This window comes from Kitasatospora sp. NPDC023385, assembly GCF_055664045.1.
Genome location: NZ_JBVOOL010000021.1, coordinates 55,943 through 112,804, shown reverse-complemented (window position 1 = coordinate 112,804; position 56,862 = coordinate 55,943). Strand labels below are relative to the sequence as shown.

The window sequence follows — 56,862 nt, the reverse complement described above, 5'->3', positions numbered from 1 at the left end:
GTTCGCTGGTCGGGTGGCTGGGTCGGCCCGTTCCCGGGTGCCGGGAGCGGGCCGAGCGCATTGTCCGAGTTGATGATTGTGGGACGGGCCCGGGGAGATCAACAGAAACGATTCTTCCGGGAATTACTGGCCGAGTATGTGTGCGAGACCTCACCGTTGCGGGTGAATGATAAATCTGTTCCGTACCCCGTTTGCCGCAGCGTCGTTCATCCCTGTGCAGCCCGCCGAACGGGTTGCGTTGTTCATACAGGAGGAATGATGAAGGTCAAGAAGATCGCCGCTGTCGCCGCCGCCACCGGTGGCCTGGTGCTCGCCGCCGCCGGTGTCGCATCCGCTCACGGCGGTGCGGCTGCCGAGGGTCTGGCCGCCGGCTCCCCGGGTGTCGTCTCGGGCAACCAGATCCAGATCCCGGTGCACATCCCGGTCAACGCGTGCGGCAACACCGTCAGCGTGATCGGCGTGCTGAACCCGGCGTTCGGCAACCACTGCGCCAACGTCTGAGTCCACCTCCGGGCCGCTGAGGCCCGTTGAGCGGATTCGACCCGACCCCCGGGCGGCGGACGCGCCGCACCGGGGGTCTTCGCGTGCCGGGGTCTTCGCGTGCCGGGGTCTTCGCGTGCCGGGGTCTTCGCGTGTCGGAGTCTTCGCGTGCCGGGGTCTTCGCGTGTCGGAGTCTTCGTGTGTCGGGGACTCCCCGGTGGGTCGCCGCGTCCTGCCGATGCCCGGGCCGGATACGTGGAACCGGACACGATCGCTCGATCGAGTGAAGCTGGGTCGTTCGGCTCAACCTCGCCGTTGGCTTCTCGTTAACTCCTGTGCAGCCGAAGACTTTGCGTGATTTACGGATAGGTAGAAATTCCGACTTTCGCAAGGTTCATGCCAAAGGTCGATACGTCGTCTCGAAATGTCAGGGGAAAATATGAGGAATGTAGCCAAGAAGGGGATCCTCACGGCCGTGGCCACCGGCAGTGTGCTGGCCTCGACCGCCGGCTACGCCTACGCGGGCGCGGAGGCACAGGGGGGTGCCGTGGGGTCACCGGGCGTCGCCTCGGGCAACTCGGTGCAGGTGCCGGTCGAGGTGCCGATCAACGCCTGCGGCAACACGGTCGACGTGATCGGCGTGCTGAACCCGGCCTACGGCAACCACTGCGCCAACGCGAGTGGCGGCCGCCACGCGGCGCCCCAGCCGGGGCAGTCCGGTCGCGGCGGCCAGCCGGGCCAGGGCGGCCAGTCCGGCAACGGCAGCCAGTCGGGCAAGGGCGGCAGCGCGAGTTCGGACTCCGGGGCGAGCCGGGGCACCACCGCCTCGGGCTCCTCCGCCTCCGGTACCGCCGCCAACTCGCCCGGGGTGGCCTCCGGCAACAGCGTCCAGGCCCCGGTGCACATCCCGGTCAACGCCTGTGGCAACTCCGTCAACGTGATCGGCGCCGTGAACCCGGCCTTCGGCAACGACTGCGGCAACGTCGCGCAGCCCGCGCCCGCCCCGAAGCCGAGCGACGACTGCCCCGAGAGCAGCCACCCGACCCCGCCGCAGACCGGCGGCGAGACCAACCCGGGCATCCCGCGCACCGGCGGCCCCGTCACCGGAGCCCCCGCCGCGCCGGCGACCGGCGGCAGCCCGAGCGCCCAGGCCGTCCCGGCCGCCGCCCGTACCACCGCGCCCGTCGCCGCGGACAGCCAGCTGGCCTCCACCGGCGCCGGCGGTGTCGAGATGCTCGGCGCGGCCGGCCTCGCGCTGCTGCTCGGCGGTGGCGTGCTCTACCGCCGCGCCCGGGCCGGAGCACGCTGAGCCGGTAGGGCCGCGCCTCCCTCGGGCGCGCCACGCGCACCCGCCGTGGAAACGACGCACCCGCGGCCGCCGGATGACCGGGCGGCCGCGGGTGCGCGGAGGCCTTGTGCGAGTCCCCGGTCGGGGCGCAGCGCCCTGACCGTCACCAGTTCCGGACCTGGCGGATGATCCTCCGCTTCAGCCGGACCGTCCGACTGCCGTCGGGGAACAGCCGCAGCCGGTCGAGCTCCCAGTGCCCGTACTCGGCGTGCTCGGTGAGCAGTTGGCTGGCCGCGTTGCGCGTGGTGCCGCGCGGCATGCGCAGCGACTGGTACTCGTACTCCGGCTGCCGGACCGGCTTCCGTGGGGTCAAGACGCTCCTCCTGGGGATCACCTGCGGGCAAGCCTACGGCCTGCCCCGGACGGTCGGCCCGGGTATTTCCGGCCGTCCTCCCGCGCGGAAGCGGCGGGTCCGGGGGTGCCGGCCGGGGCGGTCGACTGACAGTGGATCAGTTCTCCTGCCCCTGTGGACGGGATACCCCGATCCCGGCGCGCGAAGCGGTGCCCGGAGGGCCCCGCCGGGCCCGCCGCACGCCCTCTGCGCCCGTCCTGCGCCGGTGTCGCAGGGTGACATAGTCGGGCAGATCGGACATCAGGGGGGAAGTTGCGGTGAAATCGCGGGTGTAGGTGACAACCGCTGTGCGTACCGACACCGCGGGGAGATAGCGTCTGCACCATGTCTGATGCCGCGCAGCCCACCATTGCCGAGGTACGCGCCGCCGCTGAGGCGGTCAAGGCCGCCATCGACCGTCATCTGGAAGCGGTGTCAAGCCCCAACGCAGCCGATGATCCCGCCGTGTCCGCCGCCTACGAGCAGCTCGCGACGGCGGCCATCGCCTACGACCAGCTCCTGTACGAGGCCTACGACGAGGTCACCCCCTTCGAGATCCCCGGGGACGAGGGCCCCGGCGGGTACCACGGCCCCGAACAGCCCGAGGCGATCAGCGTGTTGATCCGCCGCGACTACCACATCGTCGATCCCAAGCGGCTGCGCGCCCAGGCCGAGCGGCTCGACGAGTCGCTGACGCCGGGCGGCGCCGACGGGGGCGGGGGCGGGGGCGGGGTGAACGCCGCGGTCGGCGTGCTGTTCGGCGAGTACGAGCCGGACGAGATCGCCGCCCGCAGCGAGGAGTTCGGCCTGGAGGAGGGGGACTCGACGCTCTGGGTCGCGGCGACCGAGCCGACCGAGCCGGGGGAGTGGCTGCCGGAGCCCTTCGAGCACGCCGACCCGCAGCTGCTGATCTGCCGGTTCGACGTCAGCGAGGTCTACGACGACGAGGACCCGGACGACTGAACGACGACGCGACGGGCGGGCCCACGAGCATCGGGGCCCGCCCGTCGGCATGTCCGGGGCGGCGGGTGCGGCAGGTGCCGGTGAGCCGGGGCGCGCCCCGGCTCACCGGCGGGCGCGCGCCCTCGGCTCAGGACACCGAGGCGCCATTCTCGGCGAGGATCGCCCGCAGCCGGGTGGTACGCGGCTGCGCCGGGCGCTCGGCGACGGCCTGGGCGAGTGCCGGGCCCGCAGCGTGCACGACGGACAGGTGCCGCTCGCCCCGCCCGAAGGCGGTGTAGACCCACTGCCGGGTGAGCGCCGCGGCGGCGTCCTCCGGCAGCACGACCACCGCACCCGGCCAGCGGCGGCCGAGCGCCTGGTGGACCGTCAACGCCCAGCCGTGCCGCAGCCGGGCGGCCTCGGCGGGCGGGACGGTCCGGCGCGATCCGTCCGCGTACTCCAGGTGCAGGCCGGTCGCGTCGCCGTCCAGCACCCGGGCCGGGCGGGTGAGGCCGGGCGCGGGCGAGTCGACCACCCGGTCGCCCGGGTCGAAGCCGGCGAACCGGCCGGGGCCCGGGTTGAGCCGGGCCTTGGCGGCGGCGTTCAGGGCCCGGGTGCCGGCCGCGCCGCCGTGGCCCGGGGTGAGCAGCACCACCTGCTCGGCGGGGATGCCGAGGGCGCGCGGGATGGAGTCGGTGAGCAGCTGGACGGCGCGGTGGACGGCCTCGCCGCTGTCCTTGACGGTGAGGATGACCACCTCCTTGTCCGGCGCCTCGACCGGCTGGAGCTCGCCGATGCCGACGCCGGAGACCAGCTCGCCGATCGGGCCGAAGTCCGGGGTGCGGGAGGCGACGGCCGGGCAGACCTTGGCGGCCAGCAGGTCGGCGAAGAAGCGGCCGGGGGCGGCCGACCAGAGCTGGCCCGGATCGCCGCTGAGCACCAGCCGGGTGCCGTCGGCGAGGGATTCCAGGACGGTCGCGGCCAGCTCGACGTCGAGCAGCGGGGCGTCCAGGACGATCAGCAGGTCCAGGGCGAGCGAGCCGTCCGGGGCGCGGCCGGGGCCGGTGGCGCCGGACAGCAGCTCGGCGAGGGTGACCACGTAGGCCCCGGACCCGGCGTCGGCGCCCGCGGCGGCCCCGGCGCCGGTGAGTGCGGCGAAGGACGCCCGGCCCTGGTCGGTCCACGTGGCGGCCCAGGCCCGCAGCCCGAGGCCACGGGCGGCGACGAGCAGCGCGGCCGCCTCGGCGCGGGCCGCCTCGCCGCCGGTGTGCAGCACCAGGGCGCTGTCGGCGACCGCCTGGATCAGGGCCTTCGCGGAGGACGAGGGCGCGGCTTCGGCGGCGGCCGCCCACGCGGCGGGGCCGGGGGCGGCGGGAGCGGGAGGAGCGGAGTCGGTGGCCTCGGGCTCGGCGGCTTCCGCGCCGCTGCGCTCCGCCTCGCCCTTGTTCTCCTCGGTGTCCGTGGTGTCGGCGTCGGCGTCGTCCGTACCGGGGCCCTCCGCGTCGACCTCCTCCGCGTCGACCTCCTCCGGGTCGGCATCCTCCGGGTCGGCATCCTCGCCCGGCACGAAGGTCGCCATCAGCTGGAGCAGGCCCTCGGCGAGGATGTTCTCCGCCATCGCGAACCGTTCCAGTGCGAGCAGCGTCCGGGTCGGCGGCTCGTCGTCCTCGCCGCCCGCCGCGTGCGCCTCGGCCCCGGTCAGCTCCTCCTGGGCGGGCAGCACCCGGCCGTCCTCGATGGCGGCCTGGACGGCGGCGACCGGGTCCGGCATCCGGAGCCGGTCGAGCCCGGCGGTCACCTCGGCCAGTTCCAGGGCGGAGTGCCCGCGCAGCGCCGCCTGCTCCAGCACCCACAGCACCAGCGCCCGGCCGCGGCGCTCGTCGGCCGGCTCGGCCTCGGGGCCGAGCAGCTCGCGGGCGAAGCGGTCGGCGTGCTCGGGGCGGACGCCGGGCAGGCCCAGCACGGCCCACGGGTCGTCGCGCAGCCGCTGGGCGGCGTCGTCGCCGAACTCGGCCACGGCGGCGGCCGCCAGCTCGGCGGGCGCACCGCCCGCGGTCAGCACCTCGATGGTCTGCTGGAGGGCGTCGCCGCTCGGCCCGCCCGGTGCCGCGGCGGCGGGCGGGGCAGGTACGGCAGGGGTGATCGGGACGGCGGGGGTGGCTGCCGGAGCAGCAGTCGGGGTGGCCTGCTCGCTCGGCTCCGCCGCCCGCTGAGCCGGAGTCGACGCCGACGCCGACGCCGGAGCCGGAGCCGGAGTCGACGCCGGAGCCCGCGGCCCCTCCGGCTTAGCGCCTCCCAACCCCTGCGGCCTGGTGCTGAGCATGCCCTTCCGCAGCTCCGCGATCTTGGCCGCCTTTTCCGCCGCCGCCTTTTCCGCCGGAGTCAGCTGAGCCCCGCCGGTCTCCTCCGGAGCGCCGGCCCCCGTGTCACTCATCGTCCGCTCCAAGGTCACTCCACTGCGCGTTCTGCTCGACGATCCGGCCGGGCCGTCACAGCTCGGTCCACCCCTGGTCCGGGTAGCGGTGCACCGGCGACGAGACGTCGTCCAGCGCACCGCGGATCTCACCCGGTAGCGTAAGCGCCTCCACCGACAACGCCGCCTGCAGCTGTGCCACCGTCCGCGCCCCGACCAGGGCACTCGCCACGCCGGGCCGGTCCCGGACCCAGGCCAGCGCGACTGCCAGCGGGCTGCTGGCGAGCCCGTCGGCGGCGGTGGCGAGGGCGTCGACGATCCGCCGGGAGCGCTCCCCGAGGTACGGCTGGACGAATCCGGACAGGTAGGGCGAGGCGCCGCGCGAGTCCTGCGGTACGCCGTGCCGGTACTTGCCGGTGAGTACCCCGCGCCCGAGCGGCGAGCGGGCCAGCACGCCGATTTCGGCGTCGACGGCGGCGGGCAGTGCCTCGCGTTCGATCCCGCGCTGCAGCAGTGAGTACTCCAGCTGTGCGCCGGCCAGGGGCACCCGTCCGTGGTGGGCGCGCTGCCAGGTGGCGGCCTTGGCGGTCTGCCAGCCGCTGAAGTCGCAGATCCCGACATAGCGGGCGCGTCCGGAGGAGACGGCGATGTCGAGGGCGCTGAGCGTCTCCTCGACGGGGGTCGTCGGGTCGAAGGCGTACACCTGCCAGAGGTCGACGTAGTCGGTGCCGAGGCGGTGCAGGGAGGCGTCCAGGGCGGTGAGCAGGTGGCCGCGCGAGCCGTCGAAGCGGCGGGCGGACTCGGGGACGCTGCCGGCCTTGGTGGCGATGACGAGGTCGGAGCGGGGGACCAGGTTGTCGGTGAGCCGGGAGATCAGGTACTCGGCGCCGCCGTCGGCGTACACGTCGGCGGTGTCGACCAGGTTGCCGCCGGCGTCGACGAACTCCTTGAGCAGCTCGGCTGCCTCGCGCTCGTCGGTGTCGCGGCCCCAGGTCATGGTGCCGAGGCCGAGCCGGGAGACCTGCAGGCCGGTACGGCCCAGGTGACGCTTTTCCATCGGACGGGCCCTCCACTGGCCGGTGGCCCCCGGCGCCTCGGGAGCCCCTGTGAACGCGCAGGTGGGGAGTGCGCTCCCCACGTCGGCTGAGCGTAGCGGCCGGTGCGCGGACTGGGGTGCAGACCCGCAGAACGATCACCGGCGGCGGACGGTGACCGCCGCGGCCGGGAACGGGGGAGTCCGACTGCGCTCCGGCTGCGGCAGTGTGGCGGCGGGGCCGTGTGACCCAGCCCACTGCTACCGGTCAGTAGCATGTCCGGCGCGGGCGCGGTTACCCTCGCCCCGACCCCAATCCCACTGGAAGGTGCGGCAGATGCGACTCGGGATCAACCTCGGCTACTGGGGACTCGGCATGGACGCCGACAACATCGCCGTGGCCCAGGAGGCGGACCGGCTCGGCTACGCGGTCTGCTGGGCGGCGGAGGCCTACGGCTCGGACGCCGCGACCGTGCTCAGCTACGTCGCCGCGAAGACCGAACGGATCGACGTCGGCTCGGCCATCTTCCAGATCCCGGCCCGTACCCCGGCGATGACCGCGATGACCGCGGCGACCCTGGACACCCTCTCCGGTGGCCGCTTCCGCCTCGGCCTCGGCGTCTCCGGCCCGCAGGTCTCCGAGGGCTGGTACGGCGTGAAGTTCGACAAGCCGCTCGCCCGCACCCGCGAGTACGTGGAGATCATCCGCAAGGCGATGTCCCGCGAGCGCCTCGTCCACGAGGGCGCGCACTGGACGCTGCCGCTGCCCGGCGGCCCCGGCAAGCCGATCAAGCTCACCGTGCACCCGGTGCGCGAGCACATCCCGCTGTACATCGCCGCGATCGGCCCGAAGAACCTGGAGCTGACCGGCGAGATCGCCGACGGCTGGCTCGGCATCTTCTTCTCGCCCGAGCACGCCGCGCTCTCCCTCGACCCGCTGACGGCCGGCCGCGCCAAGGCCGGGAGGACGCTGGACGGCTTCGACCTGTGCCCGACGGTGAACCTCGCGGTCGGCGAGGACATCGAGGCCGGGGTCGACGCCCTGCGCTCGTACGCCGCGCTCTACATCGGCGGTATGGGCAGCAAGGAGAAGAACTTCTACAACCAGCTAACCCGACGGATGGGCTACGAGCAGGCCGCCGACGAGATCCAGGAGAAGTACCTGGCCAAGGACTACGCGGGCGCCGCGGCCGCCGTCCCGCACGACCTGGTCGACGCCACCTCGCTGATCGGCGACACCGCCCGGATCGCCGACCGGATGCAGGCCTACGCCGACGCGGGCGTCAGCACGCTCACCCTGGCCCCGGCCGGGTTCACCCTGGACGAGCGGATCCGGGCGCTGCGCACGGGCGTCGAGGCCCTGGAGCGCGCCGGCCTCGCGTGAACCGCGGGGAAGAGGGGCACTACAGCCAGTCGTGCCGCTTGAACACCCGATGCAGCACCACGCAGACCGCGGCCATCAGCACCAGCACCGCCGGGTACCCCCAGGGCTGGTGCAGCTCGGGCATGTCGTCGAAGTTCATCCCGTAGATGCCCGCGATCATCGTCGGCACGGCGGCCAGCGCCGCCCAGGCCGAGATCTTCCGCATGTCGTTGTTCTGCTGCACGCTGACCTGCGCCAGGTTGGCGTTGAGGATGTCGGACAGCAGCCGGTCCATGCCGTCCACCTGGTCGTTCACCCGGGCCAGGTGGTCGGCGACGTCCCGCAGGTAGGGCGCCGTCTCGGGGCGCACGAAGCGGGCGCCGCGCTCCAGTGTCAGCATCGGCTCCAGCAGCGGGCCGGTGGCCCGGCGCACGGACATCACCTGGCGCTTGTAGCCGTAGATCCGCCCGGCGGTGTCGCGGCCGACCCGGCCGGGGGCGAAGATGTCCGCCTCCAGCTCGTCCAGGTCGGTCTGCAGCGCGGTGGCCACCTCCATGTAGCCGTCCACGATGGTGTCGGCGACGGAGTGCAGCACCGAACTGGGCCCGTAGCGCAGCAGTTCGGGCTCCTGCTCCAGCCGGGCCCGCAGTTCGCCGAGCGGGGAGTCCTCGCCGTGCCGGACGGTCATCACGAAGTCGCGGCCGAGGAAGACCATCACCTCGCCGACCGTGGCGACGTGCGCGCCGGGGGCGTAGCCGAGGGTCTTCAGGGCGACGAACAGCGAGCCCTGGTAGGCCTCGACCTTGGGGCGCTGGTGGGCGCTGACGGCGTCCTCGACGGCCAGCGGGTGCAGCGCGAACACCTGGCCGACCCGGTCGAGTTCCTCGGCGGTGGGCTCGAAGAGGCCTATCCAGACGAAGCCGTCCGGACCGGCGGCGCGGGCGGCGGCGAGGGCACCGGCCAGGTCGTCGGGTGCCTCGATCCGGTGGCCGTCGGCGTAGGCGGCGCAGTGGACGATCATGCGGGCCATTGTCACCCGATCGGGGCCGTCAGGCACGGACCCGGGGCGGATCCGGATGGATCCGGGTGGATCCGGCCGGGGGCCCGGGGGTTGCCCCGGGCCCGCGGCCGGGCCCACCGGCCGGAACCGGCGGGCACGAGGCCGGGTGGAAATCCGGCCTCCGCGACCGGGCCCGGAGGTCGTAGGGTGAACCCCATGCCCACCCTGCTGCTCGTCCGTCACGGCCGCTCGACCGCGAACACCGCCGGGATCCTGGCCGGTTGGTCCCCCGGCGTGGATCTCGACGACACCGGGCGCGAGCAGGCCGCCGCGCTGGCCGGCCGCCTGGCCGGCATCCCGCTGGCGCAGGCCGTCAGCAGCCCGCTGGAGCGCTGCCGCCAGACGCTGGAGCCGCTGCTGGCCGTCCGGCCCGAGCTGGGGCCGCCGGCCGAGGACGAGCGGCTGGGGGAGTGCCACTACGGCGAGTGGACCGGCCGGCCGCTGGCCGAGCTGGCCAAGGAGCCGCTCTGGCGCACCGTGCAGGACCACGCCGCCGCCGCGGCCTTCCCCGGCGGTGAGTCGCTGCGCGAGCTGAGCCACCGCACGGTGGACGCGGTGCGCGAATGGAACGGGAAGATCGCGGCCGAGCACGGCGAGGACGCGGTCTGGGTGGCCTGCTCGCACGGGGACGTGATCAAGGCGGTGGTGGCCGACGCGCTCGGCCTGCACCTCGACCACTTCCAGCGGATCAGCGTCGAGCCCTGCTCGGTCACCGCGATCCGCTACACCCCGCAGCGGCCCTTCGTACTGAGGATGGGCGACACCGGCGACCTGTCCTCGCTGGTGCCGAGGACCGGCACGGCCCCGCCCACCCCGGCCGGCGACGCGGTGGTCGGCGGCACCGCCTGAGGGCACCGCCCGAGCCTCCGGCCCCGCCCCGGGCGTCACCGCCCGGGATCCCCGGGGCCGTCCCGCCCGCGGCCGTCGGCTCGGCTCCCCGGCCGGAGCCCGGAGGTCGTAGGGTGACTAACGAGTCCGAATACCCGCGATCCCCCACGGCGGATCCGCGCCGACCGACACGATCCGGAGCGAGAGCGTGCCCCGTCAGGTCTTCTTCTACGACCAGCCCGAACGGTTCGTGGCCGGCACCGTCGGCCAGCCCGGCGCCAGGGCGTTCTACCTGCAGGCCAGCGCCCGGGGCCGGATCACCAGCGTGCTGCTGGAGAAGACCCAGGTCGCGGCGCTCGCCGAGCGGATCGAGGAGGTCCTGGACGAGGCGCTGCGGCGCAGCGGCGGCGACGCCTCCATCCCGGCCGCCGCCCCGACCGACCTGCTCGACACCGCCCCGCTCGACCTGCCGCTGGAGCAGGAGTTCCGGGTCGGCACCATGGCCCTGGCCTGGGACAGCGTGGACGCCTGCCTGGTGGTCGAGGCGCAGGCCCTGGTCGAGGAGGAGGAAGAGGACGAGGAGGCCGCCGCGGTGGTCTTCACCGACGACGACAGCGGCCCGGACATGCTGCGGGTGCGGCTGACCGGCGCGATGGCCCGGGTGTTCGCCAAGCGCGCGCTGGACCTGGTCGCGGCCGGCCGCAAGCCCTGCCCGTTCTGCAACCTGCCGCTCGACCCCGAGGGCCACCTGTGCCCGCGCGCGAACGGCTACCGGCGCTGAACACCGACACCACGCCCCAGGCGGACCCGGCGGCGGCCGCCGCGCTGGCCGCCGACGTGACCACCGCCCTCGCCCTGCTGCGCCAGGGCGAGCTGACCGTGCACGGCCGGCTCACCGACGCCTCCAACGCCGCCCTGTACTGCACGGTCGCGCACGGCTCGCTGAGCGCACAGGCCGTCTACAAGCCGGTGGCCGGGGAGCGCCCGCTCTGGGACTTTCCGGACGGCACGCTGGCGGGGCGCGAGGTCGCCGCGTACGAGCTGTCCGCCGCGACCGGCTGGGCGCTGATCCCGCCCACGGTGCTGCGCGAGGGCCCGCACGGGCCCGGCATGGTGCAGTTGTGGGTCGAGCCGGACCCGCAGGCCGAGCCGCTGCTCGCGCTGCAGGATCCGCGCGGCCCCGAGGAGGGCTGGCTGCCGATCGTCCGGGCCGAGGTCGAGGGCGGGCGCACCGCGCTGCTGGTGCACCACGACGACCGGTGGCTGCGCCGGCTCGCCGTGCTGGACGCGGTGCTCAACAACGCCGACCGCAAGGGCGGCCACCTGATCCCGGCCGCCGACGGCCGGGTGTACGGCATCGACCATGGCGTCACCTTCAACACCGAGGGCAAGCTGCGCACCCTGCTCTGGGGCTGGGCCGGCGACCCGCTGCCCGCCGAGGCGCTGGACGTGCTGGCCCGGCTGGCCGAGCAGTTGGACGGCGAGTTGGCCGAGCGCCTCGCCCCGCACCTGACGGCGGCCGAGCTGGCCGCCACCCGGGCCCGGGTGGCCGGGCTGCGCGGCTCCGGCCGCCACCCGCTGCCCTCCGCGGACTGGCCCGCGATCCCCTGGCCGCCGGTGTAGCAGGCGAGTTGATGGTCTGGACCTGTTGCCGGGACAGGTCGCACACTGCTCCGATGGATGCGCGACGGACCACCCCCACTCCCACCCCCGCCCCCCGAACCGCGCCGGACCTGCCCCTGCACCGCCTGCAGGTCCCGCTGCCCCAACTGCTCCCCTTCGCCGTCGGCAGTTTCGACACGATCGGCCCGCTCTCCCGGGCGGGCTTCCCCCACCGGCACTCGTTCCACGAGATCGTCCACGTCACCGGCGGGCGCGGCGCCCACGTCCTGGACCTGGTCCACCGGCCGCTGGCACCACCGCAGTTGTGCGTGATCACCCCCGGCCAGGTGCACTACTGGGCGGACGCCGAGGGCCTCACCGGCCGGGTCGTGCTGTTCAACGAGGACTTCCTGCTCGGCCACCCGCAGGACCTCGCCGCCCTGCGGGCCCTGGCCGCCCGCCCCGCCCTCGCGCTCGGCGAGCAGGCCGACGCGGTCGGCGCCCTGCTCGCCGACATGGAGCACGAGTACCGGACCAGGGCGCCCGGCTACCAGGGCGTGCTGCGGGCCAGCCTGCACATCCTGATCGTCCGGGCGTTGCGGGACTGCGCCCCGCCCGACCGCCCCGCGGTGCCCGGCCGGCCGGCCGAAGTGGCGGCGGCCTTCACCCGGTTGATCGCCGAGCCGGGCGGGGTGCGGCACTCGGTTTCCTCCACCGCCCAGGAACTCGGCGTCTCGCCGGGGCATTTGCAGACCCTGGTGAAGCGGGCCACCGGCCGCACCCCGGGTGGACTGATCCGCCGCCAGCAGACCCTGGAGGCCAAACGGCTGCTCGCCTGTACGGACCTGACCATCCGTCAGGTGGCGAAGGAGGCGGGCTTCGTGGATCCGGCGTACTTCTGCCGGTTCTTCCGGCGGGAGACCGGGATGACGCCGGGGGAGTTCCGGGCGAAGGTCGACGGAAATCACCACGATCCCCGGATCGGGTCCATCGCGGTCGCTCCGGACGGCCCGTAGTTTTGCTTCTGGCCACCGGTGGCCGGCCCGGCGCGCACGGACGGCGACCGGTTCGGCCCTTGTCATGCCCCCACCATGGCAAGGGCCACCCCCACCCCCCCGCCTCGCGAGAAGGAGACGGCGCATGCCCACGCCCGACGGCATGATCAGCCGCAAGACCGTACTGAAGGCCGCCGCCGCGCTCGGGGCCGCCCCGCTGCTGATCGGCGGCGGAGCCGCACTGGCCCGCGAACGGGTCGGCACCGGCCGCGCTCCCGACCTCACCCCAGAGTGCCACGACGGGGACGACCCCACGGTCGAGCAGACCGAGGGCCCGTACTTCAAACCCGACTCCCCGCTGCGCAGTTCCATGGTCGACGACGGCCCCGGCACCCGGCTGGCCGTCAGCGGCTACGTCTTCGGCCGCGCCTGCCGGCCGATCCCCGGCGTGCTGCTGGACTTCTGGCAGGCCGACGACAACGGCGCCTACGACAACACCGGCTACACCTTCCGCGGCCACCAGTTCACCGACGCCAACGGCGCGTACAAGCTGGACACCGTCGTGCCCGGCCTCTACCCGGGCCGCACCCGGCACCTCCACGTCAAGCTCCAGGCCCCCGGCCGCCCGGTCATCACCACCCAGCTGTACTTCCCGGGCGAGCCCCGCAACAGCACGGACGGCATCTACGACGCCCGGCTGCTGATGGCCGTGCGCCAGAACGGCCCGATCCGCGAGGGGAGCTACGACTTCGTGCTGGACGTGCCGCAGACCCCCGGCACGCCGAGCCCGACGCCCACCGCCACCCCCACCACGCCGCCGAGCGGCAGCTGGACCCCGGGCGCCGCCTACCGCGCGGGAGACCGCGTCACCTACTCCGGCGTCTCCTACGCCTGCCTCCAGGCGCACACCGCCATGGTCGGGTGGGAGCCGCCGAACGTGCCGGCCCTCTGGCGGCGGTCGTAGCGGCTCCGACCGCTGCTTCCCGGCGAGCCGGGCGCCCGGTCGGCGGCAGGGCCGACCGGGTGCTCAACCCTGCCCGGGCCGGGGCTGCAATCCCGGTCCGTACCGGGTGCATTACCAGTCGAAAAGCGGTCAGGCAACGACAGGAAGCGAATCCAGTCGATCTTGCGCACTGGTTAGGCTTTCAAATGTTCGCAAGGTTAAAGTAGTTTCCATGCATGCCTGGCCCGCCTCCGAGGTTCCCGCCCTGCCTGGTCAGGGTCTCCCCCTTCGTATCCACGACACCGCAGCGGGCACGGTCCGGGAGGTGGTGCCGCAGGACGGCACCGGCCGGATCTACGTCTGCGGCATCACCCCCTACGACGCGACCCACCTGGGCCACGCCGCCACCTACAACGCGTTCGACCTGGTCCAGCGCGTCTGGAAGGACGCCGGCCACGACGTCCTGTACATCCAGAACGTCACCGACGTCGACGACCCGCTGCTGCAGCGCGCGGTCGAAACCGGCCAGGACTGGACCGCGCTGGCCGAGCGCGAGACGGCCCTGTTCCGCGAGGACATGACCGCGCTGCGGATGCTCCCGCCGGCCCACTACATCGGTGCCGTCGAGTCGATCCCGTGGATCGTCCCGATCGTCCAGAAGCTGCTGGCCTCCGGCGCCGCCTACCGGGTCGACGGCGACATCTACTTCTCGGTCGACGCGGACCCGCACTTCGGCGAGGTCTCCGGCCTCACCCGCGACGCCATGCGCCCACTCTTCGCCGAGCGCGGCGGCGACCCGGACCGCCCCGGCAAGCGCAACCCGCTGGACGCCCTGCTCTGGCTGGCCGCCCGCCCGGGCGAGCCCGCGTGGGACACCGAGCTCGGCCACGGCCGACCCGGCTGGCACATCGAGTGCGTCGCCATCGCGCTGCAGTACCTCGGCATGTCCTTCGACATCCAGGGCGGCGGCAGCGACCTCTCCTTCCCGCACCACGAGATGGGCGCCGCGCACGCCCAGGTCGCCACCGGCACCCACCCGTACGCCCAGGCGTACGTGCACGCCGGCATGGTCGCCCTGGACGGCCACAAGATGTCCAAGTCCCGCGGCAACCTGGTCTTCGTCTCGGCGCTGCGCCGCGAGGGCGTCGACCCGGCGGCGATCCGCCTGGCGCTGCTCTCGCACCACTACCGCGCCGACTGGGAGTGGACCAAGGACGTCCTGGACGAGGCCGTCGAGCGCCTCGCCCGCTGGCGCGCCGCAGTCTCCCGGCCGGACGGTCCGGCGGCCGCGCAGCTGCTCGCCGAGGTCCGTACGGCGCTCGCCGACGACCTGGACACGCCCGCCGCACTGGCCGCCGTGGACCGCTGGGTGGGGCAGCAGGAAGCCGACGGCGGCACCGACATCGGCGCGCCCGGCCTGGCGGCCCGCACGGTGGACGCCCTGCTCGGCGTCGCTCTGTAGTCCGTACCCGCGAACGCCGGAGGGGCGCCAGGACGTTTTCGTCCTGGCGCCCCTCCGGCGTTCCGTCGACTACTCCTCCTCGGCGCCGTCCTGGCTGTCCCGGGCCGAGCCCGGCGACTCCGGCTCGGCCGGCCGCTCCGCCGTGGCGTGCCCTGCCACCGGCTTCTCGCCGGTCGGCCCGACGTTCTCCCGGCGGCGCAGGTAGCGCTCGAACTCGCGGGCGATGGCGTCGCCGGAGGCCTCCGGCAGCTCCGCGGTGTCCTGCGCCTCCTCCAGCTGCTGGACGTACTCGGCGACCTCGCTGTCCTCGGCGGCCAGCTGGTCCACACCGAGCTGCCAGGCCCGGGCGTCCTCGCCGAGCTCGCCCGGCGGGATGCGCAGGTCCAGCAGGTCCTCCAGCTTGTTGATCAGCGCCAGCGTGGCCTTGGGGTTCGGCGGCTGCGACACGTAGTGCGGCACCGCCGCCCAGAGCGTCACGGCCGGAACCCCGGCGTGCGTGCACGCCTCCTGGAGCACGCCGACGATGCCGGTCGGGCCCTCGTAGCGGCTCTCCTCCAAGTCCAGCCGGCGGGCCAGCTCCGGGTCGGAGGTGACCCCGCTGACCGGCACCGGGCGACTGTGCGGGGTGTCGCCGAGCAGCGCGCCCAGGATCACCACCAGCTCGATGCCCAGCTCGTGCGCGAAGCCCAGCAGCTCGTTGCAGAACGAGCGCCACCGCATGCTCGGCTCGATGCCGCGGACCAGCACGACGTCGCGGGTGGCCGGCTCGGTCACCCGGATCACCGAGAGCCGGGTGGTCGGCCAGGTGATCCGGCGGATGCCGCCGTCCAGCCAGACCGTGGGCCGGTTGACCTGGAAGTCGTAGTAGTCCTCCGCGTCCAGGGCGGCGATCACCTTGCCGCCCCAGGTCTCGTCCAGGTGTGCCAGGGCCGCGGAGGCGGCGTCGCCCGCGTCGTTCCAGCCCTCGAAGGCGCAGACCATCACCGGGTCGATCAACTCGGGAACATCTTCCAACTCGATCACCCAGCGTCTCCCTCCGGTCGGCGGCAGGCCTGGTGCCGCCCCGGCTGGTTTGCCGGGGCGCCGACGGGCCGGCTGCCGACTGTCGAACCTCTCGTCTCCCATGGAACGCCTCGCCCCATGGTCCCTACCTGCCCAGCCTACGGGCTTTGATGCGCGCCGCGGCCGGGCACCGGGACAGTCTGGGGGAGCCGGCCGCCCCGATCCAGCGGATATCGCGACGGCCCGACCTGACGGACCGTCAGGCGAGGCCGCGGACGCGGACCGGGGCCGGCCGGTGGCGCAGCGCGACGGCGTGCCGCCGCGGCCCGGCGGCGCGATGATGAACGGGCGGGGGCCGGGCGGAAGGGGCCGGACCGATGGACCGAAGGCTGTGGATCGGCGCGGGTGCGAGTGCGGGCGCGGCCGCGTTGGCCGGTGCCGCGCTGGTGGCGGCGGACCGGGCCGGGCGCCGGCTCCCGGTCGAGCACGTCACCGAGGGCGGCCTGGAACTCTCCCAACCGCCCGGCGCGGTCTGGGACGTGCTGACCGACATCGACCTCTACCCGGCCTGGCGCCCGGGCCTCACCCACGTCGAGCGGCTGCCCGCCGCGGCCGGCGGCCGGCCGCGCTGGCGCGAGTACGACCGGCACGGGCACACCACGTACGAGGTGGTGGCGAGCGAGCCCCCGCACCGGCTGGTCACCGGCATCGCCGACCCGGACCTGCCGTACGGCGGCACCTGGACGTACCTGCTGACCCCGGCCGGGACGGGCTGCTCGCTGACCGTTACCGAGCGCGGCGAGGTCCGCCGGCCGCTGTACCGGGCCGCCTCGCACTACCTGGCCGGCGAGGACGCCGCCATCCACCGCTACCTGCGCGCCCTGGCCCACCGGATGGCCGCGTAGGACCCTACCCCTCCACCCAGCCGCTGCGGTACGCCGCCCAGTGCTCCGGCGTCGAGGCGAAGTCCACGTACAGCGCGACGCCGAAGTTCGCCCGCCGCACGTCCTGCCGGCCCAGGCCCAGCCGGACGCCGCGCACGGCGGCCCCGACGGTCTCGGCGTCACCCCAGTGGCCCCACTTGTCCTCCCAGAAGAACGGCAGGCCGATCAGCAGGTCGACGTCGGCCGGGGTGGCCCGCAGGGCGAGCTCGGTCTGCTGGGCGACGTAGCCGCCGTACAGCGGCTCGGTCGGCATCGAGGTGTCGTAGGTCATCACGGCGATCTGGTCGACGCGGCGGGCGGTCGCGGCGAAGTAGTCCCGGTCCCACCACTTGCCGTGGTCGGTGAGCAGGATGCCGGCCGTGTGCAGGCCCGGGACCGGGTCGATCTGCGGGGCGGCCACCGAGAGCTCGGCGCCGCGCGCCGCGGTGACCGGGCGGACCTGGTCGAGCAGGGCCAGCCAGCCGGGCGAGCCCGGGCGGATCGGCTCGATGTCGAAGTGCACGCCGTCGAAGCCGAGGTCCAGCACCTGGCGGGCGGAGGCGGTGACCCGGTCCCGGGTCGGCGCGTCCTCCAGGTCCAGGCCGTCCCGCTCCGGCTCGACCTCGTCACCCAGCCAGCTCTGCAGGCGCACGCCCGGCAGCTCCCGGTGCACGGTGTCGGTGAACCAGCGGGCCCGCGGGTGGACGGCGGGCGGCAGCGAGCCGTCGTGCTCCAGCGGGCCGGTGTGCACGTACAGGTCGCGGATGCCGGTGCCGGCCAGCTGCCGGACCAGCCCGGCCACGTCGGTCTCCGTCCTGCGGCCGTCCACCCAGGCGTGGCCGAGCCAGAGCGCATCCCGGCCCCTGGTGCGGGCCTCGGCCGCGGGCTCACCCACGTAGTGGAGTCGGATCGAGACGAACAGCGAGCCGAGCGCGGCGACGGGCACGGCCGCCGCCAGTACGATGACCAGCAGCGTCCTGCGCCACCAGGACCAGCCTCGCCAGCGGTGGCGCAGCGCCCGGGCCGGGGCCGTCAGGGCCCCGCCGATGCGCCGCGCACGGGTCCGGAATAGAGCCACGCGGTTGCTCCCCCCTTGCGGTCGAGGCTCACGATACGGAATGGGCCCGCAAGCCGACCCGTCGGCCGGATACCCTGACCACGTGCGTGCCCGACCAAGCGGGCGTGCAAAGCCGACAGCCGTCGCACCAGGGAGAAGCCCCATGGCCACTGCAGCCGACCCGTCCGTCACTCAGCAGAGCCGCGCGAACGCGCTGCGCGAAGCGCTCGCCACCCGGGTGGTGGTCGCCGATGGTGCGATGGGCACCATGCTCCAGGCGCAGGACCCGACGCTGGAGGACTTCCAGAACCTCGAAGGGTGCAACGAGGTCCTCAACACGACCCGGCCCGACATCGTCCGCTCCGTCCACGAGGCCTACTTCGGCGTGGGCGTGGACTGCGTGGAGACCAACACGTTCGGCGCCAACTTCTCCGCGCTCGGCGAGTACGACATCCCGGACCGGATCTTCGAGCTGTCCGAGGCCGGCGCCCGGATCGCCCGCGAGGTGGCCGACGCCCACAGCGCGGCGGACGGCCGCACCCGCTGGGTGCTCGGCTCGATCGGCCCCGGCACCAAGCTGCCGACCCTCGGCCACGCCCCGTACGCGACGCTGCGCGACGGCTTCCGGCAGAACGCGGCCGGCCTGATCGCCGGCGGCGCCGACGCCCTGCTGGTCGAGACCAGCCAGGACCTGCTGCAGACCAAGGCCGCCATCCTCGGCTCCAAGCGCGCCCTGGCCGAGGCCGGGCTGGACCTGCCGGTGCTGGTGCAGGTGACGGTGGAGACCACCGGCACCATGCTGCTCGGCTCCGAGATCGGCGCCGCGCTCACCGCCCTGGAGCCGCTCGGCGTCGACTACATCGGCCTGAACTGCGCCACCGGCCCGGCCGAGATGAGCGAGCACCTGCGCTACCTGGCCAAGAACGCCCGGATCGGCCTGTCCTGCATGCCGAACGCGGGCCTGCCGGTGCTCGGCAAGGACGGCGCCCACTACCCGCTCAGCCCGGCCGAACTGGCCGACGCCCACGACGTGTTCACCCGCGAGTACGGCCTCTCGCTGGTCGGCGGCTGCTGCGGCACCACGCCCGAGCACCTGCGCCAGGTGGTCGAGCGGGTCCAGGGCCGGCCGGTCGCCGCGCGCGAGCCGCAGCCCGAGCCCTCGGCGGCCTCGCTGTACCAGGCGGTGCCGTTCCGCCAGGACACCTCGTACCTGGCGATCGGCGAGCGCACCAACGCCAACGGCTCGAAGAAGTTCCGCGAGTCGATGCTGGCCGGCGACTGGCAGGCCTGCGTGGAGATCGCCCGCGACCAGATCCGGGACGGCTCCCACCTGCTGGACCTCTGCGTGGACTACGTCGGCCGCGACGGCGTCGCCGACATGAAGGAGATCGCCGGCCGCCTGGCCACCGCCTCCACCCTGCCGATCGTGCTGGACTCCACCGAGCCGGACGTCCTGCGGGCCGGCCTGGAGGCCCTCGGCGGCCGCGCGGTGCTCAACTCGGTCAACTACGAGGACGGCAACAGCCCGGACTCCCGCTTCGGCCGGATCGCCTCGCTGGCCCGCGAGCACGGCGCCGGCCTGATCGCCCTCACCATCGACGAGCAGGGCCAGGCCCGCACCGCCGACGCGAAGGTGGAGATCGCCGAGCGGCTGATCGCCGAGCTCACCACCGACTACGGCATCGACGAGGGCTCGATCCTGGTCGACTGCCTCACCTTCACTCTGGCGACCGGCCAGGAGGAGTCCCGCCGGGACGGCATCGAGACCATCGAGGCGATCCGCGAGCTCAAGCGCCGCCGCCCGGACGTGCAGACCACGCTCGGCCTGTCCAACATCTCCTTCGGCCTCAACCCGGCCGCCCGCGTGGTGCTCAACTCGGTCTTCCTGCACGAGTGCGTGGAGGCCGGCCTGGACTCGGCGATCGTGCACGCCTCCAAGATCCTGCCGATCTCCCGGATCCCCGAGGACCAGCGGGAGGTCGCCCTCGACCTGGTCTACGACCGCCGCCGGGACGGCTACGACCCGCTGCAGCGCCTGCTGGAGCTGTTCGACGGCGTCTCCTCGGCCTCGGTCAAGGCCTCCAAGGCCGAGGAGCTGGCCGCGCTCCCGCTGGAGGAGCGGCTGCAGCGCCGGATCATCGACGGCGAGCGGGCCGGCCTGGAGGCCGACCTGGACGAGGCGCTGGCCGGGCGCCCGGCGCTGGAGATCATCAACGACACCCTGCTGGCCGGCATGAAGGTGGTCGGCGAGCTGTTCGGCTCCGGCCAGATGCAGCTGCCGTTCGTGCTCCAGTCCGCCGAGGTGATGAAGACCGCGGTGGCCCACCTGGAGCCGCACATGGAGAAGTCCGACAACGAGGGCAAGGGCACCATCGTGCTGGCGACCGTCAAGGGCGACGTCCACGACATCGGCAAGAACCTGGTCGACATCATCCTGTCCAACAACGGCTACAACGTGGTCAACCTGGGCATCAAGCAGCCGGTCTCGGCGATCCTGGACGCCGCGCAGGAGCACCGGGCGGACGTCATCGGGATGTCCGGCCTGCTGGTGAAGTCGACCGTGATCATGAAGGAGAACCTGGAGGAGCTCAACCAGCGCAAGCTGGCCGCCAGCTACCCGGTGATCCTCGGGGGCGCCGCGCTCACCCGGGCCTACGTCGAGCAGGACCTGCACGAGATCTACGAGGGCGAGGTCCGCTACGCCCGGGACGCCTTCGAGGGCCTGCGGCTGATGGACGCGCTGATCGCGGTCAAGCGCGGCGTGCCCGGCGCGACCCTGCCGGAGCTCAAGCAGCGCCGGCACGCCCGGGTCGAGGTGGCGGAGCCGGAGCCGGAGGTCAACCTCGGCCAGATCCGCTCGGACGTCACGGTGGACAACCCCGTGCCCACCCCGCCGTTCTGGGGCGACCGGATCGTCAAGGGCATCCCGTTCGCCGACTACGCCTCCTGGCTGGACGAGGACGCGCTGTTCAAGGGGCAGTGGGGGCTGAAGGCCGCCCGCGCCGGCGACGGCCCCTCGTACGAGGAGCTGGTGGAGACGGAGGGCCGGCCGCGGCTGCGGGCCTGGCTGGACCGGCTGCAGACCGAGGGCTGGCTGGAGGCGGCCGTGGTCTACGGCTACTACCCGGCCAACTCCAAGGGCGACGACCTGATCGTCTTCCACGAGGACGGCACCGAGCGCACCCGCTTCACCTTCCCGCGCCAGCGCCGCGGCCGCCGGCTCTGCCTGGCCGACTTCTTCCGCCCGGAGGAGTCCGGCGTGCGGGACGTCGTCGGCCTGCAGGTGGTCACCATGGGCAACCGGATCTCGGAGGCGGCCAACGAGCTGTTCGCCGGGAACTCCTACCGCGACTACCTGGAACTGCACGGCCTCTCGGTGCAACTGGCCGAGGCGCTGGCCGAGTTCTGGCACGCCCGGGTCCGCTACGAGCTGGGCTTCTCCGGCGAGGACCCGCAGGACGTCAAGGACATGTTCGCGCTCAAGTACCGGGGCGCCCGGTTCTCGCTCGGCTACGGGGCCTGCCCCGAGCTGGAGGACCGCGCCAAGATCGCCGAGCTGCTGAAGCCCGAGCGGATCGGCGTGGTGCTCTCCGAGGAGTTCCAGCTGCACCCGGAGCAGTCCACCGACGCGATCGTGATCCACCACCCGGAGGCGAAGTACTTCAACGCCCGGTAACTCCCACGTCGCGCTCCGTTCGCTCTTTCCGGACGAAGCGGGCGTATCCTGGATGATCCTGAACGGGCCGGTCCGCTCACCAGCGGGCCGGCCCCTGCCATCCCCGGGGCTGCCCGGGGCCTGCCGGAAGGACGTCGACCATGACCACCAGCCCCACCGCCACCCGCATCCTCGACCACGGGGACGACCGCGGTCTGCAGGCGGTGCTGCTGGACATGGACGGCACGCTGGTGGACACCGAGGACTTCTGGTGGCAGGCCGAGGTCTCGCTCTTCGCCGAGCTGGGCCACGAGCTGGACGAGGCGGACCGCGCGCACGTGGTCGGCGGCCCGATGACCCGGGTGATGGACTACCTGGTCGCCCGGACCGGCGTGGACATCGCGCCGGCCGACCTGGGCGTGCTGGTCAACCAGCGCTTCGTGGACCTGCTGGCCGGCGGCGTGCCGCTGATGCCCGGCGCCGAACGCCTCCTCAACACCCTTGCCGCGCATGGGATCCCGGCGGCCATGGTGTCCGCCTCGCACCGGCACGTGATCGACATCGTGCTGCGTTCGCTGGGTGCCCACCACTTCGCCTTCACCATCGGCGGGGACGAGGTGCCGCGCACCAAGCCGTTCCCGGACCCGTACCTGGAGGCGGCCCGCCGGCTGGGCGCGGAGCCGGGCCGCTGCGTGGTGGTCGAGGACACCCCGACCGGGGTGCGCGCGGGTGAGGCGGCCGGCTGCCCGGTGATCGCGGTGCCCTCGGTGGCGGCGATCGAGCCGGCCCCCGGGCGGCTGGTGCTGCCGTCGCTGGAGCGGGTCGACCTCGACCTGCTGCGCTCGCTGGTGGCCTCGCGAGTGTGATTGTCCTCTCATTGCAGTTCGGCCCTACCGGCCGGTAGATGGCCGTAAGTGCCCCCGGCCGAAGGGGAGCCGGGGAGAAAACGGGCATTGGCTGACATCTCGTCGGGTGCGCCGAGATGCCCCGGACTGTCGTGTCCCAAACGTCATCTGCACGGGTATCGGTCGTGCGTGTTCGATATGGCACGCTACTCGGGTTTCGTGCCACCGATAAGGACGCGCCCCGTGAAGACTTCAGGTGAACGCCTCGCCGTACTCGGCTGTGCCGGTCTGGTCGCCGTGACGGTGGCCGGCTGCGGATCGGTGACCGATGCCGTGAAGGGGGACAGCGGCAAGTCGATCACCATGGGCACCAGCCAGCTGACCGGCACGCTGGACCCGGCGACCTCCTACGACTCCGGCTCCTGGCTGATCCTGCGCAACACCTTCCAGTCGCTGCTGACCTTCCCGGCCGCCGCCAGCACGCCCACCCCGGACGCCGCGCAGTCCTGCGAGTTCACCGGCAGCGAGGCCACCGAGTACCACTGCACCCTGCGGCCCGGGCTGAAGTTCTCGAACGGCCACCCGCTGACGGCCGAGGACGTGGTCTTCTCGATCGAGCGCACCAGGAAGATCAACGACGAGAACGGCCCGGTCTCCCTGCTCTCCTCGATCAAGTCCGTCGAGGCCAAGGGCGACACCGAGGTCACCTTCCACCTCACCGCGCCCGACGCCACCCTGCCGGCCAAGCTGGCCACCCCGGCCGGCGCCATCGTGGACCACCAGGTCTACCCGGCCGACAAGGCGCTGCCCAACGACAAGCAGGTCGGCTCCGGCCCGTACCGCCTCGACTCGGTCGAGAACCTGACCGGCGGCAAGCAGCTGGGCAAGGTCGTCCTGTCGCCCAACGACAAGTACGGCGGCGACGCCAAGCTGCGGAACTCCAAGTTCACCGTGCGGTACTTCGACAAGACCGAGGACCTGAAGGCCGCGCTGGACAAGTCCGACGTCGACCTCACCGACACCAGCCTGGAGCCGAACACCGCCGCGCAGGTCCTCTCCGACCAGCAGACCGGCAAGACCGACCTGCAGGTGACCGAGGGCGACAGCAACGACACCCGCTCGCTGGTCTTCAACACCAAGGACCCGGTCGGCGGCAACGTCGCCGTCCGCCAGGCCGCCGCGCAGCTGGTGGACCGCAAGGCGCTCGCCCGCGACGTCTTCGCCCGGACCGTCCAGCCGCTGTACGCCATGGTCCCGGCCGGCGTCACCGGCCACACCACCGCCTTCTTCGACCGCTACGGCGACCAGGACGCGGCCAAGGCCAAGAAGATCCTCACCGACGCCAAGGTCCAGACCCCGGTCAAGCTCACCCTCACCTGGTCCCGCTCGCGGGCCGGCAGCAACGAGGCCGACACGCTGAAGAAGCAGCTGGAGGCCGGCGGCCTCTTCCAGGTCACGGTCCAGCAGGAGCCGGACTGGGACGCCTTCAAGAAGGGCTGGGCCGAGGGGAAGTACCAGGCGTACGTCATCGGCTGGTTCGCCGACTACCCGGACCCGGACAACTACATCGCCCCACTGCTCGTCAACGGCGGCGCCTACCACCACGGTTGGGACGACCCGCGGATCAGCGGGAAGCTGGTGCCGGACGGCCTCAAGCAGGCCGACCGCAGCGCCGCCGCGGCCGGCTACGCGCAGATCCAGCAGATCGAGGCCGAGAACGTGCCGCTGATCCCGCTGTACCAGAACAAGGCCTTCTACGCGGCGCGTTCGTACGTCACCGGAGTCGAGTCCACCGTCGACACCACCGGCTTCTTCCGCTTCTGGGAGATCAGCCGGACCGGCAAGTAGCCCCCGCACCACGGCGGCCCGTCCGCTCCCCCTCGTCGCCACGGGGGGAGCGGACGGGCCGCCGTCACGTTCGCGCGGGCCACCGCGGGCCGCGGGAGGGCCGCTACAGGGCGCCCGGGCGCACCAGCCCGCTCTCGTAGGCGTACACCGCCGCCTGCACCCGGTCGCGCAGCTGGAGCTTGGTCAGCACATGGCCGACGTGGGTCTTCACCGTGGTCTCGCTGACGAACAGCTCGGCCGCGATCTCCGCGTTCGACAGCCCGCGCGCCACCAGCTTCAGCACCTCCAGCTCACGCTCGGTCAGCGCGCCCAGCGCCTGCGGCGGCGTCTCGTCGCCCGAGGGCAGCTTGGTGGCGTACATGTCCAGCAGCCGGCGGGTGATGCTCGGCGCCAGCATCGCCGCGCCGTCGGCGACCACCCGGATCGCCTGCACCAGCTCCTCGGCCGGGACGTCCTTCAGCAGGAAGCCGCTGGCGCCCGCGCGCAGCGCCTCCACCACGTACTCGTCCAGGTCGAAGGTGGTCAGCACCAGCACCTTGGCCGGTCCGTCCCGCCCCGGGCCGGCGATCCGGCGGGTCGCCTCGACGCCGTCCATCCTGGGCATCCGGATGTCCATCAGCACCACGTCGGGCTGCAGGGCCCGCACCTGGTCCAGCGCCTGCTGACCGTCGCCGGCCTCTCCGACCACCACCAGGTCGGACTCGGCCTCCAGGATCATCCGGAAACCGGTGCGCAGCAGCGGCTGGTCGTCGACCAGCAGCACTCGGATCGTCACTAGGACTCCTTGCTCCTCGGATCCCCCGTGGGATCGTCTTCATCAGACGTACGGGCCAGCGGGTACGGCGGCGGGGTGCCACCGAACTCCGGGCAGCTGGCCTGGTGGTCGCACCAGTCGCAGAGGCGGTTGCGGGTGGCCGGGAAGTCCCCCGTGGCCACCGCCTGGCTGATCCGCTCCCACAGCGCCTGCAGCTTGCGCTCCACCGCGAGCAGGTCGGCCTGGTCCGGGTCGTAGCTGACCACGTTCCCGCCGCCGCCGAGGTAGACCAGCTGGAGGCGCTTGGGGATCACGCCCTTCCACCGCCACACCACCAGCGCGTAGAACTTCATCTGGAACATCGCCTTGCCCTCGAAGTCCCGCGAGGGCGCCCGGCCGGTCTTGTAGTCCACCAGCCGGACCTCACCGGTCGGGGCGACGTCCACCCGGTCGATGTAGCCGCGCAGCAGCAGCCCCGAGTCCAGGGCCGTCTCCACGTACAGCTCCCGCTCCACCGGGTGCAGCCGGGTCGGGTCCTCCAGCCGGAACCACTGGCCGACCAGCTTCTCGGCGTCCGCCAGCCAGTGGGTCAGCGCCGCGCCGTCCGGATCCTCCGGGAACAACGAGCCCAGCTCCGGCCGCTCCCCGAGCAGCCGCTCCCACTGGGGGCGCAGCAGGCCCAGCGCCCGCTCCGGCGTCCGATCGGCCGCCGGGCTGTCGAAGAGCCGCTCCAGCACCGCGTGCACCAGCGTGCCCCTGGTGGCCGCCGCGCTCGGCGGCTCGGGCAGCCGGTCGATCACCCGCAGCCGGTACAGCAGGGGGCAGGTCAGGAAGTCCCCGGCCCGGGACGGGGACAGGCCGGTCGGGGGCGCCGCCGGCCGCACCGGAACCCCGGTGGCACTGGTGGTGTCGGTCTGCTGCATGCCTACGACCCTATTGCCCTTTCCTGTCATCCTGCTGCCACCGTGCTGCCACCGCGGCCCGCGCAGTGGGTATGAGGCAGGAAGAGGGCCGCACGCCGCCGCAGCGCCGAGATCACGTAGCGTGGGCGCACCGGGGCACGACGGGGGAGACGACCGAAGGGATCACGGTGAGCGACAGCAGGGGGCAGCAGACCTCCGAACAGCCACCGCAGGACGACGGCGGACGACCCGACGAACCGCCGCCGGAGCGCGGCGGCGGCCTCCTGATGGGCCGGCCCTTCGGCGTGCCCGTCTACGTCACCCCCTCCTGGTTCGTCATCGCCGCGCTGATCACCTGGGTGTTCGGCGGACAGCTCGGCGACGTGCTGCCCGACCTCGGCGGCGTCCGCTACCTGGTCGCGTTCTCCTTCGCGGTCGCCTTCTACGCCTCCGTCCTGGTGCACGAGCTCGCCCACACCCTGGTCGCGCTGCGCTACCGGCTCGGGGTGCGGCGGATCCAGCTGCAGTTCTTCGGCGGCGTCTCCGAGATCGAGAACGAGGCCCCCACGCCCTGGCGCGAGTTCTGGCTGGCCTTCGTCGGCCCGCTGCTCTCGCTCGCGCTCGGCGGCGTCCTCTACCTCGCCGTGCGGGCCGTGGAGCTCACCTCCGTACCCGGCGTGCTGCTGACCGGCCTGATGGTCTCCAACCTGGTGGTCGCCGCCTTCAACCTGCTGCCCGGCCTGCCGCTGGACGGCGGGCGGATGCTGCGCGCCGTCATCTGGGCGGTCACCGGGAAGCCGATGACCGGCACGGTGGCCGCCGCCTGGGTCGGCCGGGCACTGGCGATCGCCGTGCTGTTCGGCCTGCCGCTGGTCAGCGCCGCCCGCGGGAGCGAGCGCACCACCACCGACACCCTGGTGGACGCGGTGCTGGCCGCCGTGCTCGCCGCGATCATCTGGAACGGCGCAACCGGCAGCGTGCGCAACGCCCGGCTCAAGGAGGCGCTGCCCGACCTGCGGCTGCGCGACCTCGCCCGCCGGGTCGTCGAGGTCACCGCCGACACCCCGCTCGGCGAGGCGATGCGCCGCGCCCACGAGGCCCGGGCCGGCGCGGTGGTCGTGGTGGACGGCCGGGGCGAGCCGATCGCCATCGTCCGCGAGTCCGCGGTACGGGCCGTACCCGAGCACCGCCGCCCCTGGGTGGCCGTCGGCCCGCTCGCCCGCGACCTCGAGGCCGGGCTGCGGCTGGACGCCGACCTGCGCGGCGAGGACCTGCTGCGGGCCGTCCAGGCCGCCCCGGCGGGGGAGTACCTGGTGGTCGAGGCGGACGGCCGGGTGTACGGCGTCGCGGCCCTGACGGACATCGAGCGGCGGCTGAGCGCGGCGGTCGCCGGCAGGTGACCCGTCCCCCGCTCCGGGCGTGGTCGGGCGGGAGGCTCCGCTTCCCTTAGGATTGTCCGTATGTCCGAACCGACCGGTGCCGCCCGCCGACGCGGGCCCTTCCAGGTCGGGGACCAGGTCCAGCTGACCGACCCCAAGGGTCGCCACTACACGTTCACGCTCCAGGCCGGGAACCAGTTCCACACCCACAAGGGTGCGTTCCCCCACGACGAGCTGATCGGCGCCCCCGAAGGCACGGTCGTGCGCACCACGGGGAACGTCCCGTACCTCGCGCTGCGCCCCCTGCTCCCCGACTACGTCCTGTCCATGCCTCGCGGCGCCGCCGTGATCTACCCCAAGGACGCGGGGCAGATCCTGGCCATGGCCGACATCTTCGCCGGCGCCCGCGTGGTCGAGGCCGGCGTCGGCTCGGGCGCGCTCAGCATGTACCTGCTGCGCGCCGTCGGCGAGCACGGCATGCTGGCCTCCTACGAGCGTCGGCAGGACTTCGCCGACATCGCCCAGGGCAACGTCGAGCGCTACTTCGGCGGGCCGCACCCGGCGTGGAAGCTCACCGTCGGCGACCTCCAGGACAACCTGGTCGAATCCGACGTCGACCGCGTCCTCCTCGACATGCTGGCCCCCTGGGAGTGCCTGGACGTCGCCTCGAAGGCGCTCGTCCCCGGCGGCCTCATCTGCTGCTACGTGGCCACCACCACGCAGATGTCCAAGACCGTCGAGGCGCTGCGCGAGCACGGCACCTTCACCGAGCCGCAGGCCTGGGAGACCATGGTCCGCACCTGGCACCTGGAGGGCCTGGCCGTCCGCCCGGACCACCGGATGATCGGCCACACCGGCTTCCTGCTCACCGCCCGCCGCCTGGCGGACGGCGTCGAGCCGCCGCTGCGCCGCCGCCGCCCGGCCAAGGGCGCGTACGGCGAGGACTACGACAGCGGGTCGGCCGAACAGAGCCTGCACGAGCGCGCCGCCGCCCGCAAGGCCGCCCGCACCGAGGCCGAGCAGCCCGACCTGGGCTGAGCCCGCGACACGTACCGGGGTGGCACGAGCAATCTCGTGCCACCCCTTGGCATTTCCCCGTCGACCGTGTGGGACGATGCTCGCTCACACGGACTTCAGCTCCTGGAGCTCTGGAGGGGACGCCTGGTGGAGACCGCGGTCGGGACGACGGCGACGGTTGGACAGCGAGACCCGCGGGGCCGCACCGGGCCCGGGCACGCGCGCACCGCCGCCTGGCACTGGGCCCTCGCCCTGGCCGGCTGCGGCGCGGTGGTCGGCGCCGCCCTCGCCGCCTCCCCGGCGACCGGCACCCCGGTGCCCGCCCACGGCGCCCCCAAGGCCCTCGCCGCGAGCGCCGCCCCCGACCCGGCCAAGGCCCAACTCCCACTGGACTGCGGCCCGTTCCCGGTCAGGACGGTGCTCAGCGTGCCCGCCCAGCTGGGCGACGGCCGCCCCGGCACGGTGGTCGCCGCGCACTGCGACACCGACACCGGCACCCCGCCGGACGCCGTCTTCCTGCTCGGCTTCGGCCCCGGCGACCGCCCGGCGGTCGTGGCCACCCTGCTCACCGAGCGCGAGAACCTCGCCGTGAGCCGGCTCACGGTGCGCTCCGACGGCGCCATCACCGGCCACGCGCAGGGGTATTCGAGCGAGGACGTGCCGCGCTTCCGGCCCGACCTCTCACTCGACCTCACCTGGACGCACAGGGGCGGCGGCTGGGACCGCTCCCAGACCGCCGCCCCGGTCAGCCGGACCTGACGGACCTGCCTGTCCTGACGGACCTGCCTGTCCTGACGGACCGCCGCGGTTAGTCGGCGTCCGGCCCGTACACCTCGACCCGGTCGGCGGCCCGGCGCACGTGGATGCAGTCGCCGGGGCAGTCCTTCGCCGACTCCACGACGTCCTGAAGGAGCGTCAGCGGCACCGGTGCGGATTCCCCGGGCTGCTGGCGCAACTCGTCGTCCGGCCCCTTCACATAGGCGAGGCCGTCGATGTCGAGCTCGAAGACCTCCGGCGCGTACTGCACGCAGATCCCGTCGCCGGTGCACAGATCCTGGTCGATCCACACCTCCAGCGCCTCGGTCTCGGCTGCCGTCTGCTCGGTCACCGACATGGTCCCCTGCCGTTTCTGTCCCGGGTCGCCCTTTTCCTGGGGCAATCCCGCCATTCGTACAACGATCGGACCTCGACTGGTGGTCGCGATCGGATATCACTTCGCTCGACGATACATCTGGCCCGCTTTGGGTGGTGCGCGGTGGGTATCCCCTTAGCAGAGGGGAAGCACGCTGGGGCGAAGATCGGACACGCCCGTTCCATCTTTCTTGATCTAGGGGTTTACGGACCCCTGGTCCCAGGTAGGGTCTGGAAGCGTCCAGCTCCCCGGAGGAGGTGAGGACCGTGGCAGCCCACGATGACGACTACAACCGCAGTACCGGCAGGCCCGCTCGTGGTTCCGACGAGGCCGCGCAGGTCTCGTACCTTGAGCAGGAAATCGCTGTGCTGCGCCGCAAGCTCGCCGACTCGCCGCGCAATTCGAGAATCCTCGAAGAGCGGATCGTCGAGCTCCAGACCAACCTGGCCGGCGTGACCGCCCAGAACGAACGGCTCGCCTCCACCCTGCGCGAGGCCCGCGACCAGATCGTGGCCCTCAAGGAGGAAGTGGACCGGCTGGCACAGCCTCCCGCCGGTTTCGGCACCTTCCTCGAGGCCAACGAGGACGGCACCGCCGACATCTTCACCGGCGGGCGCAAGCTCCGCGTGAACGTCAGCCCCAACGTCGCCCTCGACGAACTGCGGCGCGGCCAGGAAGTGATGCTCAACGAGGCCCTCAACATCGTGGACGCGATGGCCTTCGAGCGCATCGGCGAGATCGTCACCCTCAAGGAGATCCTGGAGGACGGCGAACGCGCCCTGGTTCTCGGCCACACCGACGAGGAGCGCGTGGTGCGTCTCGCCGAACCGCTGCGCGAGCTCACCATCCGGGCGGGGGACGCCCTGCTGCTGGAGCCCCGCTCCGGCTACGTGTACGAGGTCGTGCCGAAGTCCGAGGTCGAGGAGCTGGTCCTCGAGGAGGTCCCGGACATCGACTACCGCCAGATCGGCGGCCTCAGCAACCAGATCGAGCAGATCCGCGACGCGGTCGAGCTGCCCTACCTGCACGCCGACCTCTTCAAGGAGTACGAGCTGCGCCCGCCGAAGGGCGTCCTGCTCTACGGCCCGCCCGGCTGCGGCAAGACGCTGATCGCGAAGGCGGTCGCCAACTCGCTGGCCAAGAAGGTCGCCGAGGTCACCGGCCGGCCCCAGGGGAAGAGCTACTTCCTCAACATCAAGGGCCCCGAGCTGCTCAACAAGTACGTGGGCGAGACCGAGCGGCAGATCCGCCTGGTCTTCCAGCGCGCCCGGGAGAAGGCGAGCGAGGGCACGCCCGTCATCGTCTTCTTCGACGAGATGGAGTCGCTGTTCCGCACCCGCGGTTCCGGCGTCAGCTCGGACGTGGAGAACACCATCGTCCCGCAGCTGCTGGCCGAGATCGACGGCGTGGAGGGCCTGGAGAACGTCATCGTCATCGGCGCCTCGAACCGCGAGGACATGATCGACCCGGCGATCCTGCGGCCCGGCCGCCTGGACGTCAAGATCAAGATCGAGCGCCCGGACGCCGAGGCCGCGAAGGACATCTTCTCCAAGTACCTCAAGGACTCGCTGCCCTTCCACCCGGACGACCTCAAGGAGCACGGCAGCTCCGTCGAGGCCACGGTGGACGCGATGATCCAGGCGGTCGTGGAGCGGATGTACACCGAGACCGAGGAGAACCGCTTCCTGGAGGTCACCTACGCCAACGGTGACAAGGAGGTCCTGTACTTCAAGGACTTCAACTCCGGCGCGATGATCCAGAACATCGTCGACCGCGCGAAGAAGATGGCCATCAAGGACTTCCTCGACCACGGTCAGCGCGGCCTGCGCGTCTCCCACCTGCTCGCCGCCTGCGTGGACGAGTTCAAGGAGAACGAGGACCTCCCGAACACCACCAACCCGGACGACTGGGCCCGCATCTCCGGCAAGAAGGGCGAGCGGATCGTCTTCATCCGCACGCTGGTCACCGGCAAGCAGGGCGCCGAGTCCGGCCGCTCGATCGACACCGTCGCCAACACGGGGCAGTACCTGTAAGCACGCCGTCACCCGGGCCGCCAGCGGTCCCCGGAGCTGTACGCACACCGTCCGGCTGTGGCGCCTCGCGGCCCCGCAGCCGGACGGCGCGTCTCGGGGTACGCCGGCCGGCGCCGGGTCCTAGGCTCGACCCACCGCCGCGGGCAGACGGCCGGCGCCGGTGGAGTCCAGCGGTACGTCAGCGTGTGCCGCCCGTCGGGGGCGGCGCACCGGGCAAGGAGGGCCGCATGACCGTACGGCGCGTGATGGGCATCGAGACCGAGTACGGGATCTCCGTGCCCGGGCACCCCAACGCCAACGCCATGCTCACCTCGTCCCAGATCGTCAACGCGTACGCGGCGGCGATGCACCGGGCACGGCGGGCCCGTTGGGACTTCGAGGAGGAGAATCCGCTGCGCGACGCCCGGGGCTTCGACCTCGCGCGGGAGGTCGCGGACGCCAGCCAGCTGACCGACGAGGACATCGGCCTCGCGAACGTCATCCTCACCAACGGGGCCCGGTTCTACGTGGACCACGCGCACCCCGAGTACAGCTCGCCCGAGGTGACCAACCCGCGCGACGCCGTGCTGTGGGACAAGGCCGGCGAGCGGATCATGGCGGCGGCGGCGCAACGCGCGCTGGAACTGCCCAACGGGCAGACCATCCACCTCTACAAGAACAACACCGACAACAAGGGCGCCTCCTACGGCACCCACGAGAACTACCTGATGAAGCGGGCGACACCGTTCGCCGACATCGTCCGCCACCTCACCCCGTTCTTCGTCTCCCGCCAGGTGGTCACCGGCGCGGGCCGGGTCGGCATCGGCCAGGACGGCTCGGCGCACGGCTTCCAGATCAGCCAGCGGGCGGACTACTTCGAGGTCGAGGTCGGCCTGGAGACCACGCTCAAGCGGCCGATCATCAACACCCGGGACGAGCCGCACGCCGACGCCGAGAAGTACCGCCGGCTGCACGTGATCATCGGGGACGCCAACCTCTCCGAGATCTCCACCTACCTCAAGCTGGGCACCACCTCGCTGGTCCTGTCGATGATCGAGGACGCCTTCATCGCCTCCGACCTCGCCGTCGACCAGCCGGTGCGCACCCTCCACCGGGTCTCCCACGACCCGACGCTCAAGCACCTGATCACCCTGCGCAACGGGCGCAAGCTCACCGCCGTCCAGCTGCAGCTCGAGTACTTCGAGCTGGCCCACAAGTACGTCGAGGACCGCTTCGGCACCGACGCGGACGAGCAGACCGTGGACGTGCTGGCCCGCTGGGAGGACGTCCTGGGCCGGCTCGAGCGCGACCCGATGTCGCTGTCGAAGCAGCTGGACTGGATCGCCAAGCGGGAGATCCTGGAGGGGTACCGCAGCCGGGACGCCCTGGAGTGGGAGAACCCTCGGCTGCACCTGGTCGACCTCCAGTACAGCGACGTACGGCCCGAGAAGGGCCTCTACAACCGCCTGGTGGCCCGCGGACGGTTCGAGCGGCTGCTGACCGAGGAGGAGGTCGAGCGCGCCGTCTCCAAGCCCCCGGACGACACCCGGGCGTACTTCCGCGGGCGCTGCCTGGAGCAGTACGCGGAGCACGTCGCGGCGGCCTCCTGGGACTCGGTCATCTTCGACCTGCCGGGCCGGGACTCGTTGCAGCGGGTGCCCACGCTGGAGCCGCTGCGCGGCACCCGCAACCACGTCAAGGAGCTGCTGGACCGCTGCCGCACGGCGGAGGACCTGCTCCGGGTGCTGTCCGGCGGGTAACTTTTCGATCACCACGGGTGAACGTCCGCCGAATGGGAATCATCCGGGGTGGCAGCGGGTGTTGGACAGGAAGCGCCACCGGCAAACCGGGAGCGGCAGTCGCACCTTGTGTATAGGGTCGGTGCAGCGAGCAGTGACCCGACCGACCAAACCGTGCCAGACGATTCGAGCGGGGTGAGGGAAATGGCGAGCAAGGACACCGGCGGCGGCCAGCAGCGGGCAAACCGCTCCTCCGAGGAGGTCGAGGAGCAGGTTGCGGAAACGCAGAATTCCGACGACCTCAAGGAACGCCAGGAAAAGCTGGACGACGACGTCGACGCGGTGCTGGACGAAATCGACGAAGTCCTCGAGTCCAACGCGGAGGATTTCGTGCGCGGCTTCGTGCAAAAGGGCGGCCAATAACCTGTCCCCGGTCATCGGGAATTTCACGGTCGCGACCGTCGAGGGCGGTCGGGCGGCGCTCGCCGCCCGACCGCCCGGCACCTTCCCTCCCCCCGTGGACAGTGATCGTCGGGCGGGTAGGGTGCGGGCAGCGCGCGCTTCAAGCTACCTGGAAGGATTCGTGTGGAAGCCAACACTCGCGGCACCGGGCGTCTACCGGCTGCCTTCCTGACCCCGGGGTCGTCCTCGTTCCTCGACTTCCTCGCCGAGCACCGGCCGGAGCTGGTCCCGGGCCACCGCGGCGGGCTCCCCGAGGGCTCCGTCGTCGAGGCCCCGCACGGGACCACGATCGTGGCCGCGATCTTCGACGGCGGCGTGGTGATCGCGGGTGACCGCCGGGCGACGATGGGCAACGTGATCGCCCAGCGCGACATCGAGAAGGTCTTCCCGGCCGACGAGTACAGCGCGGTCGGCATCGCCGGCACCGCGGGCCTGGCGGTCGAGATGGTCCGGCTGTTCCAACTGGAGCTGGAGCACTACGAGAAGATCGAGGGCGCCACGCTCTCCCTGGAGGGCAAGGCGAACCGCCTCACCAGCATGATCCGGGGCAACCTGGGCATGGCGATGCAGGGCCTCGCGGTGGTGCCGCTGTTCGCCGGCTACGACCTCAACCTCGGCCGCGGCCGGATCTTCAACTACGACGTCACCGGCGGGCGTTCCGAGGAGCGCGGCTTCGCCGCCACCGGCTCGGGGTCGGTCTTCGCCCGGGGCTCGATGAAGAAGCTCTACCGCGAGGACCTGACGGCCGAACAGGCCGTGACCGTGGTCGTCCAGGCCCTCTACGACGCGGCCGACGACGACTCCGCCACCGGCGGTCCGGACCTCGCCCGCAAGATCTTCCCGATCGTCTCGCTGATCACCGAGGACGGCTTCCGCCGGCTCACCGACGCGGAGGTCGGGCGGACCGTGGTCGCCATCACCGACGAGCGCCTGACCCACCCCAACGGCCCGCAGGCCCCGCTGATCTAGCCGTCACCTCACAGGAAAGGGACGACCGCCGGTGTCGACACCGTTCTACGTCTCACCCCAGCAGGCCATGGCGGACCGCGCGGAGTACGCCCGCAAGGGCATCGCGCGCGGTCGCAGCGTGGTCGTGCTCACCTACGCCGACGGCATCGTCTTCGTCGCCGAGAACACCTCCAGGGCGCTCCACAAGGTCTCCGAGATCTACGACAAGATCGCCTTCGCGGCGGTCGGGCGCTACAACGAGTTCGAGAACCTGCGCATCGGCGGCGTCCGCTACGCCGACCTGCGCGGCTACTCCTACGACCGCGCCGACGTCACCGCCCGCGGCCTGGCCAACGTCTACGCCCAGACCCTGGGCACCATCTTCTCCTCGGTCGGCGAGAAGCCGTACGAGGTCGAGCTGATCGTGGCCGAGGTCGGCCGCACCAGCGACAACGACCAGATCTACCGGCTCACGCCGGACGGCTCGGTCGTCGACGAGAAGAACTACGTGGTGGTCGGCGGCAACGCCGACTCGATCGGCAACTACCTGGGCCAGCGCCACCGCGTGGGCATGAGCCTGACCGAGGCGGTGACGGTCGCGGTGGACTCGCTCGCCCGCGACCCCAACGGGGGCAGCCCGCGCAGCCTCACCCCGGAGCAGCTGGAGGTCGCGGTCCTCGACCGCCAGCGGTTCCAGCAGCGCAAGTTCAAACGGATCCTGGGCAACCAGCTCGGCCGGCTGCTCGACGGGGACCAGTCCGCCGAGTCGGACGACGACGAGAACCCGGCGGACACCGCGCCGGAGTAGCAGTGCCTACGGAGTCCCGTACGGCGGCCGGACCGCCGTCGTACGGGACTCCGGTGCCCCTGCGGCGGCCCAGTCGTCGTGGAGGCGGTTTCGGACAGCTCCGACAGAGAATGGAGTGCTCATGGACCGCCGGATTTTCGGGCTGGAGAACGAGTACGGCGTGACCTGCACGTTCCGCGGGCAGCGGCGGCTGTCGCCGGACGAGGTCGCGCGGTACCTGTTCCGCCGGGTCGTCTCCTGGGGCCGCAGCAGCAACGTGTTCCTGCGCAACGGCGCCCGGCTCTACCTCGACGTCGGCTCCCACCCCGAGTACGCCACCCCCGAGTGCGACGACGTGACCGAGCTGGTGACGCACGACAAGGGCGGCGAGCGCATCCTCGAAGGGCTGCTGGTGGACGCCGAGCGGCGCCTCCACGAGGAGGGCATCGCGGGGGACGTCTACCTCTTCAAGAACAACACCGACTCGGCCGGCAACTCCTACGGCTGCCACGAGAACTACCTGGTGGCCCGGCACGGCGAGTTCTCCCGGCTGGCCGACGTGCTGATCCCGTTCCTGGTGACCCGGCAGCTGATCTGCGGGGCGGGCAAGGTGTTGCAGACCCCGCGCGGTGCGGTGTACTGCGTCAGCCAGCGGGCCGAGCACATCTGGGAAGGCGTCAGCTCCGCCACCACCCGCTCGCGGCCGATCATCAACACCCGGGACGAGCCGCACGCGGACGCCGAGCGCTTCCGCCGGCTGCACGTGATCGTCGGCGACTCCAACATGTCCGAGACCACCACGCTGCTCAAGGTCGGTGCCACCGACCTGGTGCTGCGGCTGATCGAGGCCGGCGTGGTGATGCGCGACCTCACCCTGGAGAACCCGATCCGGGCGATCCGCGAGGTCAGCCACGACCTCACCGGCACCCACCAGGTGCGGCTCGCCAACGGCCGGGAGGCCAGCGCGCTGGACATCCAGGAGGAGTACTACACCAAGGCCCTGGAGTTCGCCGACCGCAAGGGCATCAACACCGGCACCATCGCCCGCGTCCTCGACCTGTGGGGCCGCACCCTGGAGGCCGTCCGCACCGAGCGGCTGGACGGCGTGGCCACCGAGATCGACTGGATCATGAAGTACAAGCTCATCGAGCGCTACCGCGAGAAGCACCAGATGAGCATGTCCAACCCGCGGGTGGCCCAGATCGACCTCGCGTACCACGACATCCACCGCCGCCGCGGCCTGTTCTACCTGCTCCAGGGCAAGGGGCAGGCGAAGCGGGTGACCACCGACCTCAAGACCTTCGAGGCCAAGTCGATCCCGCCGCAGACCACCCGGGCCCGGCTGCGCGGGGACTTCATCCGGCGGGCGCAGGAGCAGCGCCGGGACTTCACGGTGGACTGGGTGCACCTGAAGCTGAACGACCAGGCGCAGCGCACGGTGCTGTGCAAGGACCCGTTCCGGTCGGTCGACGAGCGGGTGGAGAAACTCATCGCGGGGATGTAGCGCGCGAGCACGGTGATCGGGCGGGCGGTCGAGGCGCCATGATCACGACGGCGGTCCGGCCCCGGTGGTGCCTACCGGGGCCGGACGCGTGCCGGGCATACGCTGTCCGTCGAGTCAGAGAGCCGACTTCGACCGACAGTTAGGACCACCGTGCGCCGCACCGCCGGTTTGCTTCTCACCCTGCCGCTGCTGCTGACGGTCGCCTGCGGCAGTTCCCCCAAGGCGGCCGGTCCGGCGACGCCGTCCGCGGCGAGCGCCGCCCCGACCGTGCCCGCGCCGGTCGGCGAGGCGTCGCCGATGCCCGTGCTCTCGGACGGCGGGTTCGGCAGCAAGGCCACCATCACCATCCCCGAGGGCCAGCAGCCCAGCGGCCAGTTCGTGGTGAACACGGTCAGTGAGGGCGAGCGCTCGACCGTCAACAAGGGCGACTGGGTGACGGTCAACTACTCCGCGAAGGACTGGACCACCGGCAAGGACCTGCCCAGCTCCTACGACGCCAACGGCAAGCCGCAGCTCTACCAGGCGGGCAGCGGGCAGCTGGTGCCGGCGCTGGACCAGAGCGTGATCGGCAAGAAGGTGGGCACCCGGCTGCTGGTGGTGGCCCCGCCGGCGGCGGCCTTCGGCGAGCAGGGCTCCGGCCAGCTGGGCGTCAACAAGAACGACACCGTGGTCTTCGTGCTGGACATCGTGGAGAGCCTGCCGCAGGACTCCACGCTCACCGGGACCATGACCCAGCCGCCCGCCGCGCTGCCGCAGGTCAAGGACAACGGCAAGGCGCCGGTGACGATCACCGTCCCGGCCGGGCAGACCCCGCCCGGCGACCTGCAGCAGGCGGTCCTGGTCAAGGGCGAGGGCAAGCAGGTCAAGAGCGGGCAGACACTGGTGGTGCAGTACACCGGGGTGCTGTGGAGCAACGGCCAGCAGTTCGACGCCTCCTGGACGCACGGGGGCGCGCAGGCGGTGCAGATCGGCACCGGCAGTGTGATCGAGGGCTGGGACAAGGGCCTGGTCGGGCAGAACGTCGGCAGCCGGGTCCTGCTCGTGGTGCCGCCCGCGCTCGGGTACCAGGACAAGGCGCAGGGCGCCGTCCCGGCGAACTCCACGCTGGTCTTCGTGATCGACATCCTGGAAGCGGTCTAGGGCCGGGGCCCTAGGAAGTCACCCCGGGGATTCCGTACGCTTGGGCGGACGCTCGTACAAACGAAGCGTCCGCCCTCATCCTGAGCTGTCATACTGCCCTCGCGCTGTGGCAGGCGCCGCCCGGCGCCAAGGTCCGGGGCGGGCGGTGCGACGGCAGGCCGGCGCGCAGCACGCCGGGCGCAGACCTGAAAGACCTGTGGCGAGATGGATGGGGAGTCATGACTGAGAAGACGCCGAGCCCGGGCGGGGCCGGCACCGCGGCGAACGACAGCTCTGCGGGTGACCCGGCCGCCTCCCGTCCCGGCGGCCCGCTTCCGGGGGACGGCGAGTCGATCGTCGTTCCGCCGTCGATCCTGAAGCAGCAGGCCGGCTGGGCCCAGCCCGGTGAGGCGCCGCGTGCCGCGGGCGGGACGAAGACCGATGACACCCCGCAGATCTTCGCCTCCAGCGTGCGCAAGAGCGACACCTCCGAGGCCGGGTACGACGAGAACCCGCCGGGAGTCGGCCGGCTCGGGGTGATCCTCGGCACGGTGCTGGCCGTGCTGCTGGCCGGCAGCGCCGTGACGCTGTACCTGGTGAACAAGGACGGCTCCAAGGACACCACCGCGGCCAAGCCGGACGCGGCCAAGTCCGCGCCGCCCACGCCGAGCGCCGAACCGGTGCCGCCGATCAAGGACAGCGCCAAGGTGCTGCCGACCGTCACCGGCGACTTCGGCAAGAAGGCCGACATCCAGGTGCCGGGCGAGGCCTCGGACGGCTCCTTCGTGGTCAAGGTGCTCACCGAGGGCACCGGCGCCAAGGTCGACAAGAACTCCTGGACCTCGGTGGACTACACCGCCAAGGACTGGAACACCGGCAAGGACATCCCCAGCTCGTACGACGCCAACGGCAAGCCGCAGATCTTCCAGGCCGGCACGGACTCGCTGATCCCCGCGCTGGACCAGGCCGTGGTCGGCAAGAAGGCCGGCAGCCGGGTGCTCGTGGTGGCCCCGCCGGCCGCCGCGTTCGGCTCCCAGGGCAAGGCCGACATGTCGATCGGGCCCAAGGACGACCTGATCTTCGTGATCGACATCCGCAACGCCAACGCGCCGGACTCGGTGGTCAGCGGCACGGTCACGCCGCCGCCGGCGGACTTCCCGCAGGTCAAGGACAACGGCAAGAAGCCCGCCGAGATCACCCCGGTGGCCGGCGCCAAGGACCCGACCGAGCTGAAGTCGCACGTCCTGATCAAGGGCAACGGGCCGAAGGTGGAGAAGGGCGAGAAGATCGTCGTCCAGTACACCGGCGCGCTGTTCAAGGACGGCAAGGTGTTCGACTCCTCGCTCAGCAAGGGCCAGGCGCTCTCCTTCCCCCTCGGCGGCGGCCAGGTCATCCCCGGCTGGGACCAGGGCCTGGAGGGCCAGACCGTGGGCAGCCGGGTCGAGCTGGTGATCCCGGCCGCGCTGGGCTACGCCGACAAGGGCCAGGGCGACATCCCGCCCGGCGCGACGCTGGTGTTCGTGGTCGACATCCTGGACGCCGGTCAGGGCTGATCCACTTTCGGGTGACAATGGACGACGTGTGACCTTCGGGTCCGGCCGCGTGGCCGGACCCGTACGGGCGGCGGACGCCCCTACGGTGGTCCGGGAACGGACCGGCGTGCGGGCGCCCGCCGCTTGGTCGTGAATGCCAAAGCGAAACGTGAGAAGAGGGACTGTGAGCGTCAACCTCAACGAGAAGCCCGAGATCGACTTCCCGATCGGCGACGCCCCGGCGGAGCTGCAGATCCGCGACATCGTCGTGGGCGACGGCGCGGAGGCCAAGAAGGGCCAGAACGTCAGCGTCCGCTACGTCGGCGTGACCTTCGAGACCGGCGAGGAGTTCGACGCGAGCTGGAACCGGAGCCCGAACGAGTTCCGCTTCCCGCTGGGTGGCGGCCGCGTCATCAAGGGCTGGGACCAGGGCGTCGTCGGCATGAAGGTCGGCGGCCGCCGCGAGCTGACCATCCCGTCGCACCTGGCGTACGGCGCCCAGTCGCCCACGCCGCTCATCCCGCCGCACTCGACCCTGATCTTCGTGGTCGACCTGCTGGCCGTCTGAGCCCGTCCTGACCGTGGGCCGGACCCCTGCGGGGGCCCGGCCCACGGGCGTTCGCGGACGCGGCTTTTGCAGTGCGTACCGCTACCGGTACGGTCGGTCCCGCCGGGTGGTGATCGCCCGGTTGGCGCACCCGCGCGCGGCGCGGCACACCGGAAGGGTCAGCGATGGCGATCGCCAAGGCAGAGCGGCTGATGAATCTCGCCCTGTGCCTGATGAACACCAGACGTCCGCTCTCCAAGAAGGAGCTGCGGGAATCCATCGAGGCGTACCGCGAAGCCTGGCAGAGCAGCAGCGAGGACGCCTTCAACCGGATGTTCGAGCGGGACAAGGACGACCTGCGCGAGCTCGGCCTGGTGATCGACGTCGACGAGAACACCCTGGACGGCGAACTCGGCTACCTGGCCCGAGCCGACCGCAACCGGCTGCCCGAGATCGCGCTGGACGCCGAGGAGGCGGCCGCGCTGACCCTGGCGGCCCGGGTCTGGCAGCAGGCCAAGATGTCCGGCGCGGCCAGCGGCGCGCTGCAGAAGCTGCGCGCCGCCGGAGTGCCCTTCGTCGAGACCGAGGGCCGGACCGCCCTGGAGCCGCGCATCCCCGCCCGGGAGGCCGCGTTCGAGCCGCTGCTCACCGCCGCCCGGGACCGCCGCCCCGTCACCTTCGAGTACCGCAAGGCCGGTGCCGCCGCCGTCGAGCAGCGCAGCGTCGAGCCGTGGGCGCTGGAGTGCTGGCGCGGGCACTGGTACCTGGCCGGGTACGACCGGGACCGCGGCGACGCCCGGGTGTTCCGGCTCAGCCGGATCACCGGCAAGGTGCGGGCGAAGAACGGGGCCTTCCTCGGCACCGTGCCCCAGCACGTGGACGTGCGGGCCACCGTGGCGAAGTTCGCGGGGGAGGGCGCCACCGCCACCGCGACCGTCCGGGTCCGGCGCGGCGCCGGCTTCCCGCTGCGCACCAAGGCGCTGGCCGGCACCCCGGTGGACGAGGCCTGGGACGAGCTGGAGATCCCGTACGGCAACGGACTGGGCGCCGACCTCGCCGAGTTCGGGCCGGACGTGCTGGTGCTCGGGCCGGAGGAGCTGCGGGCGGATGTGGTCGACCGGCTGCGGGCGGTCGCGGGGCTGGACTCGGAGGACGTTCGGGCATGAGCAATGCAATCGACCAGACGCGACGGATGCTGTCGCTGGTCACCTACCTGCGCGAGCGGCCCGGGGCCGAGGTCGCCGAAGTCGCCCGGGCCTTCGGGATCAGCGAGCGCGAACTGATCGCGGACCTCAACGTGCTGCCGATGTGCGGCACCAGCTTCCGCGGCGGCGACCTGCTCGACATCGACACCGACGGCGAGCGGATCTGGTGGCACAACGTCGACGACGTGGCCCAGCCGCTGCGGCTGGCCGCCGACGAGGCGACCGCGCTGCTGGTGGCCGCCCGCGCGGTGGCCGGGCTGCCCGGGCTGCGGGCCGGGGACCGGGAGGCGCTCACCCGGGCGGTCGCCAAGATCGAGAACGCGGCGGGGGAGAGCGCCGAGGGCAGCGCCCGGGTCGGCGTGACCTTCGAGGCCGAGAGCCACGTCTTCGCCGACATCGACCGTGCGCTCAGCGAGGGCCGCCGGCTCTGGCTGCGCTACTACTCGCACGGACGCGGAGGGATGACCGAGCGCGAGGTCGACCCGATCCGGCTGCTCACCGAGGGCCACACGTACCTCGAAGCCTGGTGCCGCACCTCCGAGGACCACCGGATGTTCCGGCTGGACCGGGTCGCCGAGATCCGCGTCCTGGACGTCCCGGCCGACCCGCCCCGGCGCGAGCCGCGCGACCTGAGCGGCGGGCTGGTCAACCCGGCGGCGGACGACCCCGAGGTGGTCGTCGAGGTCTCCTCCGGCGGCCGCTGGGTGGCCGAGTACTACACCCACGACCGGGCCGAGGAACTGCCCGACGGCGGACTGCGGATCACCCTGCGCAGCGCCGACCCCTCCCAGCTGCGCCCCCTGGCGCTGCGGCTGGGCCGGGACGGCCGGATCGTCTCGCCGCCCGAACTCGCCGAGCAGGCGCGCGCGGCCGCGCGGCAGGCGCTGGCCGGCTACGGGGAGGGGCAGGACTGAGCAGTGGAACCCGGGACCAGATTCAAGGTGTACTGCTCGCAGTGCCGGGAGAAGGTGGAACTCCCGGCCGAGGAGTTCCGGCTGACCCTCGGCCGCACCCCGGCCCACGCGCACTACAGCTTCTGCTGCCCCCGGTGCGGGGCGGCGGTGCGCAAGCAGGCCGGGGAGAAGATCATCGAGGCGCTCACCGGGGCCGGGGTCCGCACCATGCGGCTCGTCCCGGCCGAGGGGTAGCGCCCGGGTAGGGTGGGCCCATGTCCTGGATGCTCGTCGTCGCCGTCCTGCTCGCCACCGCGGGCCTGCTGGTCCTCGGGGTGCTCGCGATCCGGCTCTGGCTGGACGTGCGGGCGCTCGCCAAGGGCGTGGACACCGCCTCGCGGGCGCTGGCCGCGGCGGCCGAGGAGCTGGCGGGCGCGGTGCCGAGCCGGGGCTGAACCGGGGCTTGACCGGGCCCGCGCGGCACGGCGGGGTCGTCGACGGTACGGGGACTGCTGCGCCGGGGTGAGGGCGGGTTACGCTCTCAGTCGGCTCCTGAACCGTGTACGGGGGGCCGCTGTCCTGTTCGGGCGGTCGTCGTCGTGGCGTCATCCGCAGCGGTTACCATCCGCAGCGGACGGCCCGTCGGGCCGCCATGACTGAAGGTGGTCGCGCATGCGCATCTCGATGACCGCGATCGTGGTGATCGTGGTTCTTGCCGTCGTGCTGTTCGGAGCCAAGCGGCTGCCGGACCTGGCGCGCTCGCTGGGACAGTCGCTGCGGATCCTGAAGAGCGAGGCCAAGGCCATGCGTTCGGACGGCGAGCCCGAGGAGCGGCCCGCACCGCCGGCCCCGGCCCACGTGGACGGCGCCGTGCCGCCCGTGGACCGGACCGTCCAGGCCGCTCCGGGCGCCTCCGCCACGGCCCGTCCGGTGGCCGGCCCCGCCGCCGGGCCGTCCGTGCCCGACGGCGAACGCCCGCGCTGAGCCGTGGCGCACGCGATCATGGAGGCCCGTCGACCGGCGGGCCTCGACGCACGAGTTGAGGACCGGGGTTGAGCAAGCTCTCCAAGGCGCCGAAGGCGTCAAAGGATCCTGAGGGGCGGATGGCCCTCGCCGACCACCTGCGGGAACTGCGCAACCGCGTGGTCAAGTCGGTCCTGGCGATCGTGCTCTTCACGATCGTCGCCGGGATCTACCACAAGCAGCTGGAGACGTTCCTCCTCCAGCCGCTGCCGCAGTGCGACAAGGCCAACGCGGGGGAGTTCCACGGGCGTTGCGCCCAGGTGTCCAACATCGGCCTCACCGCGGGCTTCAACTGGATGCTGAAGGTCGCCCTGACGGCGGGCGTGGTCGCGGCCGTCCCGGTCTGGCTGTACCAGGTGTGGGCCTTCGTGGCGCCCGGTCTGCACCGGCACGAGAAGAAGTACACCGTCATCTTCATGGTCTGCGGCGCACCGCTGTTCCTGGCGGGCGTGGCCTGCGCCTTCCTGGTGATGCCGACCACCGTCGCGGTGCTGATCTCGTTCACGCCGGACACGACCACGCCGATCCTGCCGCCCGAGGACTACTTCGACATCGCCACCCGGATGGTGCTGGTCTTCGGGTTCGCCTTCGAGTTCCCGCTGCTGCTGGTGATGCTCAACATGGTCGGCATCGTGAGCGGCAAGCGGCTGCTCGGCTGGTGGCGCGGCATGGTCATGGGCATCACGGTGTTCGCGGCCTTCGCCACCCCGAGCGCGGACCCGATCAGCATGCTGATCCTGGCCGCGCCGATCTGGGCGCTGTACTTCGCCGCGGTGATCATCGCGATCGCCTTCGACAAGCGCAAGGCGCGCCGCAACCCGGACGCCCAGCTGGGCGACGAGGAGGCCTCGCACCTGGACCTCAGCGTGCAGGCGGTGGCCGGGGCGGAGACCGTCCGGGCCTCGGCGGCTCCGACGGCAGGTCCCCCGGTGCCGGCCGCCCGCCACGAGCAGATGGACGACATCACCTGAGCCGGCGGGCCCTGAGGAGGCCCCGGCCCGTCGCTTTCGAGCAGCGGGCCGGGGCTTTCCGCTGGTCGGGGCTTTTTCGCCGGGCTGGGGCCTTTTCGCGGTTCTGTCGGGTGGTCTTGGCAGGGCGGATGGCATGTGACATATTACTGACGTGCTGAAGACCAAGAGACCTCCCCTGGACGTCGTCGTGGTCGGCGCCGGTGTGGTCGGCGCCGCCTGCGCCTACTACGCCGCCCGCGCCGGGCTCGCCGTCGCCGTGGTGGACCGCGGGCCGGTGGCCGGCGGCACCACCGGCGCGGGCGAAGGCAACCTGCTGGTCTCCGACAAGGAGCCCGGGCCCGAGCTCGACCTCGCCCTGCTCGGCATCCGGCTCTGGCGCGAACTCGCCGACGACCTCGGCGCGGCCGTCGAGTTCGAGCCCAAGGGCGGCGTGGTGGTCGCCTCCACCGCAGCCGGGCAGGACGCGCTGCGAACCTTCGCCGCCGGGCAGCGCGCCGCCGGAGTGACCGCCGAGGAAGTGCCCGGCGAACGGCTCCAGGAGCTGGAACCGCACCTCGCCCGTGGCCTGGCCGGCGGCTTCCACTATCCGCAGGACGCCCAGCTCCAGCCCGCCCTCGCCGCCGCCCACCTGCTCCGCGCGGCCCGCCGGATGGGCGCCGAGCTGATCACCGGGGAGACCGTGACCGCCGTCGACCGGGGGCCGGACGGCGCCGTGCGCGGCGTACGGACCGACCGCCGCCGACTCGCCGCGCCCGCCGTGGTGAACGCGGCCGGCACCTGGGGCGGCGAACTGGCCGCGCTCGCCGGAGTGCACCTGCCGGTGATGCCCCGGCGAGGATTCGTCCTGGTCACCGAACCGCTGCCGCGCGTCGTCCGGCACAAGGTCTACGCCGCCGACTACGTGGCCAACGTCGCCAGCGGGTCCGCCGGACTCGAGACCTCCGCCGTGATCGAGGGAACGCCGGGCGGGCCGGTGCTGATCGGCGCCAGCCGGGAGCGGGTCGGCTTCGACCGCACCCTCTCCCAGGAGGTGCTGCGCCGCCTCGCCGGCCAGGCCGCCGAACTCTTCCCGCTGCTCGCCGACGTCACCGTCATGCGCGTCTACCGGGGCTTCCGCCCGTACCTGCCGGACCACCTGCCGGCCATCGGCGCGGACCCGCGGGTGCCCGGGCTCTACCACGCCTGCGGGCACGAGGGGGCCGGCATCGGGCTCGCTCCGGCGACCGGGCTCCTGATCAGCGAGCAGCTCGCCGGGAAGCAGCCGGAGCAGGACCTCGGGCCGTTCCGCCCGGACCGGTTCCCGGCGGTGTGAGGCTCGGCTCGCAGGAGAGTCGGCCCTGTTGCCTGTTGCCTGTTGCCTGTTGCCCGTACGTAGCCCGTAGCCCGTGGAGAGCGGGCCCGCATGAGATCCCGTCCTGGATTGGAGAAGCCGTCGATGCGCCGCCGCACCCCCGCCGAGCTGGTCGAGGCCGAGCCCGGGCCAGCCCACCACATCGACTTCGACGGGCGGCCCGTCCCCGCGCTGCCCGGGCAGTCGATCGCCGCCGCGCTGTGGGCCGACGGCGTGCTCGCCTGGCGCACCACCCGGGTCGGCGGGAAGCCGCGCGGGGCGTTCTGCGGGATCGGCGCCTGCTTCGACTGCCTGGCCACCGTCAACGGGCGCCCCAACCAGCGCACCTGCCTGCTCCCCGCCGAGCCCGGCACCACCGTCACCACCCAGGAGGGCCACGGCCGTGCCGACCTCGCCGTCTGAGCCGTACGAGGCTCACCAGCCACACGAGGCCCACGAGGCCCGGGGAGCCCAGGGGGCCCGGCAGGCTTTCGAGTCGCTGCCGTACGACCTCGCCGTGGTCGGGGCCGGCCCGGCCGGGCTCGCCGCCGCCGTCGCCGCCGCCGACCTCGGGTTGCGCTGCGTCCTGCTGGACGGCGGGCAGAGCACCGGCGGGCAGTACTACCGCCACCCGGCGGCCGGGCTCGGTGCCGCCCGCCCGGACCGGCTGCACCACCGCTGGTCCGCCTACACGGGCCTGGCCGACCGGCTCGCCGCCCATGAGCGGGCCGGGCGGGCCGCCTTCCGCGGCGGACACCAGGTCTGGGCGCTGGAGCGCCTTGAAGAGGGCTTCGCGGTGCACGTCACGCGCGGGCCGGAGAACACCGACCGGGCCACCGTCCGGACCCGGACGGTGCTGCTTGCCACTGGCGCGTACGAGCGGCAGCTGCCGTTCCCGGGCTGGACCCTGCCCGGGGTGGTCACCGCGGGCGGCGCCCAGGCGATGCTCAAGGCCGGGCTGGTGCTGCCCGGGCGGCGGATCGTGGTCGCCGGGAGCGGGCCGCTGCTGCTCGCGGCGGCGTCCTCGCTGGTCACCGCCGGTGCCGAGGTGCCCGCAGTGGTCGAGGCCACCGCCTACCTCGGGTACGCGCGGCGTCCGGGCGTGCTGGCTGGAGTCCCCGGCAAGCTGGTCGAAGGCGCCGGGCACGGTGGCGCGCTGCTGCGGCACGGGGTCCGGCTGCGCCCGCGCAGCGCCGTGGTCGAGGCGCACGGGACGGACCGGGTCACCGGCGTCACCGTGGCCCGGCTGGACGCCGACTGGCGGCCGGTGCCCGGCACCGGGCGCCGGATCGACTGCGACGCGGTCGCGGTCGGCCACGGCTTGCTGCCGCAGATCGACCTGGCCGTCGAACTGGGCGCGCGGACCCGCAGCGGACCGGACGGCGCCGTCGCACTGGAGGTCGACGCCCGGCTGCGCACCAGCGTGCCCGGCCTCTGGTCGGCGGGGGAGACCAACGGCGTCGGCGGCGCCGACCTCGCCATCGCCGAGGGTGAACTGGCCGCGCACGCGGTGGCCGGAGCACTGCCGTCGGCCGCGCTGCTGCGCCGCCGGACGCGGCTGCGGGCCTTCGCCGAGCTAATGGCCGCCGCGCACCGACCGGGGCCCGGCTGGACCGGGTGGCTGCGCCCGGACACCGACGTCTGCCGGTGCGAGGAGGTGTCTGTCGCCGCCGTCCGGGAGGCCGTGGACGAGCTGGGCGCGGGGGATCCGCGCACCGTCAAGCTGCTCACCCGGGCCGGGATGGGCTGGTGCCAGGGGCGGATGTGCGGTCCGGCCGTGGCCTGCCTGGCCGGCCCGGGTGAGCCGGGGCCGGACCGGCGGCCGCTGGGCTGCCCGGTGCCGCTCTCGCAACTGGCGGCGGGGCCCTCCGACTAGCGGGGCCGACCGACGGGCGGGGCCGGCCGTCGGTCGGCGGCGGTCCTTCCGTCGAACGGCCGGGTCGGAGACCTTGTCTCCGGCCTGCACTCTCTTATAAAATGTCACACCTCACCAAGGAGTTCACGTGTCCATCACCCCGCACGACACCACCCGTCCCTGGCGCGGGATCATGGTCGCCACCACGATCCCGCTGCGCCCGGACCACTCCGTCGACTACGACGCCTACGCCGAGCACGTCCGCTGGCTGATCGACTCCGGCTGCGATGGCGTCGTCCCCAACGGCTCGCTGGGCGAGTACCAGACGCTCACCGCCGAGGAGCGCGCCCGGGTCGTCGAGGTGGCGGTCGAGGCGGCCGGCGACGGCTCCCGGGTCATGCCCGGGGTGGCCGCGTACGGCAGCGCCGAATCCCGCCGCTGGGCCGAGCAGGCCGCCGAGGCCGGCGCCGGCTCCGTCCTGCTGCTGCCGCCGAACGCCTACCGGGCCGACCACGCCTCGGTGCGCGCGCACTACGCCGAGGTGGCTGCGGCGGGCCTGCCGGTCGTCGCGTACAACAACCCGATCGACACCAAGGTGGACCTCGTCCCCGGGCTGCTCGCCCAGCTGTACGCCGACGGTTCGATCGTCGCGGTCAAGGAGTTCAGCGGCGACGTCCGACGGGCGTACGAGATCGCCGAGCTGGCCCCAGGGCTGGACCTGCTGATCGGCGCCGACGACGTGCTGCTGGAGCTGGCGCTGGCGGGTGCGGTCGGCTGGATCGCCGGCTACCCGAACGCCCTGCCGGCGGCCTCGGTGGCGCTCTACGACGCGGCCGTCAAGCACGACCTGGAGACCGCGCTGCCGCTGTACAAGTCGCTGCACTCGCTGCTGCGCTGGGACTCCAAGACCGAGTTCGTCCAGGCCATCAAGCTCTCCATGGACATCGCCGGGCGCTCCGGCGGGCCGGTCCGGGCGCCGCGCGGGCCGCTCACCCCGGACGTCGAGGCGGCCGTGCGCGCGGCCACCGAGAAGGCGCTGGCCGACGGCCTCGTCTGATCCCCCGGTGACCCGGCCCGGGACCGAGTCGTCGGACCTTCCGGCCGGCTGCGGCGGCAGCCGGCCAGGCCCACCCCAACCATCCGAATCTGTACGGGAGTTGTGACCCATGCGCAGCCGTCACGTGTTCCACGCCGTCGACTCGCACACCGAGGGCATGCCGACCCGGGTGATCACCGGCGGCTTCGGCGTCATCCCCGGCGCCACCATGGCCGAGCGCCGGGTGCACTTCCAGCAGCACCTGGACCACTTCCGCACCCTGCTGATGTACGAGCCGCGCGGCCACGCGGCGATGAGCGGCGCCGTCCTGCAGCCGCCCACCCGGCCGGACGCCGACTTCGGGGTCCTCTACATCGAGGTCTCCGGGCTGCTGCCGATGTGCGGACACGGCACCATCGGGGTCGCCACCGTGCTGGTCGAGACCGGGATGGTCCCGGTGGTCGAACCGGTCACCACCGTACGGCTGGACACCCCGGCCGGGCTCGTCGTCGCCGAGGTGCGGGTCGAGGACGGCGCCGCCAAGGCGGTGACCATCCGCAACGTGCCGTCCTACTCCGCCGCCCTGGACCGCAAGATCGAGGTGCCCGGCTACGGCACGGTGCGCTACGACCTCGCGTACGGCGGCAACTTCTACGCCATCCTGCCGCTCGCCGAGTTCGGGCTGCCCTTCGAACGCGAGCGCAAGCAGGAGATCCTGGAGGCCGGCCTCGCGCTGATGGGCGCGATCAACGCGGGCCCCGACCGGCCGGTGCACCCGGAGGACCCGTCCATCCACAGCTGCCACCACGTGCAGCTGCTCGCGCCCGGCTCCACCGCCGAGCACTCCCGGCACGCCATGGCCATCCACCCCGGCTGGTTCGACCGATCGCCCTGCGGCACCGGCACCTCGGCGCGGATGGCCCAGCTGCACGCGCGCGGCGAGCTGCCGCTCGGGCGGGACTTCCGCAACGACTCCTTCATCGGGACGACCTTCACCGGGCGCCTGGTCGAGGAGACCGAGGTGGCCGGGCGGCCCGCGGTGGTGCCCACCGTCACCGGGCGGGCCTGGGTCACCGGCACCGCCCAGTACTTCCTCGACCCGAGCGACCCGTTCCCGGCGGGATTCCTGCTGTAGACCGGGTCCTGCCGTACGCCGGGCCTGCTTTGAACCTCCCCTGAAGGGATGCCAGTTGTGACCATCACCTCGTACAACCCCGCCGATCCGCACGACCTCGTGGTCGCCGTCGAGGAGCCCGGCGCCGAGGCCGTGCGGGCCGCCGTCGGGCGGGCCCGGGCCGCGCAGCCCGGCTGGCTCGCGGCCGGGGCCGGCGCCCGCTCGGCGGCGCTCGGCCGGATCGCGGACGCGGTCGACGCGCACGCCGAGGAGCTGGCCGCGCTGATCGTGCGCGAGGTCGGCAAGCCGCTCGCCGAGGCGCGGGGCGAGGTCGCCCGGACGGCGGCGATCTGGCGCTACTACGCGCAGGCGCCGTACGCGCCGTCCGGAGCGGTGCACGACCCCGCCGCCGGGCCCGGGCTGCTGCTCACCCGGCGCCGCCCGTACGGGGTGGCCGGGCTGATCGCGCCCTGGAACTTCCCGCTGGCGATCCCGAGTTGGAAGGCCGCGCCGGCGCTGGCGGTCGGCAACACCGCGGTGCTCAAGCCGGCGCCCGAGGCGACGGCGTGCGCGCTGCGGCTGGCCGAGCTCGCGGGGCTGCCCGCCGACGTGTTCACCGTGCTGCCGGGCGGGGCGGAGGAGGGCGCGGCGCTGGTGGACACCGCGGACGTGGTCTCCTTCACCGGCTCGACCGGCGTCGGGCGGGCCGTGGTGCGCGCCGCGACCGAGCGCGGCGCGCCGGTCCAGGCCGAACTCGGCGGCCTGAACGCCGCGTTGGTGCTGCCCGATGCCGACATCGCGACGGCTGCCGCGCACATCGCGGCCGCCATCGCCGGGTACGCCGGGCAGAAGTGCACCGCCACCAGCCGGGTGATCGCGGTCGGCGCCGCGTACGAGCCGCTGCGCGAGGCCCTGGTCAAGGCCCTGGCGGCGGTGGACGACGCGGTGTGCGGGCCGCTGGTCGACTCCGCTGCCCGGGACCGGCTGACCGACGCCGTCGGCTCGGCCGTCCAAGCCGGGGCGAACGTGCTCACCGGCGGCGGGGTGCCCGAACGGGCCGGCTGGTACGTCGAACCGACCCTGCTCGCCGACGTGCCGGCCGAACACCCGCTGGCACGCGAGGAGTTCTTCGGCCCGATCGCCGTCCTGCACGCCGCGGCCGACCTGGACGAGGCGATCGCGCTCGCCAACGACACCCCGCACAGCCTCGCCACCTCGGTGCACACCCGCAGCCTGGACGTGGCGCTAGCCGCCGCCGACCGGCTGGACGCGGGCATGATCCGGGTCAACGCCCCGTCCAGCGGCGTCGACTTCCACCTGCCCTTCGGCGGTGCCAAGGGCGCGAGCCACGGCGACCGCGAACAGGGCCAGGCGGCCCTGGACTTCTACACCGCCAGCCGAACCGTCAGCGTGCTGCCGGGCGGGGGCGCGCTCTGATGTTCGTGCAGACGGTGGACTACCACACCGCCGGCGAGCCCTTCCGGATCGTGCTGGACGGCGCGCCCGCGATCCCCGGCGACACCGTCGCCGAGCGGCGCGCCATCGCCCTCGGCGCGGGCGGCAGCGCGACCGCGCCCCGGCCGAGCGCGCTGGACGACATCCGGCAGCTGCTCACCCGGGAGCCGCGCGGGCACGCCGGGATGTACGGCGGGTTCCTGGTGCCGCCGGACGACGACGAGGCGCACCTCGGCGTGCTGTTCTGGCACCGGGACGGCTACTCGACGGCCTGCGGGCACGGCACCATCGCGCTCGGCGCCTGGGCCGTGGACTCGGGCCTGGTGGCGGCCCCCACGGACGGGGTGGCGCGGGTGCGGATCGACGTGCCGTCCGGGCGGGTCACCGCGCTGGTGCACCGGGCCGGCGGGCGGACCACCGGGGTGACCTTCCGCAACGTGCCCAGCCGGGTGAGCGCCCTGAAGCTGCCGGTCGAGACGTCGCGCGGGACGGTGGAGGTCGCGGTGGCGCACTCCGGTGCCTGCTACGCCTCGGTGCCCGCCGCCTCGCTCGGGCTGGCCGTGGAACCGGCACAGCTGCCCGAACTCACCGCTGCCGGGCGGGAGATCAGGGCGGCACTGGCCAGAGCGGACGCCGTGGCGCACCCGGCCGACGCCCGGCTGTCCGGCGTGTACGGGGTGATCCTGTACGACGAACTCCCTTCGGAGAACGGCGGGTTGAGTCAGCGGAACGTCACCGTCTTCGCGGACGGGCAGATCGACCGCTCGCCCTGCGGTTCCGGCACCTCCGCCCGGCTCGCGGTGCTCGCCGCCGAGGGGCGGCTGGCGGCAGGGGAGCAGCTGTGGCACGCGTCGGTCATCGGCACGGTGTTCACCGGCCGGGTGCTCTCGGGCGGCGACCCGCTGGGGAAGGGCGTCGTCACCGAGGTGACCGGCACGGCCCACCGCACCGGCGAGCACGGCTTCGTCCTGGAGCCGGCCGACGAGCTGGGAACGGGGTTCCTGCTGTGAACGCGACCGGCCTGCCCGGCGGGGCCGTTTCGAGTCCGGCCGGCCCGCCCGGCGGTGCTCCCACGAACCCGACCGTTCCGCCCGGCGCGGCTGTCGTGCCGCTCCGGTACGCCGTGCCGGGCACCGGCGGGGTCGGGCCCGCCGAGGCGGTCGGGGCCATCGAGCGGGTGCTGCTGGACGGGTTCGACCCGGAGGCGGCACCCGCCCGGTCGGCCGTGTCGGTGCCCGCCGGCGAGCTGCTGATGATGCCGGCCGCCGCCGGGCCGTACGCGGGCGTGAAGATCGCCGGGGTCGCGCCCGCCAACCCCGAACGCGGGCTCCCCCGGATCACCGGCAGCTACCTGCTGCTCGACGGGCCCACCCTGCAGCCCCTCGCGCTGCTGGACGGTGCCGCGCTCACCGCGCTGCGCACCCCGGCCGTCACCGCGGTGGCGCTGCGGCGGCTGGCCGTGCCCGAGGCGGAGCACCTGGTGCTGTTCGGCTCCGGGCCGCAGGCGTACGGCCACCTGGACGCGCTGCTGGCCATCCGGCCGCTCACCCGGCTCACGGTCGTGGCGCGCCACGCCGGGCGGGCCGCGGAGCTGGCGGCGTACGGGCGGAAGGCCGGCCTGTCGGCCGCCGTCGGCGGGCCGGAGGCGGTCTCGGCGGCGGACCTGGTGGTCTGCTGCACGACCTCCTGCACCCCGCTGTTCGACGGCGCCCTGGTGCCCGCGCACGCGGCGGTCGCGGCGGTCGGTTCGCACGAGCCGGACGCGCGGGAAGTGGACGAGGTGCTGGTCAGGCGCGCCGAACTGTATGTGGAGGCGCGGTCGGTGGCGGCCCGGGAGGCCGGGGACCTGGTGCTGGCGGGCGTGGCCGGGCGGCAGGTGTGGAACCTGGCCGAGCTGGTGCGCGGCGACGCGCTGGTGCCGGCCGGGCGGCCCCGGTTCTTCAAGAGCGTCGGGATGGCCTGGGAGGACCTGGCGGTCGCGGCGGAGGTCCATCGGAGCCGGTGACGTCCGGCCGCGGTGGGGACCGCCGGGGGGCGGTTCCAGCCGCGGCGGACGTCGGTCGCCGCCGACGCAGGGCCGGCTGTCCGGGGTGGCGGCAGATCGTGTGCCGTCGGCCGTTGCCATGGCCGACGGCCGCTGCCACCATGGCTTTCGGCGGCTGACAGGTTGTTTGAATCACGGACTGTTGCGCACTCAACGTAACGTGACATTGTACGCTGGTGTTCTGCACCCACCCGGAGGAACACCATGGCCGACCTCAAACCCCGCACCCTGATCTCCGTCCAGGAGCGGCTTCGCGACCAGGTCGCCCACGCCCTCCGGGCCGCTCTGATCTCCGGCGAACTGCGCCCCGGCGTCGTGTACTCGGCACCCGCACTGGCCGCCGACTTCGGCGTCTCCGCCACGCCCGTCCGCGAGGCCATGCTGGACCTCGCCCGCGAGGGCCTGGTCGAGGCCGTCCGCAACAAGGGCTTCCGGGTCACCGAGCTCACCGAGCGCGACCTGGACGACTACACCGGGATCCGCGCCCTGATCGAGGTCCCGACCGTCGGCCGGGTCACCCGCACCGCCACCAAGGAGCAGCTGGAGCGGCTGCGCCCGCAGGCCGAGGCGATCGTCGCCGCCGCGCGCAAGCACGACCTGATCGGCTACCTGGAGGCGGACCGGCAGTTCCACCTCGACCTGCTCGGCCTGGCCGGCAACGCGCGGCTGGTCGACGTCGTCGGGGACCTGCGCAAGCGCTCGCGGCTGTACGGGCTCACCCGGCTCGACGAGAAGGGTGAGCTGGTGTCCTCGGCGGAGGAGCACCTGGAGCTGCTGGACCTGATGATCTCCGGCGACGCCGAGGCGGCGGAGGCCTGCATGACGCGCCACCTGAGCCACGTCCGCTCGCTGTGGGCCGGGCAGGAGGGCGCGGCGGAGCCGGAGCGGCCGGCGCTGCGGCTGCGGGCCCGGTAGGGGCTAAACCGCCCGTTCGGGTGAAGTTAGAGGATCGGGCGTCCGGGGGCGCCCGGAATCTACGATGATGCTCTCGACATCGGCAGCCAGGAGGAATTCCGTGTCCGCCGCCGCAGTGGAAGAACCCATGGAGCAGCAGTTGACGCTGCTCGAAGCCGCTGACCTGATCTCCACCCAGTTGGTCGGCTACCAGGTCGAGATCATCGGGGGGCAGATCACAGTGACGCCGCCACCTGACGGTCAGCACGGTGATGCGCTTACCACCATCAGCTTTCCGCTCCTGCTCGTCGCCGGCCTCCACGGCGAGACGTCCCGCGTGATCCAGGGGATGGTTGGCTGCCAGACGGCCCCTTCGACTTCGCAGTTCCGGACATGTCGGTGGTTGACGCCGACTACGCCGATCACAAGATCGAGCACAACTGCTACGACCCGTCGGTGTTTCGCCTCGTCCTCGAAGTCACCTCATCGAATCTCAGCGACGACCTCAAGCGGAAGCCGACGGCCTACGCCTCGGCAGGCGTGCCCGTCTACGTCATCGCGGATCGGACGAACCAGCGGGTCATGATGCTCACGGACCCGCACGACGGGGAGTACCGGGTGCACGCCGTCCACCACCCGGGGCAGTCGTTCGCCCTGCCGCAGACGGTCGGGGCGGCAGTGACGCTGCAGGTGGACGACGTCCTCGGACCGCTGAAGTAGCCCATACCGTCTGACGTGACTCAGACCGTCGCGGGAAGCGTCAGCCGGCCGTCGTGGACCTCGGCGATCTGGTCGACGGCCGTCAGGTGGGTACGGTCGTGGGTGACCAGGACCGTCGCGGTCGCCCGGCGGTGGGTGAGCTCGGTGATCAAGTCCAGGACGGCGGCGCCGCGTTCGTGGTCGAGGGCGCTGGTGGGCTCGTCGACCAGCAGCACCGTGGGGTCGTTCATCAGGGCGCGGGCGATGTTGACGCGCTGGCGCTGGCCGCCGGAGAGCTGGTGCGGGCGACGGGCGGCCTGGGCGCGGAGGCCGACGGCGTCCAGCAGGTCCAGGGCGCGGGGGAGGGCTTCGCGGGGGGAGCGGCCGTCGAGGTGGGCCATCACCTGGAGCTGTTCGGCGGCGGTGAGCGAGGGCAGCAGGTTGGCCTGCTGGAACACGATCCCGATCCTGCTGCGGCGCAGTGCGGTGAGGTCCGCCCGGCTGAGACCGGTGGTGTCGGTGCCGTCGACGACGACCCGGCCGGAATCCGGCGCGATGAGGGTGGCGGCCACCGCCAGCAGGCTGGACTTGCCGGAGCCGGAGGGGCCGACGACGGCCGTGACGGAGCCCTTGGGGACGGTCAGCGAGACGTCGTCCAGGGCGGTGAGCCGGCCGTCGCCGTCGGGGTAGGTGAGGGTGATGCGGTCGAGGTGGAGACTCATCGGGCGCTCCCCAGGGCGGTCAGCGGGTCGACGGAGGTGATCCGGCGGACGGACAGGGCCGCGCCGACCGCGCCGAGGGCGATCATGACGGCGGCGGGCAGCAGGACGGTCGGGGCGTCGAGGACGAACGGGACGGCGGAGCCCATCAGCGAGCCGGCCCCCACGGCGATCGCCGTGCCGACGGCCGTGCCGAGCACCAGCAGCAGGACGGCCTGGCCGAGCGCGTCGCGCAGCAGGTAGCGGGTGGAGGCGCCGAGGGCCTTGAGGACGGCGATGTCGCCGCCGCGCTGGATCGTCCAGACGGTGAAGAAGGCGCCGATCACCAGCGCCGAGATGGCGAACAGGAAGCCGCGCATCAGCTGGAGGGAGCCGTTCTCCGAGGTGTAGGAGCCGATCGCGGCGAGGGCGTCGTCACGGGTGCGGGTCATCGTGCCCTGGTGGGCGTCGGCGGCGGCGAGGTCGGCGCCCCTCGCCGTGGTGAGGGCGATGACGGTGGCGTGGCCGGCGCCGCCCGGGGCGAACCGCTGCCAGTCGGTGAGACTGGTCCAGACGACCGGGGTGTGGCTGTACGCGGCGTCGCCGTCGACGGCCTCGACCCGCAGCGGGTGCCCGGCCACGGTGAAGTCGGCGCCGGGGCCGAGGCCGCCCAGGTCCTCGGCGGCGGTCCTCGACAGCACCGCCTGGCCGGGGGCGATCCGGGCGCCCTGCGGGGCCAGCCCGGAGCCGTCCGGCACGCCGAAGGCGGAGAGCGCCGCGGTGCGCTTCCCGGCGGCGGCCTTGGTGGTGGTGATGCCGAGCGGCTGGGCGGAGGTGACACCCGGCTCGCGGGACCAGGCCTGCCACTGCTCTGGGGCGACCTGGGAATCGGTGAAGGACAGCTGCTGCCCGTCGGCCGGCCGGCCGAACACCAGGTGGTCCGCGGGCAGTCCGGTGATCGCGGAGACGTTCTGGCGGCCGAGGCCGGCGGTCAGACCGGACAGCAGGCCGACCAGGACGGTGATCAGGACGATGACGGCCCCCATCAGGGCGAACCGCCCCTTGGCGAACCTCAGGTCCCTCCAGGCGACGAACACGGTGGGCCTTCCTCTGCGCAGGTGATTTCCGACGTTCCCACCGTCCTGGACCGCAGGGGCCGCGGGCATCGCGCCGGGGATTGCATCCTGGGCATCAAAGGGCAGAAGCGGAGCTCAACCTTTTGATTGATGGCGTACGCCCGGTGCGGAACCTAGGCTGGACGGATGGCGACCGAACGATCCAGAACCACACCCGTCGCCCGCGTCCTCCAGGTCTGCCTGCACCTGCTCGTGGCGGGCCTGCTCGCGCTCGCCGTCGCCCGAGCCGTCTTCGCCGGCCACGGCGGCGATCCGGCCGCCGTCGCCGCCGCGGCCACCGCCATGGGTGCCGGCTACGCCGTCGGGCCGCGGCTGGCCGCCGTCCGCCGCTCGCGCCGGGCCGCCGCCCTCTGGCTCGCCCTGCTCGGCGTCACCTGGGCGGGCGTGCTGCTCGCCACCCAGGACGGGGTCTGGCTGGCGTTCCCCCTGTACTTCCTGGAACTGCACCTGCTCGGACGGCGCGGCGGGCCGGTCGCCGCCGGACTCACCGCCGCCGCGGCGATCGCCGCCTGGTCCTGGCACCAGCACAGCTTCAGCCTCGCCGC

53 protein-coding genes and 1 pseudogene (1 of these 54 running past the window's edge) are annotated in these 56,862 nt (G+C 73.0%); 43 read left to right on the top strand and 11 right to left on the bottom strand.

Features of this window, described 5'->3' with window-relative positions:
• Positions 1 to 258 precede the first annotated feature (258 nt).
• Positions 259 to 501 carry a chaplin gene (locus AC0B61_RS27970; protein ID WP_471743787.1) on the top strand — a complete coding sequence of 81 codons (243 nt, stop codon included), beginning with the start codon at positions 259 to 261 and terminating at the stop codon, positions 499 to 501.
• Between the two features lie 454 nt (positions 502 to 955).
• Positions 956 to 1,789: a chaplin gene (locus AC0B61_RS27965; protein ID WP_471743785.1), complete on the top strand. Its 834-nt coding sequence runs from the start codon at positions 956 to 958 to the stop codon at positions 1,787 to 1,789.
• Between the two features lie 142 nt (positions 1,790 to 1,931).
• Here the strand turns inward: AC0B61_RS27965 and AC0B61_RS27960 are convergent, their stop codons facing one another.
• Positions 1,932 to 2,141 carry a DUF5703 family protein gene (locus tag AC0B61_RS27960; protein WP_471743783.1) on the bottom strand — a complete coding sequence of 70 codons (210 nt, stop codon included), beginning with the start codon at positions 2,139 to 2,141 and terminating at the stop codon, positions 1,932 to 1,934.
• A 363-nt stretch (positions 2,142 to 2,504) separates the two neighbouring features.
• Here AC0B61_RS27960 and AC0B61_RS27955 point away from each other — a divergent pair, with 363 nt between their 5' ends.
• The gene (locus AC0B61_RS27955) at positions 2,505 to 3,122 is read left to right on the top strand and encodes a hypothetical protein (RefSeq protein WP_471743781.1); all 618 of its coding nucleotides are present in this window, start codon (positions 2,505 to 2,507) and stop codon (positions 3,120 to 3,122) included.
• A 127-nt stretch (positions 3,123 to 3,249) separates the two neighbouring features.
• Here the strand turns inward: AC0B61_RS27955 and AC0B61_RS27950 are convergent, their stop codons facing one another.
• Complete coding sequence (locus AC0B61_RS27950; RefSeq protein WP_471743779.1) at positions 3,250 to 5,535, bottom strand: helix-hairpin-helix domain-containing protein; 2,286 nt, start codon at positions 5,533 to 5,535, stop codon at positions 3,250 to 3,252.
• Positions 5,536 to 5,590: 55 nt separating this feature from the next.
• Complete coding sequence (locus tag AC0B61_RS27945) at positions 5,591 to 6,571, bottom strand: aldo/keto reductase (protein WP_471743777.1); 981 nt, start codon at positions 6,569 to 6,571, stop codon at positions 5,591 to 5,593.
• A gap of 313 nt (positions 6,572 to 6,884) precedes the next feature.
• On the opposite strand from AC0B61_RS27945, the gene AC0B61_RS27940 reads away from it, so the two are divergent.
• A complete protein-coding gene (locus AC0B61_RS27940; protein ID WP_471743775.1) occupies positions 6,885 to 7,931 on the top strand; it encodes an LLM class F420-dependent oxidoreductase in 1,047 nt (348 codons plus the stop codon).
• A gap of 19 nt (positions 7,932 to 7,950) precedes the next feature.
• Here the strand turns inward: AC0B61_RS27940 and AC0B61_RS27935 are convergent, their stop codons facing one another.
• Positions 7,951 to 8,931, bottom strand: a complete 981-nt coding sequence (locus AC0B61_RS27935) for a magnesium and cobalt transport protein CorA (RefSeq protein WP_471743774.1) — start codon at positions 8,929 to 8,931, stop codon at positions 7,951 to 7,953.
• Positions 8,932 to 9,126: 195 nt separating this feature from the next.
• Here AC0B61_RS27935 and AC0B61_RS27930 point away from each other — a divergent pair, with 195 nt between their 5' ends.
• The 6 genes from AC0B61_RS27930 (at position 9,127) to mshC (ending at position 14,800) form a co-directional block, all read left to right on the top strand.
• Positions 9,127 to 9,819 (top strand): histidine phosphatase family protein, encoded by a 693-nt coding sequence (locus AC0B61_RS27930; protein WP_471743772.1) that lies wholly within the window; start codon positions 9,127 to 9,129, stop codon positions 9,817 to 9,819.
• Between the two features lie 187 nt (positions 9,820 to 10,006).
• Positions 10,007 to 10,579: a DUF3090 domain-containing protein gene (locus AC0B61_RS27925; RefSeq protein ID WP_471743770.1), complete on the top strand. Its 573-nt coding sequence runs from the start codon at positions 10,007 to 10,009 to the stop codon at positions 10,577 to 10,579.
• Positions 10,549 to 11,421, top strand: coding sequence for an SCO1664 family protein (locus AC0B61_RS27920; RefSeq protein WP_471743768.1), 873 nt, complete (start codon positions 10,549 to 10,551; stop codon positions 11,419 to 11,421). Before AC0B61_RS27925 ends, AC0B61_RS27920 begins: the two co-directional genes overlap by 31 nt.
• Before the next feature lie 53 nt (positions 11,422 to 11,474).
• The gene (locus AC0B61_RS27915) at positions 11,475 to 12,416 is read left to right on the top strand and encodes a helix-turn-helix transcriptional regulator (RefSeq protein ID WP_471743766.1); all 942 of its coding nucleotides are present in this window, start codon (positions 11,475 to 11,477) and stop codon (positions 12,414 to 12,416) included.
• 124 nt (positions 12,417 to 12,540) lie between these two features.
• Positions 12,541 to 13,359 (top strand): dioxygenase family protein, encoded by an 819-nt coding sequence (locus AC0B61_RS27910; protein WP_471743764.1) that lies wholly within the window; start codon positions 12,541 to 12,543, stop codon positions 13,357 to 13,359.
• Between the two features lie 211 nt (positions 13,360 to 13,570).
• Positions 13,571 to 14,800, top strand: a complete 1,230-nt coding sequence (mshC, locus tag AC0B61_RS27905; RefSeq protein WP_471743762.1) for a cysteine--1-D-myo-inosityl 2-amino-2-deoxy-alpha-D-glucopyranoside ligase — start codon at positions 13,571 to 13,573, stop codon at positions 14,798 to 14,800.
• Between the two features lie 69 nt (positions 14,801 to 14,869).
• On the opposite strand, the gene AC0B61_RS27900 is transcribed toward mshC, so the two are convergent.
• Entirely contained in the window at positions 14,870 to 15,823 is a 954-nt protein-coding gene (locus tag AC0B61_RS27900; protein WP_471743761.1) for a PAC2 family protein, read from the bottom strand.
• A gap of 356 nt (positions 15,824 to 16,179) precedes the next feature.
• Between AC0B61_RS27900 and AC0B61_RS27895 the strand changes: the two genes are divergently transcribed.
• A complete protein-coding gene (locus AC0B61_RS27895; RefSeq protein WP_471743759.1) occupies positions 16,180 to 16,707 on the top strand; it encodes an SRPBCC family protein in 528 nt (175 codons plus the stop codon).
• 4 nt (positions 16,708 to 16,711) lie between these two features.
• Here the strand turns inward: AC0B61_RS27895 and AC0B61_RS27890 are convergent, their stop codons facing one another.
• Positions 16,712 to 17,803 carry a glycoside hydrolase family 18 protein gene (locus AC0B61_RS27890; RefSeq protein WP_471743757.1) on the bottom strand — a complete coding sequence of 364 codons (1,092 nt, stop codon included), beginning with the start codon at positions 17,801 to 17,803 and terminating at the stop codon, positions 16,712 to 16,714.
• 142 nt (positions 17,804 to 17,945) lie between these two features.
• Between AC0B61_RS27890 and metH the strand changes: the two genes are divergently transcribed.
• From metH to AC0B61_RS27875, 3 genes are all read left to right on the top strand, one after another.
• A complete protein-coding gene (gene metH, locus AC0B61_RS27885) occupies positions 17,946 to 21,458 on the top strand; it encodes a methionine synthase (protein WP_471743755.1) in 3,513 nt (1,170 codons plus the stop codon).
• 140 nt (positions 21,459 to 21,598) lie between these two features.
• Positions 21,599 to 22,303 (top strand): HAD family hydrolase, encoded by a 705-nt coding sequence (locus AC0B61_RS27880; protein WP_471743753.1) that lies wholly within the window; start codon positions 21,599 to 21,601, stop codon positions 22,301 to 22,303.
• A 222-nt stretch (positions 22,304 to 22,525) separates the two neighbouring features.
• Positions 22,526 to 24,130 (top strand): ABC transporter substrate-binding protein, encoded by a 1,605-nt coding sequence (locus tag AC0B61_RS27875; RefSeq protein WP_471743751.1) that lies wholly within the window; start codon positions 22,526 to 22,528, stop codon positions 24,128 to 24,130.
• A 103-nt stretch (positions 24,131 to 24,233) separates the two neighbouring features.
• Here the strand turns inward: AC0B61_RS27875 and AC0B61_RS27870 are convergent, their stop codons facing one another.
• Both AC0B61_RS27870 and AC0B61_RS27865 read right to left on the bottom strand, forming a co-directional pair.
• On the bottom strand, positions 24,234 to 24,905 hold the full coding sequence (locus AC0B61_RS27870; RefSeq protein ID WP_471743749.1) for a response regulator: 672 nt from the start codon (positions 24,903 to 24,905) through the stop codon (positions 24,234 to 24,236).
• Positions 24,905 to 25,807 (bottom strand): RecB family exonuclease, encoded by a 903-nt coding sequence (locus AC0B61_RS27865; RefSeq protein WP_471743747.1) that lies wholly within the window; start codon positions 25,805 to 25,807, stop codon positions 24,905 to 24,907. Before AC0B61_RS27865 ends, AC0B61_RS27870 begins: the two co-directional genes overlap by 1 nt.
• Positions 25,808 to 25,974: 167 nt before the next feature.
• Between AC0B61_RS27865 and AC0B61_RS27860 the strand changes: the two genes are divergently transcribed.
• The 3 genes from AC0B61_RS27860 (at position 25,975) to AC0B61_RS27850 (ending at position 28,941) form a co-directional block, all read left to right on the top strand.
• On the top strand, positions 25,975 to 27,186 hold the full coding sequence (locus AC0B61_RS27860) for a site-2 protease family protein (RefSeq protein WP_471743745.1): 1,212 nt from the start codon (positions 25,975 to 25,977) through the stop codon (positions 27,184 to 27,186).
• Between the two features lie 60 nt (positions 27,187 to 27,246).
• Complete coding sequence (locus tag AC0B61_RS27855) at positions 27,247 to 28,203, top strand: tRNA (adenine-N1)-methyltransferase (protein ID WP_471743743.1); 957 nt, start codon at positions 27,247 to 27,249, stop codon at positions 28,201 to 28,203.
• A 126-nt stretch (positions 28,204 to 28,329) separates the two neighbouring features.
• Positions 28,330 to 28,941 carry a hypothetical protein gene (locus AC0B61_RS27850; RefSeq protein WP_471743741.1) on the top strand — a complete coding sequence of 204 codons (612 nt, stop codon included), beginning with the start codon at positions 28,330 to 28,332 and terminating at the stop codon, positions 28,939 to 28,941.
• 49 nt (positions 28,942 to 28,990) lie between these two features.
• Here the strand turns inward: AC0B61_RS27850 and AC0B61_RS27845 are convergent, their stop codons facing one another.
• Positions 28,991 to 29,296, bottom strand: coding sequence for a ferredoxin (locus AC0B61_RS27845; RefSeq protein ID WP_471743739.1), 306 nt, complete (start codon positions 29,294 to 29,296; stop codon positions 28,991 to 28,993).
• 284 nt (positions 29,297 to 29,580) lie between these two features.
• On the opposite strand from AC0B61_RS27845, the gene arc reads away from it, so the two are divergent.
• From arc to AC0B61_RS27720, 25 genes and pseudogenes are all read left to right on the top strand, one after another.
• Positions 29,581 to 31,347: a proteasome ATPase gene (gene arc / locus AC0B61_RS27840; RefSeq protein ID WP_471743737.1), complete on the top strand. Its 1,767-nt coding sequence runs from the start codon at positions 29,581 to 29,583 to the stop codon at positions 31,345 to 31,347.
• Between the two features lie 227 nt (positions 31,348 to 31,574).
• A complete protein-coding gene (gene dop / locus AC0B61_RS27835; RefSeq protein WP_471743735.1) occupies positions 31,575 to 33,086 on the top strand; it encodes a depupylase/deamidase Dop in 1,512 nt (503 codons plus the stop codon).
• Between the two features lie 183 nt (positions 33,087 to 33,269).
• Entirely contained in the window at positions 33,270 to 33,488 is a 219-nt protein-coding gene (locus tag AC0B61_RS27830) for a ubiquitin-like protein Pup (protein WP_329928645.1), read from the top strand.
• A gap of 162 nt (positions 33,489 to 33,650) precedes the next feature.
• The gene (gene prcB / locus AC0B61_RS27825) at positions 33,651 to 34,496 is read left to right on the top strand and encodes a proteasome subunit beta (RefSeq protein ID WP_471743733.1); all 846 of its coding nucleotides are present in this window, start codon (positions 33,651 to 33,653) and stop codon (positions 34,494 to 34,496) included.
• Between the two features lie 31 nt (positions 34,497 to 34,527).
• The gene (gene prcA, locus AC0B61_RS27820; protein WP_471743731.1) at positions 34,528 to 35,283 is read left to right on the top strand and encodes a proteasome subunit alpha; all 756 of its coding nucleotides are present in this window, start codon (positions 34,528 to 34,530) and stop codon (positions 35,281 to 35,283) included.
• A gap of 121 nt (positions 35,284 to 35,404) precedes the next feature.
• Positions 35,405 to 36,766, top strand: coding sequence for a Pup--protein ligase (pafA, locus tag AC0B61_RS27815; protein WP_471743729.1), 1,362 nt, complete (start codon positions 35,405 to 35,407; stop codon positions 36,764 to 36,766).
• Between the two features lie 150 nt (positions 36,767 to 36,916).
• Positions 36,917 to 37,906: an FKBP-type peptidyl-prolyl cis-trans isomerase gene (locus tag AC0B61_RS27810; RefSeq protein ID WP_471743727.1), complete on the top strand. Its 990-nt coding sequence runs from the start codon at positions 36,917 to 36,919 to the stop codon at positions 37,904 to 37,906.
• A gap of 218 nt (positions 37,907 to 38,124) precedes the next feature.
• On the top strand, positions 38,125 to 39,438 hold the full coding sequence (locus AC0B61_RS27805) for an FKBP-type peptidyl-prolyl cis-trans isomerase (RefSeq protein ID WP_471743725.1): 1,314 nt from the start codon (positions 38,125 to 38,127) through the stop codon (positions 39,436 to 39,438).
• 133 nt (positions 39,439 to 39,571) lie between these two features.
• Entirely contained in the window at positions 39,572 to 39,985 is a 414-nt protein-coding gene (locus tag AC0B61_RS27800) for an FKBP-type peptidyl-prolyl cis-trans isomerase (RefSeq protein WP_471743723.1), read from the top strand.
• A gap of 164 nt (positions 39,986 to 40,149) precedes the next feature.
• On the top strand, positions 40,150 to 41,130 hold the full coding sequence (locus AC0B61_RS27795) for a helix-turn-helix transcriptional regulator (protein WP_471743721.1): 981 nt from the start codon (positions 40,150 to 40,152) through the stop codon (positions 41,128 to 41,130).
• A complete protein-coding gene (locus AC0B61_RS27790; RefSeq protein WP_471743720.1) occupies positions 41,127 to 42,083 on the top strand; it encodes a helix-turn-helix transcriptional regulator in 957 nt (318 codons plus the stop codon). The genes AC0B61_RS27795 and AC0B61_RS27790 overlap by 4 nt, the downstream gene beginning before the upstream one ends.
• 3 nt (positions 42,084 to 42,086) lie before the next feature.
• Complete coding sequence (locus AC0B61_RS27785) at positions 42,087 to 42,317, top strand: hypothetical protein (RefSeq protein WP_471743718.1); 231 nt, start codon at positions 42,087 to 42,089, stop codon at positions 42,315 to 42,317.
• A gap of 20 nt (positions 42,318 to 42,337) precedes the next feature.
• Entirely contained in the window at positions 42,338 to 42,517 is a 180-nt protein-coding gene (locus tag AC0B61_RS27780; protein WP_471743716.1) for a hypothetical protein, read from the top strand.
• Positions 42,518 to 42,734: 217 nt separating this feature from the next.
• Positions 42,735 to 43,046 (top strand): Sec-independent protein translocase subunit TatA, encoded by a 312-nt coding sequence (gene tatA, locus AC0B61_RS27775; protein ID WP_471743714.1) that lies wholly within the window; start codon positions 42,735 to 42,737, stop codon positions 43,044 to 43,046.
• Between the two features lie 68 nt (positions 43,047 to 43,114).
• Positions 43,115 to 44,056, top strand: coding sequence for a twin-arginine translocase subunit TatC (gene tatC, locus AC0B61_RS27770; RefSeq protein WP_471743712.1), 942 nt, complete (start codon positions 43,115 to 43,117; stop codon positions 44,054 to 44,056).
• 151 nt (positions 44,057 to 44,207) lie between these two features.
• A complete protein-coding gene (locus AC0B61_RS27765; protein WP_471743710.1) occupies positions 44,208 to 45,368 on the top strand; it encodes an NAD(P)/FAD-dependent oxidoreductase in 1,161 nt (386 codons plus the stop codon).
• Positions 45,369 to 45,458: 90 nt separating this feature from the next.
• Complete coding sequence (locus AC0B61_RS27760; protein WP_471743708.1) at positions 45,459 to 45,809, top strand: (2Fe-2S)-binding protein; 351 nt, start codon at positions 45,459 to 45,461, stop codon at positions 45,807 to 45,809.
• A 76-nt stretch (positions 45,810 to 45,885) separates the two neighbouring features.
• Positions 45,886 to 47,262, top strand: a complete 1,377-nt coding sequence (locus AC0B61_RS27755; RefSeq protein WP_471743813.1) for an FAD/NAD(P)-dependent oxidoreductase — start codon at positions 45,886 to 45,888, stop codon at positions 47,260 to 47,262.
• A 172-nt stretch (positions 47,263 to 47,434) separates the two neighbouring features.
• Positions 47,435 to 48,298, top strand: a complete 864-nt coding sequence (locus AC0B61_RS27750) for a dihydrodipicolinate synthase family protein (RefSeq protein ID WP_471743811.1) — start codon at positions 47,435 to 47,437, stop codon at positions 48,296 to 48,298.
• A gap of 109 nt (positions 48,299 to 48,407) precedes the next feature.
• Complete coding sequence (locus tag AC0B61_RS27745) at positions 48,408 to 49,412, top strand: proline racemase family protein (protein WP_471743706.1); 1,005 nt, start codon at positions 48,408 to 48,410, stop codon at positions 49,410 to 49,412.
• Positions 49,413 to 49,460: 48 nt separating this feature from the next.
• Positions 49,461 to 50,828 carry an aldehyde dehydrogenase family protein gene (locus tag AC0B61_RS27740; RefSeq protein WP_471743704.1) on the top strand — a complete coding sequence of 456 codons (1,368 nt, stop codon included), beginning with the start codon at positions 49,461 to 49,463 and terminating at the stop codon, positions 50,826 to 50,828.
• A complete protein-coding gene (locus AC0B61_RS27735) occupies positions 50,828 to 51,856 on the top strand; it encodes a proline racemase family protein (protein WP_471743702.1) in 1,029 nt (342 codons plus the stop codon). The genes AC0B61_RS27740 and AC0B61_RS27735 overlap by 1 nt, the downstream gene beginning before the upstream one ends.
• Before the next feature lie 95 nt (positions 51,857 to 51,951).
• Positions 51,952 to 52,851 carry an ornithine cyclodeaminase family protein gene (locus AC0B61_RS27730; RefSeq protein WP_471743700.1) on the top strand — a complete coding sequence of 300 codons (900 nt, stop codon included), beginning with the start codon at positions 51,952 to 51,954 and terminating at the stop codon, positions 52,849 to 52,851.
• A 243-nt stretch (positions 52,852 to 53,094) separates the two neighbouring features.
• On the top strand, positions 53,095 to 53,805 hold the full coding sequence (locus tag AC0B61_RS27725) for a GntR family transcriptional regulator (protein ID WP_471743698.1): 711 nt from the start codon (positions 53,095 to 53,097) through the stop codon (positions 53,803 to 53,805).
• Between the two features lie 100 nt (positions 53,806 to 53,905).
• A pseudogene (locus tag AC0B61_RS27720) lies at positions 53,906 to 54,504 on the top strand (Uma2 family endonuclease).
• Between the two features lie 20 nt (positions 54,505 to 54,524).
• On the opposite strand, the gene AC0B61_RS27715 reads toward AC0B61_RS27720, so the two are convergent.
• Both AC0B61_RS27715 and AC0B61_RS27710 read right to left on the bottom strand, forming a co-directional pair.
• Positions 54,525 to 55,205 carry an ABC transporter ATP-binding protein gene (locus AC0B61_RS27715; RefSeq protein WP_471743696.1) on the bottom strand — a complete coding sequence of 227 codons (681 nt, stop codon included), beginning with the start codon at positions 55,203 to 55,205 and terminating at the stop codon, positions 54,525 to 54,527.
• Positions 55,202 to 56,278, bottom strand: a complete 1,077-nt coding sequence (locus AC0B61_RS27710) for an ABC transporter permease (RefSeq protein WP_471743694.1) — start codon at positions 56,276 to 56,278, stop codon at positions 55,202 to 55,204. Before AC0B61_RS27710 ends, AC0B61_RS27715 begins: the two co-directional genes overlap by 4 nt.
• A gap of 165 nt (positions 56,279 to 56,443) precedes the next feature.
• Here AC0B61_RS27710 and AC0B61_RS27705 point away from each other — a divergent pair, with 165 nt between their 5' ends.
• Positions 56,444 to 56,862, top strand: the beginning of a protein-coding gene (locus AC0B61_RS27705) for a sensor histidine kinase (protein ID WP_471743692.1). Its footprint extends 838 nt past the window's final position; the window shows 419 of its 1,257 coding nt (coding positions 1–419); its start codon is at positions 56,444 to 56,446; its stop codon lies beyond the right edge, outside the window.

Bases quoted from the DNA above. Each gene is read 5' to 3' on its own strand.
- AC0B61_RS27795 (WP_471743721.1), top strand. From the start codon at position 40,150: ATGGCGATCGCCAAGGCAGAGCGGCTGATGAATCTCGCCCTGTGCCTG.
- AC0B61_RS27945 (WP_471743777.1), bottom strand. From the start codon at position 6,571: ATGGAAAAGCGTCACCTGGGCCGTACCGGCCTGCAGGTCTCCCGGCTC.
- AC0B61_RS27740 (WP_471743704.1), top strand. From the start codon at position 49,461: ATGCCAGTTGTGACCATCACCTCGTACAACCCCGCCGATCCGCACGAC.
- AC0B61_RS27950 (WP_471743779.1), bottom strand. From the start codon at position 5,535: ATGAGTGACACGGGGGCCGGCGCTCCGGAGGAGACCGGCGGGGCTCAG.
- AC0B61_RS27805 (WP_471743725.1), top strand. From the start codon at position 38,125: ATGACTGAGAAGACGCCGAGCCCGGGCGGGGCCGGCACCGCGGCGAAC.
- AC0B61_RS27855 (WP_471743743.1), top strand. From the start codon at position 27,247: ATGTCCGAACCGACCGGTGCCGCCCGCCGACGCGGGCCCTTCCAGGTC.
- AC0B61_RS27935 (WP_471743774.1), bottom strand. From the start codon at position 8,931: ATGATCGTCCACTGCGCCGCCTACGCCGACGGCCACCGGATCGAGGCA.
- AC0B61_RS27915 (WP_471743766.1), top strand. From the start codon at position 11,475: ATGGATGCGCGACGGACCACCCCCACTCCCACCCCCGCCCCCCGAACC.
- AC0B61_RS27970 (WP_471743787.1), top strand. From the start codon at position 259: ATGAAGGTCAAGAAGATCGCCGCTGTCGCCGCCGCCACCGGTGGCCTG.
- AC0B61_RS27830 (WP_329928645.1), top strand. From the start codon at position 33,270: ATGGCGAGCAAGGACACCGGCGGCGGCCAGCAGCGGGCAAACCGCTCC.
- AC0B61_RS27895 (WP_471743759.1), top strand. From the start codon at position 16,180: ATGGACCGAAGGCTGTGGATCGGCGCGGGTGCGAGTGCGGGCGCGGCC.
- AC0B61_RS27735 (WP_471743702.1), top strand. From the start codon at position 50,828: ATGTTCGTGCAGACGGTGGACTACCACACCGCCGGCGAGCCCTTCCGG.
- metH (WP_471743755.1), top strand. From the start codon at position 17,946: ATGGCCACTGCAGCCGACCCGTCCGTCACTCAGCAGAGCCGCGCGAAC.
- AC0B61_RS27750 (WP_471743811.1), top strand. From the start codon at position 47,435: ATGGTCGCCACCACGATCCCGCTGCGCCCGGACCACTCCGTCGACTAC.
- AC0B61_RS27940 (WP_471743775.1), top strand. From the start codon at position 6,885: ATGCGACTCGGGATCAACCTCGGCTACTGGGGACTCGGCATGGACGCC.
- AC0B61_RS27725 (WP_471743698.1), top strand. From the start codon at position 53,095: ATGGCCGACCTCAAACCCCGCACCCTGATCTCCGTCCAGGAGCGGCTT.
- AC0B61_RS27930 (WP_471743772.1), top strand. From the start codon at position 9,127: ATGCCCACCCTGCTGCTCGTCCGTCACGGCCGCTCGACCGCGAACACC.
- AC0B61_RS27800 (WP_471743723.1), top strand. From the start codon at position 39,572: ATGCCAAAGCGAAACGTGAGAAGAGGGACTGTGAGCGTCAACCTCAAC.
- pafA (WP_471743729.1), top strand. From the start codon at position 35,405: ATGGACCGCCGGATTTTCGGGCTGGAGAACGAGTACGGCGTGACCTGC.
- dop (WP_471743735.1), top strand. From the start codon at position 31,575: ATGACCGTACGGCGCGTGATGGGCATCGAGACCGAGTACGGGATCTCC.
- AC0B61_RS27715 (WP_471743696.1), bottom strand. From the start codon at position 55,205: ATGAGTCTCCACCTCGACCGCATCACCCTCACCTACCCCGACGGCGAC.
- AC0B61_RS27745 (WP_471743706.1), top strand. From the start codon at position 48,408: ATGCGCAGCCGTCACGTGTTCCACGCCGTCGACTCGCACACCGAGGGC.
- AC0B61_RS27865 (WP_471743747.1), bottom strand. From the start codon at position 25,807: ATGCAGCAGACCGACACCACCAGTGCCACCGGGGTTCCGGTGCGGCCG.
- mshC (WP_471743762.1), top strand. From the start codon at position 13,571: ATGCATGCCTGGCCCGCCTCCGAGGTTCCCGCCCTGCCTGGTCAGGGT.
- AC0B61_RS27880 (WP_471743753.1), top strand. From the start codon at position 21,599: ATGACCACCAGCCCCACCGCCACCCGCATCCTCGACCACGGGGACGAC.
- AC0B61_RS27790 (WP_471743720.1), top strand. From the start codon at position 41,127: ATGAGCAATGCAATCGACCAGACGCGACGGATGCTGTCGCTGGTCACC.
- AC0B61_RS27845 (WP_471743739.1), bottom strand. From the start codon at position 29,296: ATGTCGGTGACCGAGCAGACGGCAGCCGAGACCGAGGCGCTGGAGGTG.
- AC0B61_RS27955 (WP_471743781.1), top strand. From the start codon at position 2,505: ATGTCTGATGCCGCGCAGCCCACCATTGCCGAGGTACGCGCCGCCGCT.
- tatA (WP_471743714.1), top strand. From the start codon at position 42,735: ATGCGCATCTCGATGACCGCGATCGTGGTGATCGTGGTTCTTGCCGTC.
- AC0B61_RS27780 (WP_471743716.1), top strand. From the start codon at position 42,338: ATGTCCTGGATGCTCGTCGTCGCCGTCCTGCTCGCCACCGCGGGCCTG.
- AC0B61_RS27910 (WP_471743764.1), top strand. From the start codon at position 12,541: ATGCCCACGCCCGACGGCATGATCAGCCGCAAGACCGTACTGAAGGCC.
- AC0B61_RS27760 (WP_471743708.1), top strand. From the start codon at position 45,459: ATGAGATCCCGTCCTGGATTGGAGAAGCCGTCGATGCGCCGCCGCACC.